Annotated in this window: 49 protein-coding genes, 2 tRNA genes and 1 riboswitch (2 of these 52 running past the window's edge); of the genes, 16 read left to right on the top strand and 35 right to left on the bottom strand. The window is 69.9% G+C overall.

Annotation, left to right across the window (positions count from 1 at the left end; translation table 11 throughout):
- The 4 genes from ACTMTJ_RS11295 to ACTMTJ_RS11280 all read right to left on the bottom strand — a co-directional run.
- Positions 1-94: the 5' end (the start) of a DUF6458 family protein gene (locus ACTMTJ_RS11295; protein WP_441216101.1), read on the bottom strand. The gene continues 188 nt to the left of window position 1, outside the view; only the first 94 of its 282 coding nucleotides appear in the window; the start codon lies at positions 92-94; its stop codon lies beyond the left edge, outside the window.
- Between the two features lie 662 nt (positions 95-756).
- The gene (locus ACTMTJ_RS11290) at positions 757-2616 is read right to left on the bottom strand and encodes an acyl-CoA dehydrogenase (RefSeq protein ID WP_441216100.1); all 1860 of its coding nucleotides are present in this window, start codon (positions 2614-2616) and stop codon (positions 757-759) included.
- 177 nt (positions 2617-2793) lie between these two features.
- On the bottom strand, positions 2794-3921 hold the full coding sequence (locus ACTMTJ_RS11285; protein WP_441216099.1) for a PP2C family protein-serine/threonine phosphatase: 1128 nt from the start codon (positions 3919-3921) through the stop codon (positions 2794-2796).
- A 109-nt stretch (positions 3922-4030) separates the two neighbouring features.
- Positions 4031-4618 carry a septal ring lytic transglycosylase RlpA family protein gene (locus ACTMTJ_RS11280; RefSeq protein ID WP_441216098.1) on the bottom strand — a complete coding sequence of 196 codons (588 nt, stop codon included), beginning with the start codon at positions 4616-4618 and terminating at the stop codon, positions 4031-4033.
- Positions 4619-4706: 88 nt separating this feature from the next.
- On the opposite strand from ACTMTJ_RS11280, the gene ACTMTJ_RS11275 reads away from it, so the two are divergent.
- A complete protein-coding gene (locus ACTMTJ_RS11275; protein ID WP_441216097.1) occupies positions 4707-5303 on the top strand; it encodes a phosphoribosyltransferase family protein in 597 nt (198 codons plus the stop codon).
- Here the strand turns inward: ACTMTJ_RS11275 and ACTMTJ_RS11270 are convergent.
- Complete coding sequence (locus tag ACTMTJ_RS11270; protein WP_441216096.1) at positions 5280-5633, bottom strand: nucleotide pyrophosphohydrolase; 354 nt, start codon at positions 5631-5633, stop codon at positions 5280-5282. The genes ACTMTJ_RS11275 and ACTMTJ_RS11270 overlap by 24 nt on opposite strands.
- 43 nt (positions 5634-5676) lie before the next feature.
- A tRNA-Gly gene (locus tag ACTMTJ_RS11265) sits at positions 5677-5750 on the bottom strand.
- A 166-nt stretch (positions 5751-5916) separates the two neighbouring features.
- Between ACTMTJ_RS11265 and ACTMTJ_RS11260 the strand changes: the two genes are divergently transcribed.
- On the top strand, positions 5917-6801 hold the full coding sequence (locus ACTMTJ_RS11260) for a zinc metalloprotease (protein WP_441216095.1): 885 nt from the start codon (positions 5917-5919) through the stop codon (positions 6799-6801).
- On the opposite strand, the gene ACTMTJ_RS11255 is transcribed toward ACTMTJ_RS11260, so the two are convergent.
- Complete coding sequence (locus ACTMTJ_RS11255) at positions 6743-7285, bottom strand: pyridoxamine 5'-phosphate oxidase family protein (RefSeq protein WP_441216094.1); 543 nt, start codon at positions 7283-7285, stop codon at positions 6743-6745. The two genes, ACTMTJ_RS11260 and ACTMTJ_RS11255, sit on opposite strands and share 59 nt — an antisense overlap.
- A gap of 55 nt (positions 7286-7340) precedes the next feature.
- Between ACTMTJ_RS11255 and dcd the strand changes: the two genes are divergently transcribed.
- On the top strand, positions 7341-7922 hold the full coding sequence (gene dcd, locus ACTMTJ_RS11250; protein ID WP_441216093.1) for a dCTP deaminase: 582 nt from the start codon (positions 7341-7343) through the stop codon (positions 7920-7922).
- A 326-nt stretch (positions 7923-8248) separates the two neighbouring features.
- On the opposite strand, the gene ACTMTJ_RS11245 is transcribed toward dcd, so the two are convergent.
- Together ACTMTJ_RS11245 and ACTMTJ_RS11240 are read right to left on the bottom strand one after the other, a co-directional pair.
- Entirely contained in the window at positions 8249-9223 is a 975-nt protein-coding gene (locus ACTMTJ_RS11245) for a C40 family peptidase (protein ID WP_441216092.1), read from the bottom strand.
- Between the two features lie 10 nt (positions 9224-9233).
- Positions 9234-9369, bottom strand: a riboswitch (cyclic di-AMP (ydaO/yuaA leader).
- Positions 9370-9507: 138 nt separating this feature from the next.
- On the bottom strand, positions 9508-10227 hold the full coding sequence (locus ACTMTJ_RS11240) for a LamG-like jellyroll fold domain-containing protein (RefSeq protein ID WP_441216091.1): 720 nt from the start codon (positions 10225-10227) through the stop codon (positions 9508-9510).
- A 129-nt stretch (positions 10228-10356) separates the two neighbouring features.
- Between ACTMTJ_RS11240 and ACTMTJ_RS11235 the strand changes: the two genes are divergently transcribed.
- On the top strand, positions 10357-12309 hold the full coding sequence (locus ACTMTJ_RS11235) for an N-acetylmuramoyl-L-alanine amidase (RefSeq protein ID WP_441216090.1): 1953 nt from the start codon (positions 10357-10359) through the stop codon (positions 12307-12309).
- An 83-nt stretch (positions 12310-12392) separates the two neighbouring features.
- Here ACTMTJ_RS11235 and ACTMTJ_RS11230 read toward each other — a convergent pair whose 3' ends face one another.
- The 5 genes from ACTMTJ_RS11230 to ACTMTJ_RS11210 form a co-directional block, all read right to left on the bottom strand.
- The gene (locus ACTMTJ_RS11230) at positions 12393-13409 is read right to left on the bottom strand and encodes a hemolysin family protein (protein WP_441216089.1); all 1017 of its coding nucleotides are present in this window, start codon (positions 13407-13409) and stop codon (positions 12393-12395) included.
- A complete protein-coding gene (locus ACTMTJ_RS11225) occupies positions 13402-14712 on the bottom strand; it encodes a hemolysin family protein (protein WP_441216325.1) in 1311 nt (436 codons plus the stop codon). Before ACTMTJ_RS11225 ends, ACTMTJ_RS11230 begins: the two co-directional genes overlap by 8 nt.
- Positions 14713-14746: 34 nt before the next feature.
- Positions 14747-15310 (bottom strand): VanZ family protein, encoded by a 564-nt coding sequence (locus ACTMTJ_RS11220; protein ID WP_441216088.1) that lies wholly within the window; start codon positions 15308-15310, stop codon positions 14747-14749.
- 61 nt (positions 15311-15371) lie between these two features.
- Entirely contained in the window at positions 15372-17477 is a 2106-nt protein-coding gene (locus ACTMTJ_RS11215) for a (Fe-S)-binding protein (protein WP_441216087.1), read from the bottom strand.
- Between the two features lie 135 nt (positions 17478-17612).
- On the bottom strand, positions 17613-17876 hold the full coding sequence (locus tag ACTMTJ_RS11210; protein WP_441216086.1) for a cell division protein CrgA: 264 nt from the start codon (positions 17874-17876) through the stop codon (positions 17613-17615).
- A 130-nt stretch (positions 17877-18006) separates the two neighbouring features.
- On the opposite strand from ACTMTJ_RS11210, the gene ACTMTJ_RS11205 reads away from it, so the two are divergent.
- Genes ACTMTJ_RS11205 through ACTMTJ_RS11190 form a run of 4 tightly spaced genes read left to right on the top strand, consistent with a single transcriptional unit; the run spans position 18007 to position 20834 of the window.
- Positions 18007-18813, top strand: a complete 807-nt coding sequence (locus tag ACTMTJ_RS11205) for a DUF881 domain-containing protein (RefSeq protein ID WP_441216085.1) — start codon at positions 18007-18009, stop codon at positions 18811-18813.
- Positions 18810-19895 carry a class E sortase gene (locus ACTMTJ_RS11200; RefSeq protein WP_441216084.1) on the top strand — a complete coding sequence of 362 codons (1086 nt, stop codon included), beginning with the start codon at positions 18810-18812 and terminating at the stop codon, positions 19893-19895. Before ACTMTJ_RS11205 ends, ACTMTJ_RS11200 begins: the two co-directional genes overlap by 4 nt.
- 8 nt (positions 19896-19903) lie before the next feature.
- A complete protein-coding gene (locus ACTMTJ_RS11195) occupies positions 19904-20182 on the top strand; it encodes a hypothetical protein (RefSeq protein ID WP_441216083.1) in 279 nt (92 codons plus the stop codon).
- 4 nt (positions 20183-20186) lie between these two features.
- Positions 20187-20834 carry an aminodeoxychorismate/anthranilate synthase component II gene (locus ACTMTJ_RS11190; RefSeq protein ID WP_441216082.1) on the top strand — a complete coding sequence of 216 codons (648 nt, stop codon included), beginning with the start codon at positions 20187-20189 and terminating at the stop codon, positions 20832-20834.
- Between the two features lie 49 nt (positions 20835-20883).
- On the opposite strand, the gene pknB is transcribed toward ACTMTJ_RS11190, so the two are convergent.
- The 7 genes from pknB to ACTMTJ_RS11155 are packed head-to-tail and all read right to left on the bottom strand — an operon-like array spanning position 20884 to position 29823.
- Entirely contained in the window at positions 20884-22626 is a 1743-nt protein-coding gene (gene pknB, locus ACTMTJ_RS11185) for a Stk1 family PASTA domain-containing Ser/Thr kinase (protein ID WP_441216081.1), read from the bottom strand.
- Positions 22623-24014, bottom strand: a complete 1392-nt coding sequence (locus ACTMTJ_RS11180) for a serine/threonine-protein kinase (protein ID WP_441216080.1) — start codon at positions 24012-24014, stop codon at positions 22623-22625. Before ACTMTJ_RS11180 ends, pknB begins: the two co-directional genes overlap by 4 nt.
- Entirely contained in the window at positions 24014-25519 is a 1506-nt protein-coding gene (locus ACTMTJ_RS11175) for a peptidoglycan D,D-transpeptidase FtsI family protein (RefSeq protein WP_441216079.1), read from the bottom strand. The genes ACTMTJ_RS11180 and ACTMTJ_RS11175 overlap by 1 nt, the downstream gene beginning before the upstream one ends.
- Positions 25516-27012 (bottom strand): FtsW/RodA/SpoVE family cell cycle protein, encoded by a 1497-nt coding sequence (locus ACTMTJ_RS11170; protein WP_441216078.1) that lies wholly within the window; start codon positions 27010-27012, stop codon positions 25516-25518. Before ACTMTJ_RS11170 ends, ACTMTJ_RS11175 begins: the two co-directional genes overlap by 4 nt.
- A gap of 35 nt (positions 27013-27047) precedes the next feature.
- Entirely contained in the window at positions 27048-28505 is a 1458-nt protein-coding gene (locus ACTMTJ_RS11165; RefSeq protein ID WP_441216077.1) for a PP2C family protein-serine/threonine phosphatase, read from the bottom strand.
- Positions 28502-28984 carry an FHA domain-containing protein FhaB/FipA gene (locus ACTMTJ_RS11160; RefSeq protein WP_173057320.1) on the bottom strand — a complete coding sequence of 161 codons (483 nt, stop codon included), beginning with the start codon at positions 28982-28984 and terminating at the stop codon, positions 28502-28504. The genes ACTMTJ_RS11165 and ACTMTJ_RS11160 overlap by 4 nt, the downstream gene beginning before the upstream one ends.
- 5 nt (positions 28985-28989) lie before the next feature.
- Positions 28990-29823, bottom strand: coding sequence for an FhaA domain-containing protein (locus ACTMTJ_RS11155; RefSeq protein ID WP_441216076.1), 834 nt, complete (start codon positions 29821-29823; stop codon positions 28990-28992).
- 150 nt (positions 29824-29973) lie between these two features.
- Between ACTMTJ_RS11155 and ACTMTJ_RS11150 the strand changes: the two genes are divergently transcribed.
- The 3 genes from ACTMTJ_RS11150 (at position 29974) to ACTMTJ_RS11140 (ending at position 32278) form a co-directional block, all read left to right on the top strand.
- A tRNA-Leu gene (locus ACTMTJ_RS11150) sits at positions 29974-30059 on the top strand.
- Between the two features lie 90 nt (positions 30060-30149).
- Positions 30150-31508, top strand: a complete 1359-nt coding sequence (locus tag ACTMTJ_RS11145) for a hypothetical protein (RefSeq protein ID WP_441216075.1) — start codon at positions 30150-30152, stop codon at positions 31506-31508.
- Entirely contained in the window at positions 31505-32278 is a 774-nt protein-coding gene (locus tag ACTMTJ_RS11140) for a 3-ketoacyl-ACP reductase (RefSeq protein WP_441216074.1), read from the top strand. Before ACTMTJ_RS11145 ends, ACTMTJ_RS11140 begins: the two co-directional genes overlap by 4 nt.
- 70 nt (positions 32279-32348) lie before the next feature.
- On the opposite strand, the gene ACTMTJ_RS11135 is transcribed toward ACTMTJ_RS11140, so the two are convergent.
- From ACTMTJ_RS11135 to ACTMTJ_RS11120, 4 genes are all read right to left on the bottom strand, one after another.
- Complete coding sequence (locus tag ACTMTJ_RS11135) at positions 32349-34223, bottom strand: S8 family peptidase (protein ID WP_441216073.1); 1875 nt, start codon at positions 34221-34223, stop codon at positions 32349-32351.
- Between the two features lie 178 nt (positions 34224-34401).
- A complete protein-coding gene (locus ACTMTJ_RS11130; protein ID WP_441216072.1) occupies positions 34402-34881 on the bottom strand; it encodes a hypothetical protein in 480 nt (159 codons plus the stop codon).
- A 241-nt stretch (positions 34882-35122) separates the two neighbouring features.
- Complete coding sequence (locus ACTMTJ_RS11125; RefSeq protein ID WP_441216071.1) at positions 35123-35350, bottom strand: DUF397 domain-containing protein; 228 nt, start codon at positions 35348-35350, stop codon at positions 35123-35125.
- Positions 35314-36195: a helix-turn-helix domain-containing protein gene (locus ACTMTJ_RS11120; protein ID WP_441216070.1), complete on the bottom strand. Its 882-nt coding sequence runs from the start codon at positions 36193-36195 to the stop codon at positions 35314-35316. Before ACTMTJ_RS11120 ends, ACTMTJ_RS11125 begins: the two co-directional genes overlap by 37 nt.
- A 488-nt stretch (positions 36196-36683) precedes the next feature.
- On the opposite strand from ACTMTJ_RS11120, the gene ACTMTJ_RS11115 reads away from it, so the two are divergent.
- Together ACTMTJ_RS11115 and ACTMTJ_RS11110 are read left to right on the top strand one after the other, a co-directional pair.
- Positions 36684-36971 (top strand): hypothetical protein, encoded by a 288-nt coding sequence (locus ACTMTJ_RS11115; protein ID WP_441216323.1) that lies wholly within the window; start codon positions 36684-36686, stop codon positions 36969-36971.
- Positions 36972-37071: 100 nt separating this feature from the next.
- Positions 37072-38151, top strand: a complete 1080-nt coding sequence (locus ACTMTJ_RS11110) for a hypothetical protein (protein ID WP_441216069.1) — start codon at positions 37072-37074, stop codon at positions 38149-38151.
- 12 nt (positions 38152-38163) lie between these two features.
- Here the strand turns inward: ACTMTJ_RS11110 and ACTMTJ_RS11105 are convergent, their stop codons facing one another.
- Positions 38164-38937: a PASTA domain-containing protein gene (locus ACTMTJ_RS11105; protein ID WP_441216068.1), complete on the bottom strand. Its 774-nt coding sequence runs from the start codon at positions 38935-38937 to the stop codon at positions 38164-38166.
- Between the two features lie 113 nt (positions 38938-39050).
- Here ACTMTJ_RS11105 and ACTMTJ_RS11100 point away from each other — a divergent pair, with 113 nt between their 5' ends.
- On the top strand, positions 39051-40232 hold the full coding sequence (locus ACTMTJ_RS11100) for a hypothetical protein (protein ID WP_441216067.1): 1182 nt from the start codon (positions 39051-39053) through the stop codon (positions 40230-40232).
- Positions 40233-40284: 52 nt separating this feature from the next.
- Here ACTMTJ_RS11100 and ACTMTJ_RS11095 read toward each other — a convergent pair whose 3' ends face one another.
- On the bottom strand, positions 40285-40905 hold the full coding sequence (locus tag ACTMTJ_RS11095; protein ID WP_441216066.1) for a TetR family transcriptional regulator: 621 nt from the start codon (positions 40903-40905) through the stop codon (positions 40285-40287).
- Positions 40906-41019: 114 nt separating this feature from the next.
- Here ACTMTJ_RS11095 and ACTMTJ_RS11090 point away from each other — a divergent pair, with 114 nt between their 5' ends.
- Positions 41020-42618, top strand: coding sequence for an MFS transporter (locus ACTMTJ_RS11090; RefSeq protein ID WP_441216065.1), 1599 nt, complete (start codon positions 41020-41022; stop codon positions 42616-42618).
- A 671-nt stretch (positions 42619-43289) separates the two neighbouring features.
- Here the strand turns inward: ACTMTJ_RS11090 and ACTMTJ_RS11085 are convergent.
- Both ACTMTJ_RS11085 and ACTMTJ_RS11080 read right to left on the bottom strand, forming a co-directional pair.
- A complete protein-coding gene (locus ACTMTJ_RS11085; protein WP_441216064.1) occupies positions 43290-44768 on the bottom strand; it encodes a glutamate-cysteine ligase family protein in 1479 nt (492 codons plus the stop codon).
- 221 nt (positions 44769-44989) lie between these two features.
- The gene (locus ACTMTJ_RS11080; protein WP_441216063.1) at positions 44990-45565 is read right to left on the bottom strand and encodes a YceI family protein; all 576 of its coding nucleotides are present in this window, start codon (positions 45563-45565) and stop codon (positions 44990-44992) included.
- A gap of 97 nt (positions 45566-45662) precedes the next feature.
- Here ACTMTJ_RS11080 and ACTMTJ_RS11075 point away from each other — a divergent pair, with 97 nt between their 5' ends.
- On the top strand, positions 45663-46160 hold the full coding sequence (locus ACTMTJ_RS11075; RefSeq protein ID WP_441216062.1) for a MarR family winged helix-turn-helix transcriptional regulator: 498 nt from the start codon (positions 45663-45665) through the stop codon (positions 46158-46160).
- Positions 46161-46425: 265 nt separating this feature from the next.
- Here ACTMTJ_RS11075 and ACTMTJ_RS11070 read toward each other — a convergent pair whose 3' ends face one another.
- From ACTMTJ_RS11070 to ACTMTJ_RS11045, 6 genes are all read right to left on the bottom strand, one after another.
- Complete coding sequence (locus ACTMTJ_RS11070; RefSeq protein ID WP_441216061.1) at positions 46426-48924, bottom strand: ATP-binding protein; 2499 nt, start codon at positions 48922-48924, stop codon at positions 46426-46428.
- Positions 48925-49858: 934 nt separating this feature from the next.
- On the bottom strand, positions 49859-50998 hold the full coding sequence (locus tag ACTMTJ_RS11065) for an acyl-CoA dehydrogenase family protein (protein ID WP_441216060.1): 1140 nt from the start codon (positions 50996-50998) through the stop codon (positions 49859-49861).
- 14 nt (positions 50999-51012) lie between these two features.
- Positions 51013-52545: an acyl-CoA carboxylase subunit beta gene (locus ACTMTJ_RS11060; RefSeq protein ID WP_441216059.1), complete on the bottom strand. Its 1533-nt coding sequence runs from the start codon at positions 52543-52545 to the stop codon at positions 51013-51015.
- 142 nt (positions 52546-52687) lie between these two features.
- A complete protein-coding gene (locus ACTMTJ_RS11055; RefSeq protein ID WP_441216058.1) occupies positions 52688-54001 on the bottom strand; it encodes a chaplin family protein in 1314 nt (437 codons plus the stop codon).
- 307 nt (positions 54002-54308) lie between these two features.
- Positions 54309-55433: a hypothetical protein gene (locus tag ACTMTJ_RS11050; protein WP_441216057.1), complete on the bottom strand. Its 1125-nt coding sequence runs from the start codon at positions 55431-55433 to the stop codon at positions 54309-54311.
- A gap of 130 nt (positions 55434-55563) precedes the next feature.
- Positions 55564-55822 carry the 3' end of an acetyl-CoA carboxylase biotin carboxylase subunit gene (locus tag ACTMTJ_RS11045; RefSeq protein WP_441216056.1) on the bottom strand. Its footprint extends 1079 nt past the window's final position, so only the last 259 of its 1338 coding nucleotides appear in the window; its start codon lies off the right edge, out of view; it ends in the stop codon at positions 55564-55566.

The following is a 55822-nucleotide window of genomic DNA, read 5'->3' as shown; positions in this document are numbered from 1 at the left end:
CCGTGTCGATGTCGATCCACCATGGATCCAACCGGATCGCGAACGCCAGCATGGCGCCCAGCGCGATCAGGAAAATCCCGCCGCTGATGCCCATCCGACCATTACAGCGTCCGATTGGCCGGGAAGGTCAGAAACCAACCAAAATCGAGAATTGAGCTACCGCGACGTCCGCCGTGGTCCAGACCGTTGCTCCCGCGGCCTCACCCGTCCGCTGTTGGTCGCGCCCACCCTCGCGTTTGGTCGCGGTCGACCCCCTTGCCGCCCGGCGATGCGCGGCCCGCGGTGTTTGTCCACAATGCCTATTGCCGACCCACGCGATGGGAGAACCGAAAACGTCGCAGTGAGTAACCGCCGTCGCCGGTGCCTGCGGCCGAAGATTCGAGATCTTGGAGAGTTAGGGCGCTATTTCAACCTTAACTCTCCAAGATCTGGAAGTTTCTCAGCCGAGCCTGCTGACGCTGCGTCACAGACAGTGGCCGGCGGCCGGCCCGCCATGTAGCGCCGTGGACCCTTGCCGGTCCCGTCACCCCGTGCGCCCCGAAATGTCCAGGCCAGCACCTTGATCAACTTACGGTAAGGGCATTGGTCCGGACCGTTGCTCCCGCAGCCTCACCCGCCCGCTGTTGGTCGCGCGGTTTGGGCTTGACCCGCGGACCCGGCAGCGGAGGCCGGGGATTTCGGCTCGCTCCAGCGAGCCGCCGGCCTCCGCGGTCTCCGGCGGGAGCAACGGTCCGCAGCTGACACGGGCCCGGGAAACTAGAAAGCTTCCTCGGGCAGATCCATCAGCTCGAGGTTGGTGGACTCGATGATCCGGCGGTCGGCGCCGATGCGCGGCAGCACCTCGTGCGCGAAGAACCGAGCCGCGGCGACCTTGCCCTCGTAGAACGACTTGTCGGCGGCCGACGGCTGGCCGGCCAGCGCGCGCAGCGCTACCTCGGCCTGGCGCTGGAGCAGCCACGCGATGATCAGGTCACCGAGTGCGAGCAGCAGGCGCCGGGAGTTGAGACCCACCTTGTACAGCGCGCGCGGCTCGCCGCCCTGTGCCTCGCCGAGCCATCCGGTCATCGTGCCGAGGATGGTCTGCACCTCGGCCAGCGCCTTGCCCAGCGACAGCCGCTCCTCCTTGAGCTGGCCGTTGCCGCCCTCGCTCTCCAGGAACGCCTGGATCTCGCCGGCCACGGTCAGCAGCGCCTTGCCACCGTCCCTGACCACCTTGCGGAAGAAGAGGTCGAGGCTCTGGATGGCGGTCGTGCCCTCGTACAGGGTGTCGATCTTCGAGTCGCGGACGTACTGCTCCAGCGGGTAGTCCTGGAGGTAGCCGGAGCCGCCGAAGGTCTGTAGCGCCTCGTGGCCGAGCAGCTCGTACGCCCGTTCGGAGCCGACGCCCTTCACCAGCGGGAGCAGCAGGTCGTTGATCTTCTTGGCGATCTTGGCGGCACGCTCGTCGCCGGCCGCCTCGGCCAGGTTGATCCGGTCCTGCCACGTCGCCGTGTACATGACCAGCGCACGCAGCCCCTCGGCGTACGACTTCTGAAGCATCAGCGACCGCCGCACGTCCGGGTGGTGCGTGATCGTCACGCGGGGTGCGGTCTTGTCGGTCATCTGGAGCAGGTCGGCGCCCTGGACGCGCTCCTTGGCGTACTCCAGCGCGTTGAGGTAGCCGGTCGACAGGGTGGCGATCGCCTTGGTGCCGACCATCATCCGGGCGTACTCGATGATGAGGAACATCTGCCGGATGCCCTCGTGCACGTCGCCCAGCAGCCAGCCCTTGGCCGGCGTGCCGTGCTCGCCGAAGGTCAGCTCGCAGGTCGTCGAGACCTTGAGGCCCATCTTGTGCTCGACGTTGGTGGCGAAGACGCCGTTGCGCTCGCCGAGCTCGCCGGTCTTGGGATCGAAGTGGAACTTCGGCACGACGAAGAGCGACAGGCCCTTGGTGCCCGCGCCGCCGGCGCCCTCGACGCCGACCGGGCGGGCCAGCACATAGTGGATGATGTTTTCCGTCAGGTCGTGCTCGCCGCTCGTGATGAACCGCTTTACGCCCTCGATGTGGTAGCTGCCGTCCGGCTGCGGGATCGCCCGCGTGCGCCCGGCACCCACGTCGGAGCCGGCGTCCGGCTCGGTGAGCACCATGGTCGACGCCCAGCGCTTTTCGACGAAGAGCTTTGCCCACTCCTTCTGCTCAGGCGTGCCCTCGCGGTGCAGGGTCGTGGCGAAGGAGGGGCCGGACGCGTACATCCAGACCGGCGCGTTGGAGCCGAGCACGAGGTCGGCCAGCGCCCACCAGAACACCCGGGGCGCGGGCGTGCCACCGATCACCTCGGGCAGGTCGAGCCGCCAGAACTCCGCCTTCATGAACGCGTCGTACGACTTGCGGAACTCCTCCGGCATCGCGACGGAGTGAGCGGCGGCGTCGAAGACGGGCGGCGTGCGGTCACCCGCGGAGAAGCCGGCCGCGAGGTCTTCGCGCGCCAGCCGGTCCATCTCGCCGAGGATGCTGCGGGCCGTGTCCGCGTCGATATCCGAGTACGGCGCCTTGCCGAACGCGTCGCTCTCGGCTCCGAAGACCTCGAAGAGGTTGAACTCAAGGTCACGGACGTTGCTCTTGTAGTGCGTCATGCTCGTTGGCCCCCGCTCCCGGGCAGTGGTTACCGGTCAGTAAGTTGATTTTATTACCGGTCAGTAGCGAGCGACAAGGAGACAGCTAAGGTGACCGTCGCCACAGGGGCGAAGTTTCGTCCCCTTTAGTGGCGATTAGCCCGCGGGCAAGTCGGCACGCCGACACTGCGCCCGTGGCTAGTTTTCCGGCGCGCCGACTTCCCAGCTGGGGACAGCGGCGGCGGTGACCGGGCGGGCGCCCGCGTACTCCATCAGCACCAGCGCGATGTCGTCGTCGAGGCGGCCGTGCACCCACTCGACCAGGGCGGTCTCCAGCGAGGCAAGCCCGTCTCCGACCGTGCCGTGGCCGAGCAGCCGCCAGGCCCGGTCAGCCGTCGGGAAGAACTCGCCCTCCCGCCGCGCCTCGCCCAGCCCGTCGGTGAAGAGCAGCAGGCGGTCGCCCGGTTCGAGGCGCTCCACCCGCGGGCGTACCACCGGCATGAAGCCCAGTGGTGGCGCCGGCGCCGGCGGCTCCAGCGGGATCACCTCGCCGCGCCGCAGCAGCAGTGGGGCCGGGTGGCCGCAGTTGACGATCGTGAGGGTGCCGCCTCGCTCCTCCACCAGCGCGGCCGTCACGAAGTCTTCGTCACCGACGCTGCGGGCCACCGCCCGGTCCAGGTCGGCGACGATCGCGCGCAGGTCGGCCCGCTCGTACGCCACGTGGCGGTAGGAGCCGAGCACGATGCTGGCCAGGCGTACCGCGTCGAGACCCTTGCCCCGCACGTCTCCGATGATCATGCGGACGCCGTACGGAGTATCCAGCGCCTCGTAGAGGTCACCGCCGATATCGGCGGCCGCCGTGGCCGAGATGTAGCGGCCCGCGACCGCGAGCGTGCCCACCTGGGGCCCGAGCGGCCGCAGCACCGCCTGCTGCGCCACCGAGGCCAGCCGGGAGAGCTCGGCGATGCGCTCGGCCTGCCGTTCGCGGATGACGGCGACCGCGGCCGCGATGGCCGTCGCCAGGCCGATGCCCACCACGATGGTCGCGTTGGCCAGCCGGTTTTCCCGCCCGGCCAGGGCGAACGCCCCGCCGACCGCGGTGGCCAGCACGCCCACCCCCAACACCACACGCCACGACGCGAAGGCCGCGGCCAGGAACGGCGCGGCCACGATCAGGCCGATGTAGCGGGCCTCCGAGCCGTCCGCGAGCTCGATCGCGGACACGAGCGCGAGCAGCACAAGGGCCGCGCCGAGGCCGGCGCGGGAACCAGGGCTCAGCGGGCGGCGGCCCGGTGGCAGCAAACGCATGGGTACGCCGAACAGCATGCCTGATCGACGGGCGCGACTGAACGAAGTTGACCCCTCGTCCGATGGGGTTTTGACCGCCTGGTGCAAAGTTCGCGATCGGCTTGGCCGAAGGTTGCCTTTCACCCGGTCATTTCAGGATTTCGTACCGTACCTCGACGTGCCCCTGGTCCAGCGAGGCGATCGCGCGGAAGGCCGCCCGCGACAGGTCGATGCAACGCCCGTCGATGTACGGACCGCGGTCGTTGATCCGCACGATGACCGACTTGCCGTTGTCCGGGTTGGTCACCCGCACTCGCGTGTTGAAGGCCCAGGTCTTGTGCGCGGCCGTCATCGCCTCGGGGTCGAACGTCTCACCGTTCGCCGTGCCCTGCGGCTCGTCGTAGAAGGACGCCCCGCACGAACCGGTGCCGGTGACGACTTCGGTCTTCGTGGTCTTCGGGCTGGGGCTGGTCTTGGGTGTCGTCTTGGTGGGCTCCGCGGCCCGAGCTTTGCCCCGCGATGCCCGCTGCGGCGTCTTCGACGGCGTCGGGGTCGCTTCGATGGTGGGTGCGCTCGTCGTAGGGCCCGCGGTGATCTCTACCGCCTCCGGCGTCCGCGCCCCAACCAACTGGACCGCGCCCACCCCACCCCCGACGAGCAGCGCGCCAACCACGGCCGCCGAGGCCACGGCGCTGACCCGACTCCCCTGGGACCTGCGGTGATGCTTTCCGGTCACCGGCGGACCGTAGCCAGACCGCCACTTCCGATGTCAAAGTGATCTATGGCTTTCGTACGGCTTTGCGGTGAAACGTTCAGCCGATCGAATGAGGGTATGTGGGTCGGTTGTCCAAAGGCGGAAGATAGTTCCTGTGGATGACCTCAGGAAACGCTTGATCCACGCCTTCAGGTGGATCGACCCCGGTCCGGAGAGCACCCACCTGGTCAGCGACATGTCCGGCTGGTGGCGCGACCCCGAGATCATCTCCGCGCTCGGCCCAGCCCTCGCCGACCTGTTCCGCTCGTCGCGCCCGACGGTCGTGGTCTCACCGGAAGTCACCGGATACCTGCTGGGCCCGCTGGTGGCAACGGCGCTGGGCGTCGGCTTCGCCGCCGGTCACAAGGAAGGCGCCGACCGCCAGATCGCCGAGCCCATGACCTGGGCCCGGACGGCGGTCGACTACCGCGGCCGCACCTTGGGCCTGGGTGTGCGCAGCCGGCTGATCAGCCCCGCCGACCGCGTACTGGTGGTCGACGACTGGGTCACGACAGGCGCCCAGGTGAGGGCGCTTTACGACGTCGCTCGCACGCTCGGCGCGGTGCCCGTGGGATGCGCCACGGTGGTCGCCGACTGCGGCGGCGAGGTGACCGCCGACCTGAGCATCAGGTCACTGCTGACCTCAGACGACCTCGCCCCGGACTGACGCCGGCTGCCAGCCCACCGGGTAGCGCCTGGCGGAGTCGGCCAGCTTGGCCCGGGCGACATCGACGAGGTCGATGCCGAGCACATCCGCCAACCGCACCAGGTAGATCACTACGTCGCCCATCTCGGCCGCCACCCTGCCGCCGGCGTCCGGGTCGCCCATCACCCGAGCGGACTCCTCGGGCGTCAGCCACTGGAGCTCGGCGAGCAGCTCACCCACCTCGCCGGCAAGGGCCATGGCAAGGTTCTTCGGCGTATGAAACCGGTGCCAGTCACGGGCGTCGGTGAAGGCACGCACTTCACGCTGGAAGTCGCTCAGGCGGTCGTCCATGGTGACGAGTAAACCCCGCGACAGGCGGCGACGAGGCGGAAGTTGGAGCGGGTGACGGGAATCGAACCCGCACTGTCAGCTTGGGAAGCTGATGTTCTGCCATTGAACTACACCCGCGAGCGGAGACCACTGTACCTGGTCACACGACCGCGGCGCACGCACCTCACCGACCCCAGGCCGAAGCCTCCCAAAGGCGTGCCAATCCGAATTTCCCTATTTTCAAGAACATCGATGCGAGGTAGGTTCGCCGTACCTTGACAGGCGAACCCGGGGAGGGCTTGCGATGCGGGCTTGGCGTGCGGCCGGAGCCATCGTCGCGGCCCTGGCTGTCGTGGGCGGGCCGATGCCACTCATCACCGCGAGCGCCGGCGCGACCTGCCTAACGCCCGCCAAGGCCACCACCGCGACCCGCGACCCCAACCACCTCACCGCCGACCAGGTCCGCGAGCGTGAGCGGCTGACTCAGCAGGCCCTCGCCGCTAAGGGTGGGCCGCGGACGACGGCCACCGTCACGATCCCGGTCATCGTCCACGTCATCTCGGGAGACAGCACCCGAGAAGGCGGCAACATCCCCGACGAGATGGTCACCGCGCAGATCGACGTGCTCAACCGGGCCTATGCGACGGCGACCGAGTTCGCGTTTGAGCTCGTCGAAGTAGACAGAGTGGTCAACCCGGCCTGGTACCCCATCGTCTACGAATCCGCCGCCGAGCGTGCCATGAAGACGGCGCTCCGTGTCGGTGGCATGGAGACGCTCAACCTCTACCTCGGCGACCTCAGCGACAGCCTCCTCGGCTGGGCAACCTACCCCCAGCCGGCGCTCGACCCCAGCGACGGGGTCGTCGTCCACAGCGAGTCACTGCCGGGCGGGACGTCACTGCCCTACAACGAGGGCGACACGGCCGTGCACGAGGTCGGGCACTGGCTCAACCTCTTCCACACGTTCCAAAACGGCTGCACCGAAGACGGCGACCTCGTCAACGACACGCCCGCCGAGGCGTCGCAGGCGAGTGGCTGCCCCGAGGGCCGGGACACGTGCACGGCGGACCCGGGCTTGGACCCGATCCACAACTACATGGACTACAGCACGGACGCGTGCATGCTCGAATTTACGCCGGGGCAGGCATCTCGCATGCTCGCGGGCTGGGACGCGTTTCGCGCGCCGTAGTGGGGGCGGCCGACGGGTCGAGCCACACCTGCACCGCGGGGCGGGCCGGCGGCTCGACCGCGAAGGGGGTGGCGCCATTGCGCCCGTGGCGGGCCAGCATCGCGACGTCGACCGTGAACTCGAACAGCTGCCAATCGACCTGTGGCGCCGCCCGCAGGTGGCCGGCCAGGCGGGCGACCTTGGCGCGGTCGGTGACCACCGTGGCCCGGCCGGCCAGATAGGCCTCGTCGTCGCTGTCTTCCGGTGGGAACGAGTGCAGCGCGTATCGCCCGTCGCGCTCCAGGTCGCGCCGCTTGGGCGAGTCGACCACGAAGCAATACAGCCCGTCGTCCGTGATGACCGGCGAGACCGGGTGGACCCGCGGGCCGCCGTCGGCGCGCACGGTCGCCAGGTAGCCCAGGCCGGGACCGTATTGCAGCATGAGGGCGCGGATCGCCTCCGACAGGCGGGGCTCGTCGGCACTAAAGTCGGACCAGGATGCCATGCCCAACATCCTATCGAACATATGTTCGAGGCAGGTAGTCCCCTATGGTGTGTTGATGCTGCTCTCCGACCGTGACCTCGTGACCGAGATCAAGGCGGGCGGCCTCGCGCTCGATCCCTTCGAGCCGGCGCTGGTCCAGCCCTCGAGCATCGACGTGCGGCTCGACCGGCTCTTCCGCGTGTTCAACAACCACCTGTACACGCACATCGACCCGTCGGTGCAGCAGGACGAGCTGACCTCGCAGGTCGAGGTGCCGCCGGGCCAGCCGTTCGTGCTGCACCCGGGTGAGTTCGTGCTGGCCTCCACGCTGGAGGTCATCTCCCTCGGCGACCAGCTCGCCGGCCGCCTGGAGGGCAAGTCGAGCCTGGGTCGCCTGGGGCTGCTCACGCACTCGACGGCCGGCTTCATCGACCCGGGCTTCAGTGGCCACGTCACGCTCGAGCTGTCCAATGTGGCCAACCTGCCGATCACGCTCTGGCCGGGCATGAAGATCGGCCAGCTCTGCATCTTCCGGCTCTCGTCGCCAGCCGAGCACCCCTACGGCTCGACCGTCTACGGCTCCCGCTACCAGGGCCAGCGCGGCCCCACACCGAGCCGGGCCTGGAAAAACTGGCGCACCTGGCCGACGACCACCTAAAAGATCCACTTCAAGACAAAGATGTGAGCTACCGCGACGTCCGTCGTGGTCCAGACCGCTGCTCCCGCGGCCTCACCCGTCCGCTGTTGGTCTTGCAGCGCGGACGTGGCAGCGGAGGCCGGGGATCTCGGCTCGCCCTGCGAGCCGCCGGCCTGCGCGGTCTCCGGCGGGAGCGGCGGTCCGCAGCTGACGCGGCCCGGGAAATCTGGCCCAAGCAAGAAACGCCCTCCCATCCCGGATGGATGGGAGGGCGTCTCCTTTACTGGCCGGTGCGGTCGCGTGACGGGGGAACACGCGACTGGCGCGGCCACGGGGGTGGGTAACGCTTATCCGGGTCGGCCGTAGCTGTTGATCGGCGCGGCGTTCATCGTGCGCATCCTGATCGGTACGCCGGGTTTGGACGCGTCGACGATGTAGCCGCCGCCAACGTAGATGCCGACATGGTGGAGGTCTGGGTAGTAGAAGATGAGGTCGCCGACCTTCAGGTCGCTCTTGCTGCTGATGGGGTCGACCGTGCCGCGCTGGCGGGCCGCGTTGTGTGGCAGCCCGACGCCGGCGGCCGCCCACGCCTTCATCGTGAGGCCCGAGCAGTCGTACGTGTCGGGGCCTTCGTTACCGAAGACGTAGCCCTTGCCGATCTGCGCGCAGGCGAACTTGGCCGCCTTGGTGCCGGCGCTGCCGTCGTACTCGACGGGGCAGGGTGCCGGCCGGAGCTCGCCGATGCCGCCGCCCTCGCCGTACGCCTCGAGGCGCATCTTCTCCAGCTTGGCGATCTCGCCGTCGATCTGCTTCTTCTTCGCCGCCAGCTGCGCCTCTTCCTCGGTGAGCTGGCCGACGAGCTGGTCGAGCGGTGCCTTCTGCTCCGCGTACTTCGCGCGTAGGTCGACGACCGCCTGGATGTCGGCCTGCGAGCGGCGGGCGAAGACGTCGAGGATCTCGAGCTGGTTGGTGAAGGTGCTGGGCGAACCCGTCGTGAGGACCGCGTTGAGCGCCGAGAAGTTGCCGCCCTTGTACTGCTCGGCCGCGAACTCTCCGACCTTCTGCATCGCGAGGTCGATCTGGAGCTGGAGTGGCGCGATCTTCTTGGCGAGCGCCTGGGCCTTCTGGCGCTTGGCCTGGAGGTCGAGCCGGGTCGCGTTGTGCTTTTCCGCCAGCGGCTCCAGCTTGACCCAGGCAGCGTCGATCTGCTTTTCGATCTCGGCCGGCGTGGGCGCGGCGTGCGCCACGGTGCCACTGGAGAGCACGGTCGCGACAGCGACGAGAGCGGTGATTACGGTGCGACGCGCGGCATAGCGTGCCACCGGAGCCGTTACTCCTTCTCCCTGGCCGCCTACCGGGTTAGCTGACGGGTTCGGGCGGGAGAGCGCGCCCTACCGCTTTCGCGGATTCACCCCGAGGTGCTTGGGTCCCCGGCTCGTTTCTTGGTCCGACTCGGCGGGCTGAGCCGTGGTCTCCCAGGCTGGGAGGCCGACCGCCGGCTCAACGATCCCCAAGGGTAGGAGCGGCCCAATCACCCGCGCAAGCCGTGTGGACAACCCCTTCGGTCCGTATACCGGTTGGTAGCACCGCGTGTATCGAAACGGCCTCAGTCAATGGTTAGGAACACGTCGTCGAGCAGGCCGGCGTACTGGTCGTTGTCGAAGGACACGTTCTTTCCGCCGATTCGCAGTGGCTCGGAATTCACAATGGACACATTCGGTGGCACTGTGACCGCAGCGCGTGGCACGCCATCCACGGCGATCGACAGCAGGCGACCGGAGCGGGCGCAGGCGAGCGCGTGCCACCGCCCGTCGGCCACCGTCACCGGCGCGACCACCCGGTAGATCGTGGTCTTGCTCGCCAGCACGCAGCTCGGCTGGCCCGCCTTACCGTCGACCTGGAGCTTGAGCTGGGTGACGCCGCCGGTCGAAAACCCTTTCTGCACAACGTTCGCGCCGTCGCCCGTGTCCGCCGGCGCCATCAGCACCGAGGCACCGAACCGCACGCCACGGGTGCCCGGGTTGAGCTCGGGCGCGGGCAGGCCTTCGAGGATCACGCGGGGGCAGCCGGGCGCCACGCACCGCGGCGGGAAGCGTGCCGCCCACCCGGCGCCGTGTGGCGTGTAGGCCAGCGTGCCGCGGGGGTTCAGCGGGTACCGCCCGTCAACGTCCGCGACCGGGCCGAGCCACCAGCCGTCGAACGTGTACCGCAACGACAGTGCCGGCTCGCGGTCGGCCGACGGCCGCGCGGAGGCGGCGAGGAGCAGGCTCGCGAGCCCGAAGAGGACAACCGCCAGCCGGCGCGTCGTGTGCATCTTGCGCGACATTGCTCGATTGTGGAGATTCGTGGCGAGACGGACAATCCCCCGGCCGAGGGGCCTGAAGGTTTTTTACGTAGACACGAGATCCGGCGGAATCTATTGACGACAACCACTCGACCCAGCCAGGGTTTCTCCATGCCCAACCTGACAACGCGCATCGCCCTCACCACAGCGGTGGTCGGCGCGGCGACCCTGGTGCCGGCCGTCCCCACCCTCGCGTCCAGCCCGCAGGACACCAGGCAGCAGGAGTACGCGGCCGCCGCGGCGGAGTACGGCGTGCCGGAGAGCGTCCTGCTCGCCGTGTCCTACCTGGAGTCCCGCTGGGACACCAACGCCGGCACGCCCAGCACCAGCGGCGGGTACGGCCCGATGCACCTCACCGACGCCGCGTACGTGACGTCGCTGCCGGGTGGCAACCACCACGACCACGACGGCGAGGACCCGCGCGGCGACGACAGCCGCCAAGCCCGAAACGTCGACTCGGGCGGCGTGCCGGCTCCGGCGCCCGAGGCGCTGCAAACGCTCGACCGGGCGGCGGCGATCACCGGCGCGTCCGAGGAGGCGCTGCGTTCCACCCCGGCGGCGAACATCGGCGGCGGGGCGGCGCTTCTCGCCTCGTACCAGAGAAGCATTGGTGGACCGGCGGGGAGCGTGAGTGACCCGGCGGCCTGGTACGGCGCGGTGGCCAGGTATTCCGGCGCGGACAGTGCCGACGCGGCGGCGGCCTTCGCCGACGAGGTCTTCGCGACGATCAGCGCCGGCGCGACGCGGGTGACCGACGACGGCCAGCGGGTGACGCTCGCGGCGCGCGACGTAGCCCCGGACCGCGGCTGGCTGGCCCGCCTGGGCCTGCGCAAGCTGGCCCGCCCGGACGGACTCGAATGCCCCACCGACATCTCCTGCGAGTGGATCCCGGCGCCGTACCAGGACCTGGGCGGCGGCGATTACGGCAACCACGACAAGGGCAACCGGCCGAAGCAGCAGAAGATCGAGTACATCGTCATCCACGACACCGAGGGCTACTTCAAGCCGTCGATCGACCTTGTGCTCGACCCCACGTACGTGAGCTGGCACTACACGCTCCGCTCGGTCGACGGGCACATCGCGCAGCACGTCAAGGCCAAGGACGTCGGCTGGCACGCGGGCAACTGGTACGTCAACGCGAAGGCGATCGGGCTGGAGCACGAGGGCTTCGCGGCGCAGGGCACCTGGTACACGGAGGCGATGTACCGCACGTCGGCCAAGCTGGTGCGGCACCTCGCGCTCCGGTTGGGCATCCCGCTCGACCGCAACCACATCATCGGCCACGACAACGTGCCCGGCACGATCCCCTCGACGGTCCGCGGCATGCACTGGGATCCAGGCCCGTACTGGAACTGGTCGCACTATTTCGACCTGCTGAAGGCGCCGTTCCGCACCACAGGTTGGCCGGGCAGCGGGCTCGTGACGATCGACCCGGACTTCGCCACGAACAAGCCCGCCTTCGTCGGCTGCTCCGGCGGCGCCACAGTGCCCTGCCCGCCGCGCGGCTCGTCGGCCGTCATCCTGCACACCGCGCCGGACGCGGCCGCCCCGCTGGTCAAGGACATCGGCCTGCGCCCAGGCGGCGAGAACGCCACGATGCACATCTCCGACCACGGCGCCCGCGCGTCGGCCGGGCAGACGTACGCGGTGGCCGGCCGGCAGGGCGACTGGACGGCGATCTGGTACCTGGGGCAGAAGGCGTGGTTCTACAACCCCGGCTCAGCGCCGGCGGCCAAGTGGGCCACCGGGCTGGTGGTGACGCCCAAGGCGGGCAAGGCGACGATCCCTGTGTACGGGCGCGCCTACCCCGAGCAGGCCGCCTACCCGGAGGGCGTGCCGTACCAGGCGATCACACCGTTGCAGTACACGCTCGCGGCCGGCCAGCGGTACGCCGTCGGCAACGTGCTGCCCAGCGAGTACTACCGGGCCGTGACGTTCGACGGCTCTTCACCGGGGGACTGGACGGTGATCCGCGGCGACAAGAGGTACGTGCAGATCCAGTTCGGACACCGGATCATGTTCGTCGACCTGGCCGACGTGGACGTCCGCCCGTCGTTCCTGTGAGCTTGTGATCCACCTGAGCTGCCGCGATGTCCGGTCGCGGCAGCTCGGCGCTCGGCTACGGCACGCCCCGCCGGAGGCGCCGCTCAGACCGGCGCGCGTGGGCCGACGACGGCGGTGAGGACGTCGTCGAGGGTGAGCACTCCGAGCGCGGCGCGGCCGTCGCTGACCAGGACCATGTGCCGGCGTTCGCGGCGCATGGCGAGCAGCAGCTCGGCCAGCGTCCGTTCGGGAGGCACCACGGCGAGCGGGCGCACGATCTCTTGGGGCACCGGCGCGGTCCGGCGCGGGCCCTCGTATCCGAGCACGTCCTTCACGTGCACGAAGCCGAGCACGCGCCGGGTCTCCCGGTGTACCACCGGAAAGCGCGATCGGCCGGTGCGGGTGGCGAGCACCTCCAGCGACGCCGGCGAGACGTCCTCCGAGACGGTCGTGACCTGCGCCCAGGGGCGGAGCGCGTCGGCCGCCGTGCGCTGGCCTAGTGCGAGGGCGCCGGTGATCCGGGCGTGCTCCTCGGCGTCCAGCAGGCCTTCGGTGCGCGCCTGCGACACGAGCCCGGCCAGTTCCTCGGCGGTGAAGACGGTCTTGACCGCGTCGGTGGCCTCGATCCGCCAGATCCGCAGCACTGCCCGGGACGCCCACTTCATCGCCAGCAGCAGCGGCTTGGTGGCCAGGCAGAATGCCAGCATCGCCGGCCCCAGCCACAGCGCCGACACCTCTGGGCCGGCGAGCGTGATGTTCTTCGGGACCATCTCGCCGATCACGGTGTGCAGGAAGACCACGACACCCAGAGCCAGCACGAACGCGACCGGGTGCTGCGCGCTCTCGGGCACGCCCAGCGTGTGGAACGGACCTTCCAGGAAGTGGGCTAGCGCCGGCTCCGCGATCGCCCCGAGCAGCAGTGCGCAGAGCGTGATGCCGAGCTGTGCACCGGCGATCATGAGCGGGATCTGGTTCATCGCCGACAGCGCCCACCGGGCTCGCCGGGATGTCTCCGCGAGTGGCTCGATGACCGTGCGGCGGGAGGCGATCAGCGCGAACTCGCTGCCCACGAAGAAGGCGTTGCCGAGCAGCAGCAGGACCGTGATCAGGATCTTAGTCATGGGCCGTCACCTCCGGCGCCACCACGCGCACCTGCTCGATCCGGTGCCGGTCGACTTCCACTACGGTGAACTCCCAGCCCTTCTCCTCCACCGTCTCGCCGGCCACCGGGATGTGCCCCAGCCGTGCCATGAGGAAGCCGGCGAGCGTCTCGTACGGCCCTTCGGGCAGCCGGAACCCGATCTGCTCGGCCAGCTCGTCTTCGCGGAGCAGCCCGTCGACCTGGAACGTGCGCTCGCCACCCGGCACGGTCAGCTCCACCGGCCCGGCGTCATCCACCGCGTCCGGGTCGAACTCGTCGGCGATCTCCCCGACCAGCTCCTCGACGAGGTCTTCGACGGTCACGACGCCGTCGGTGCCGCCGTACTCGTCGACCACGATCGCCAGGTCGGCGTCGGCCGCGCGGAGCGCGGCCAGCACCCCGTCAAGATCCAGGCTCTCCGGGACATAGACCGGCTCGCGGGCCACCGCGGCCACCGTCGTCGTCGACCTTCTCGCCGGGGGTACACCGAGCGCGTCCGGAACACCGACCACGCCGGTGACCAGGTCGAGGGTGTCCTCGTACACGGGGAAGCGGGTGCGTCCGGTCTCCTGGGCGGCGGCGATCAGCTCGGCCACGGTGGCGGTGCTCTTCAGGGCGACCACGTCGACGCGCGGGGTCATCGCCTCGGCGGCCCGCTTTTCGCCGAAACGGATCGTGCGCTGGAGCAGCCGCGCCGTCTCGGTGGGCAGCGCGCCGGCCCGCGCCGAGATCGCGGCCAGCAGGCCCAGCTCCTCCGGCGAACGCGCGCTCGCCAGCTCCTCCTGCGGCTCGACACCGAGCCGGCGCACGAGCCAGTTGGCCGAGTTGTTGAGCGCGCGGATCAGCCACCTGAAGACCATCGAGAAGGTGCGCATGGGCGCGGCGGTCGACAGGGCCGCCGGCATCGGGCGGGCGAGGGCGGCGTTCTTGGGTACTAGCTCGCCGAAGAGCATCGACAGCAGCGTCGCCAGCACGAGGGCGAGGACCGGGGTGACCGAGTCGGTGGAGTCGCCGGCGAGCGGGCGGATCGCCGGGGCGAAGAGCTTGGCCAGCGCGGGCTCGGCGAGGTAGCCGGTCAGCAGCGCGGTGATCGTGATGCCCAGCTGCGCGCCGGAGAGCTGGAACGACAGCTCGTGCAACGCCTTTCGCACGGTGGCGGCGCGGCGGTCGCCCGCCTCGGCGCGCTGGGCGATCTCGGCACGGTCGACGGTGACCAGCGCGAACTCGGCGGCGACGAAGAAGGCGTTGCCCGCCGTCAGCGCGGCGAAGCCGAGCAGCGGCAGGATTGTGGTCAGTAAAAGGCCGTCGATGGTCGGTTCACCTCGGCGGTGATTCTCCCACGTCAGCGCGTTGGCGGGTTGACACGCGGGTGGCGAGTACGCCGAGGAGTACGCCCAGCCCGGCGCCGATCGCGTTGTTGACCCAGTCGTAGCCGACGCACTCGCGACCCACGTGCATGACCGACTGGGCGAGCTCGATCGCGCCGGAGGAGAGCACGCCCGCGCCGGCGACGAGCGCCGTGCGCCGGGTGGCGAGCACGGCGAAGAACGTCACCGGTACGAACATCAGGATGTTGCCGACCCGCTCGCCCCGCTCGGTGGTCGATATCAGTGCGTGCCACAGCTGCCCGGGGTCGGAGAGCGCGCCGACGCAGCGGTCGACGTCCGCGACGCCGGGCACGCCGATCGGCATGTCGGGCGCGGGCGGCAAGGTGAGCGTGAGCACGGCGGCCAGGCTCAGCAAGAGACCGAGGCTGGGCCAGCGGGCCCACCCCGTTCGCTCCGCGAGTGGCCGGTGTGCCACCACGGCGACCGCCGCCAGCAGCACGAACGTAAGAGCCGGCCACGGTTGGGAGAGGAAGTCCAAGGCCCAGCCGCGCATCAGTGCCTTTCTACCGGAGGCACGCGAGGAGCCTTGGCGCTAATCCGACAGCTGGGTCCGGTTACGCGTCGGCCTTGACCGAACGGAGGAGCACGGTCGCCACGTCGACCACCTCTACCTGCTCGTTTGCTCCCTTGCCGGTTACCCCATCGTTGATCATGGTGTGGCAGAACGGGCAGCCGACGGCGATGGTGGTGGCGCCGGTGGCGAGGGCTTCCTCGACGCGTTCGGTGTTGATGCGCTTGCCGATGCGCTCTTCCATCCACATGCGGGCGCCGCCGGCGCCGCAGCAGAACGACCGCTCCTGGTTGCGGGGCATCTCGGTGAGCTCGCTGGTGGCCTGGCCCAGGACCTCACGCGGAGGCGTGAACACCCTGTTGTGCCGGCCGAGGTAGCAGGGGTCGTGGTAGGTGACCGCACCGTCCAGCGGCTGCACCGGGGTCAGCTTTCCGCCCGCGACAAGGTCGGCCAGCAGCTGAGTGTGGTGCACGACCTGCACGTTCTTCAGCCCGAGCTGCGGGTACTCGTTGGCGAGCGTGTTGAAGCAGTGCGGGCAGGACGCGACGATCTTGGTGGCCTTGGCCTCGGTGAGCGTCTCCACGTTTTGCTGGGCGAGCATCTGGAAGACGAACTCGTTGCCGATCCGCCGGGCCGGGTCGCCGGTGCAGGTCTCGCCCTCGCCCAGGATCGCGAAGTCGACGCCGGCCTCGTGCAGCAGCGTGGCGACCGCGCGGGCGGTCTTCTTGGCCCGGTCTTCGAACGCGGCGGCGCAGCCGACCCAGTACAGGTACTCGAACTCGGTGTCTCCGTCAGCCCGCTTGATCTCGAAGTCGAGGCTCTTGGTCCAGTCTTCGCGGGTGTTCGGCGGGGCGCCCCAGGGGTTGCCCTTGTTTTCCAGGTTGCGGAGCATGACGCCGGCCTCGGACGGGAACGACGACTCGATGAGCACCTGGTAGCGGCGCATGTCGACGATGTGGTCGACGTGCTCGATGTCGACCGGGCACTGCTCGACGCAGGCGCCGCAGGTGGTGCACGACCACAGCACGTCCGGATCGATCACACCCTGCTCGTCGGCTCCTCCGATCAAGGGCCGCTGCGCCTCCGCCAGGGCGAGCGCGTCCACGTTCGAGTGGTCGTCTCCGGCCAGCAGGTAAGGCGCCTTGGCGTACGCGTGGTCGCGCAGCGACAGCACGAGGAGCTTCGGGGAGAGGGGCTTGCCGGTGTTCCAGGCCGGGCACTGCGACTGGCAGCGGCCGCACTCGGTGCAGGTGGTGAAGTCGAGCAGGCCCTTCCAGGTGAACTGCTCCACGCTCGCGACGCCGAACTGGTCCTTGTCCGGGTCGGCCTCTTCGAAGTCGAGGAGCTTGCCGTTCGAGGTCATCGGCTTCAGCCCGCCGAGGCCGGAGCCGGCCGGGCGGGCGGGGTCGCGCTTGAAGAAGATGTTGAAGAACGCGGCGAACCGGTGCCAGGCCACGCCCATGGTCAGGTGGGTCGCGATGGTGATCAGCCAGACCATCGACACCACGATCTTGACCATCGCGACGATGGATAGCGCGGCCTCGGAGTCGGGCAGCACGTCGCCGAGGGCGTGCGAGACCGGGGCGGCCCAGGTCGGCCACTCCGAGTGCCCGGTCGCGGCCTTGAAGCCGCGGATCAGGAAGCCGCAGATCAGGACGGCGACGATCACCCACTCGACGAAGTAGCCCTGCCACATCGTCGAACCGGTGAACCGCGAGCGCCCCTGCGGCCGGGTGGGCCGGTTGGCGAGGCGGATGCCGATCAACACGAGGATGCCGGCCAGGCCGAACACGCCGATGATCTCTGTCGCGAGGCCGTAGACCGCCCAACCGCCGATGATCGGCAGGCCACCCTCGGGGTCGACCACCTCGAAGTACGCCTCGAGCACCAGCAGCGACAGCACGATGAACGCGACCATCACGAACCAGTGCGCCGCACCGACGACGGACCACTTGAGCATCCGCGTGTGCCCGACGGTCTCGGCCAGCATCCGCGTGAGCCGGACCGGCTTGTCGGCGAAGCGGGTCGAATCCGGCTGGCCGAGCCGGATGACCGCGAGCATCCGCCACACCGCCCGCACAGCCAACACCACCGCGACAACGGTGATCGCGGCCGCAACGGCAGTGGTCACGACCTGGACGGCGCCCATGTACGTAGCCCTCCCTGTGGAAAGGTTGTGGCATCGTCGCCACGAGAGCAGCGTACTGTGTTAGTTACCGGCCGGTAACGTGAATAAAGTCGCAGCCCAGAGCACAACCTTAGAGGTTTGGCCAGGACTTGCGGGTCACCGCCAGCGAGACAGCAGGATCAGCGAGGCGACCATCGAGCCGAAGCCGACCGCGAGATTCCAGTAACCCCAGGACTCGACCGGGTAGGCGGTCTCCGACAAGTAATAGACGACGAGCCATCCGATGCCGGCGAAGATGAGACCCACCGCGGTGATCGGCAGCCAGATCGGGCTCGGCTTTTTGGCTGCCTGCGCTGCCGACGGACGGACGTCGGTCGGCGGGGTGTAGACCTTCTTCTTCCGGACCTGAGACTTGGGCACGACGCTTACTCCTGTCAGCACTTTGGTACATAGACTAGCGCCGCTGCACCCGGCCGTCAGCCGGGCGAGGCTCGCACCTACCGCTAGAGTAGTCAAGCCGGCGCGCGGAAGCACGAGGGGGCTGAGACGGGTGGAGTACACCTCCGGCGGCGCCTCTTGGCGTGAAGCGCTGCGCACCGCCGCCTCCGGGCTCTTCTCCAGGCCCACCGGACACCGGCGTTCTCCCTGGTCGATCGGGGTGCCCCTGATCGCGATCGCGGCCGGTCTGCTCTTCACCACGAGCGCCACCACGGCCAACGGCACATCGCTGCGCGACGACCGGCGCCCCCAGCTCGCCCAGCTCATCGAAGAGCGGCGGGAGCAGGTCGACGAGAGCGACCGGCAGCGCGCCGCCTTGCTGACCCAGGTCGAGGCCGAGACGGAGGCGCTCGCCGGTTCGGACGCGCCGATCGCGGAGCAGCGCCGCCGAGGCGAGTCGAGCCGGCAGGGCGCCGGCTTCACCGCGCTGCGTGGGCCGGGCCTGACCGTCGAGCTCGACGACGCGCCCCGGCTGAGCGAGACCCGGCCGGGCAACCCCAGCAACGACGACCTCGTCGTACACCAGAGCGACGTGCAGGCCGTGGTCAACGCACTGTGGGCCGGTGGCGCCGAAGCGATGTCGATCATGGGGGTCCGGGTGATCTCCACCAGCGCGGTACGCTGCGTCGGCAACACCCTGCTGCTACATGGGCGGGTGTATTCCCCACCTTTCAAGATCACCGCGATCGGTGACTCGTCGAAGCTGCGCGGCGCCCTGGACGCCTCCGACGGCGTGCGCCTGTTTCGCGACGCCGTCGACCACTTCGGCCTCGGCTACCGGGAGACCGTGGAAGGGAGCGTGACCGTGCTGGCGTACGACGGTTCCAGCGCTCTCAGCGAGGTCGAGGTCCCGCAATGAGTCGGCACCGCGCCCCCGACGGTGAGGACCCCACGGGCGTCATACCCCGCGTGCCCGCGGACGAGCCGGCACGCGAGCGGCCCTCGCCGCGTCCCAGCCCCCGGCCGGCCGTGCCGGTTGTGCCCGGCCCTCCTCCGGGTCCCGTGGCCGGGCGGCCGCCCGCGGACGTGGCCTCGCCGCCGGCGCGCGTGTCGCTCGACCGAAACGAGACGCCCACCGCGATCATCCCGGCCGTGTCGGCGGACGCCACCGGGCTGCTCGGCGCCGTGCCACCCGCACCACCCAAGCCCGATCCGTCCACGGAGGGCGCCGCCAGCCCGCCTCCGCAGCCGCGGCGCGGCGAGCGGGTGGTAAAGCTGCGACCCGAGCAGACCGACGAGGGCTACAAGAGCGTGTACTCCGAGCTCACCCGCCCGACGATCGGCTCGCGGATCCGCACGGGAGTCCGCGGGCTCGGCGAGATCATGATTACGTTCGGCGTGATCGTGCTGCTCTTCGCCGCATACGAGGTGTGGGGCACCACCGCGGTCATCGGTTCTCACCAGGACACGCTCGACCAGCAGCTCGCCGAGCAGTGGGACCAGCCCGACCCGACCGTCGGGCCCACGCCGAGCGCCACGCCCGACGCGCTCGCCGGCCGGGCCATCGCCCGCCTGTACATCCCCAAGCTCGGCAAGCAGTGGGTCGTCGTCGAGGGTGTGACACAAAAGGACATCCGGTACGCACCCGGTCATTACCCCAGCAGTGCCGATCCCGGCGACGTCGGCAACTTCGCCGTCGCCGGACACCGCAACAGGGCGACGTTTTGGCGGCTCGACGAGGTCGACACCGGCGACGCGATCGTGGTGGAGACCAAGACCGAGTGGTTCGTCTACAAGGTGGTCCGCACCCGCATCGTCAAGCCGACGCAGGTCGAGGTCGTGGCGCCGGTGCCGGGCCGGCCCGGCGCCAAGCCCACCCAGGCCATGGTCACGCTCACCACCTGTAACCCGAAGTTCGACAACTACCAGCGCCTCATCGTCCACGGCGAGCTGGCCCGAAAGCAGGCCCGATCCGCCGGCCAGCCCGCGGAGCTGGGTTAGGGGCCAAGGTGTACGCGTGGATCTGGCGGCACCTGCCGTTTCGCCAATGGCCGGCCAAGCTGGCCACCTCACTGGTGCTCATCGCCGCGATCGGGGCACTGTTCTGGTATGTCGTCTTCCCGTGGGCCGAGCCACTGCTGCCCTTCGACGACGTGCAGGTGACCGAAGACTCCGGCGTGCCGGGCGCGCCCGCCGATCCGGGTGCGCCGGGGGTCGGCGACGAGCCCTCGACCGGAGACGAGCACGATATCCCTTACAGCACTTCAGAGCCCGCGACACCAAGGTGATGGCATGCGCGTCCTCGTGATCGACAACTACGACTCGTTCGTCTTCAATCTGGTCCAGTACCTGGGCCAGCTCGGCGCCGAGTGCGACGTGCGGCGCAACGACGAGATCGACCTGGCCGCCGTCGGCCGCTCCGGGGCCGCCGGGATCCTGCTCTCACCCGGTCCGGGTACACCCGAGCGCGCCGGCATCTGCATCGACGTCATCCGGGAGTACGGTGGCGCGCTGCCCATCTTCGGCGTGTGCCTGGGCCACCAGGCGTTCGGCGCCGCGTTCGGCGCGACCGTCGACCGGGCTCCCGAGCTGCTGCACGGCAAGACCTCGGACGTGCATCACAAGGGCGCCGGCGTACTGGCCGGCCTGCCCGACCCGTTCACGGCTACCCGCTACCACTCGCTGGCGGTCGAAGAGTCGACCCTGCCCGACGAGATCGAGGTGACCGGTCACACCGAGTCCGGCGTGGTCATGGCGATGCGCCACCGCGACCTGCCGATCGAGGGCGTTCAGTTTCACCCCGAGTCGGTGCTCACCGAGGGCGGGCACATCATGCTGGCAAACTGGCTGGCCACGTGCGGCTTGCCGAGCGCGGTCGACCGTGCGCCGGCGCTCGCCGCGGAGGTCGAGGAGCGCCGCCGGGCCGCCTTCGCCTCGTAGGCAGTTATCCACAGCCCACAGAGTTATCCACAGGCCTAATCGCCAGCGATCACGGACCCGGCGTAGCCGACACGCTCGGTGTCGGTGTGGACGGTGGCGGCGTGGTCGGCTCTTCTTCCGGCTCGGTGAAGACGGTCAGCACGACCGTCGTGCCCTTCTTCGCCTTGTCTCGCACGCTCTGCCGCTGCACGGTGCCGGCCTCACTGGCGCTCGGGGCCGGCTCGCCGTTGCGGATGTCGACGTCGAAGCCGGCCCGCCGCAACTCGTCCTCGGCGCTGTCGACTTCGTCACCCACCACGTTGGGCACCGGCACGATGTTGCCGCGGGAGATCTCGACGACCACCGTCGCGTCCTTGGCGACCTTCTTGCCGGCGTCTGGCACCTTGGTGACCTGGTCTTCCGGCGCCTCGCTGTCTACCGGCCGAAAGTCCGCCTTGAGACCGAGCTTGGCCAGCGCCGACTCAGCGGCGGCCTTGGTGTTGCCGACGAGGTTGGGCACCTCGACCTCTTGCGGACCCTGGCAGACGTTGATGACGACCTCGGTGTCGCGGTTGACCCGCTCGCCATCTGGCTGGCTCTGCTTGGCGACCGTGCCCTTTTGGCAGTCGTCGCCGTAGTAGGGGTCGCCGGTGGTGGCGACGAGGCCCGCGTTGCTCAGATTGGCCCGCGCGGTCGCCAGCTCGAGGCCGACCACGTTGGGCACGGTGGTCTGCGGTGTCTCGTTGCCCTGGTTGGAGAGGATCAGGCCGGCGATCAGGGCGATCACGGCCAGCACACCGAGCGTGCTGAGCGCGGCCAGCACCCAGGCGGACGCCTTGCGCCGGCGCGGGTCACCGACGCGGGCGGTCGGGCGGGTGACCGCGGCGTTGATCGGGCGGGTGACCGCGGTCTGGCCCATCATCGCGACGGTCTCGGCGTCGCGCAGCACCGGCGTGGCCATGACCGGCCGGCCGGCCGCTGCCCGGAGCAGGTCGGCCCGCATCTCCTGGGCGCTCTGGTAACGGTTGAGCGGGTTTTTCGCGAGCGCCTTGAGCACGATCGCGTCGATGTCGGGGTTGACCTCGGGGTTGATCTCGCTCGGCGCCCGCGGGTCTTCCCGCACGTGCTGGTACGCCACGCTCACCGGGCTGTCGCCGACGAACGGCGGGTGGCCGCAGAGCAGCTCGAAGAGCACACAACCGGCCGCGTACACGTCTGAGCGGGCGTCGACCGCCTCGCCGCGCGCCTGCTCGGGCGACAGATACTGCGCGGTGCCGATCACGGCGCTGGTCTGCGTCATCGTGGTGGCGCCGCTGGCCAGGGCCCGGGCGATGCCGAAGTCCATGACCTTGACCTGGCCGTTTTGGGTCAGCATGACGTTTCCGGGCTTGATGTCCCGGTGGATGATGCCGTGCCGGTGGCTGAACTCCAGCGCCGCGCAGATGTCGGCCGAGATCTCCAGGGCGCGCCGGGGCATCAGCCGCCCCTCGGCGGCGAGCACTTCCTTGAGGGTGCGCCCGTTGACGAACTCCATGACGATGAACGGCAGCGTCTCGCCGGTCGGCGCGATCTCCTCGCCGGTGTCGTAGACCGCGACGATGGCCGGGTGGTTGAGCGAGGCGGCGTTTTGCGCCTCCCGCCGGAAGCGCATCTGGAACGTCTGGTCACGAGCGAGGTCCGTGCGGAGCATCTTGATCGCCACGTCACGGCCGAGCCGAAGGTCGCGGCCGCGGTGGACCTCAGCCATACCGCCATAGCCGAGCAGCTCGCCGACCTGGTACCTGCCACCGAGCAGGCGGGCCTGCGCAGTCATCTCGTCTGTCGTCCTTCGCTCGTGTATGCGTCACCCGGGCGGGTTGCAGAGCCTGCCCCACCCGACGGTACGGGGCGTGCCAACGGAGCGTCCGGGCGCACCCATATCTGCAACCCGGTTGGAACCGAGCTGGCGTTGTTCTGGTTGCCCTGCTGTCCCACCAGATAGGAAATGAGGCCGGCGCACAGCAGCACCAGAACCCCGAGCACCACCGCCAGCACGATGAGGATCTGCCGGTTGGTCGAACTGTCCTCGGGCTGGGCGGGCGGGTAGCCGTAGGGCTGACCCGGCCGGGTTGGCGGCCCAGTGGTTGGGACGACCGGACGGTTGGGCGGGATGTGCGCCGCGCCGGGACGGTAACCGCCCTGCGCCGCGGGTGCTGGCCGGTACGGCTGCTGGGACACCGGTGCGGGCGGAGCCGCGACCGGGCTGGCGGGAGCCGGCGGGTACGAGGGTGAGGTGCGGGGTGGCGGCGGGGCGGGTGTACTGCCCGGCCCCGGGGACGAGGTTGGCGCTGGTGACGAGGGGTGCTGCGCGGGCGGAGAGGCGGGACGGCTCGGCGGCGCGGCGCCGAGGGTCGCCGCAGCTTGGCGGGCGACCGCCCCGAGCATCGCGGCGGTCTGGAAGCGGGCGGCCGGGTCCTTCGCCATCGACTGGTCGACGATGCGCCGGATCGCGGGCGGGATGTCGCCGGGCAGCGGACGGGCCTGCTCCCGCACGTGCTTCATGGCGATTTCGAGCGGATTGTCGCCTTCGAATGGGCGGTGACCGGAGAGGCATTGGTACGCGACCACGCCTAACGCGTAGATGTCCGACGCCGCCGTGGCGGTGCCACCCGCCGCCTGCTCGGGCGAGATGTACGACGCCGTGCCCAGCACCGATCCGGCCGCGGTGAGCTGCCCGACCATCGCGGAGCGGGCGATGCCGAAGTCGGTGAGCACCAGCGTGCCGTTGGGGCGTACGAGAAGATTGCCCGGCTTTACGTCGCGGTGGACGATGCCCTTCTCGTGGGCGGCCTGGAGCGCGTCGGCAGCCTGGGCGACCAACGCCATCGTGCGGGCCGGTGTGAGCCGGCCCACCCGGCTCAACGTGCGCGACAGGGCATCTCCCTCGACGTACTCCATGACCAGGAAAGCGATCTGCTGATCGCTGCCGTAGTCATACACGTCTACGACGCCCGGATGGTTGATGGTCGCCATCGTGCGCGCTTCGCCGCGGAAGCGCTCGGCGAAGCCGGGCTCCTCCAGCAGGGCCGGGAGCAGGATCTTCACGGCGACGGTGCGGCCGAGCACCTCGTCGGTGCCGCGCCACACATCGCCCATGCCACCACTGGCGATGCGCTCGTCGAGGCGGTAGCGACCGCCCAGCAGGACGCCGCGGCTGAGCATCAGTCGGCCCCCCGGTCGCGGATCACGGCCTGCATGATCTGCCCGCCGATCTCCGCCGCGGCGGAGCTACCGCCGGACACGCCCGCCCGCTCCAGCAGCACGCAGACCGCGGAGATCGGCTCGCCATCCTTCAGCACGAAGCCAATGAACCACCCGTGGTCGCGCTCATCATCCCCATCCTGTGCCGTTCCGGTCTTGCCGCCGACCGTGAACCCGTCGATCTGGGCCCGCTTGCCGGTGCCGTTTTCGACGACGCTGACCATCATCTGCTGTAGGTCGGCGGCGACGTCGCCGGAGATCGGGTTGTTGAGCTTCTTCGGCGAAGCCGTGCCGATCGTGCGCCGGTCCGGGCCGAGTAGCTGCTGCACCAGGTAGGGGCGCATCCGCTCGCCGCCGTTCGCGACGGTCGCCGCGATCATGGCGCCCTGGAGCGGGGTCATCCGCACGTTGTTTTGCCCGATGCCGGACTGCGCCAGCGCGGCCTTGTCTTCGCTGCCGTCCGGGTTTTGGATGTCGCCGGTGCGGCTCGCCGCCACCGGGAGCCCGCCGCCGTCGAGGTTGCCCACCTTGAGGCCGGTGTCTTCGAAGCCGAACGCCTTCGCCTTTTCCTTGAGCTTCTCCGCGCCGATCCGCTCGACCGCCAAGCGGGCGAAGCCGGTGTTGCACGAGTCGGTGAGCGCCTCGAGGAGCGTGACCTGTGCCCCGGGGCAGGTGCTGGCGACGGAGTTGCGAATCGGGGTGCCGGACGTCGGCGCCGTGTAGCTCGGACCCGCCTTGATGGAAGTCTGCGGCGTCAGACCGGCCTCCAGCGCCGCCGCGGCGTCGATCACCTTGAACGTGGAACCCGGGGGGAGCACCTCGCCGAGCGCCCGGTTTTTGAGCGGGCCCTCCTTCTCGGCGTTCAGCTTGTCGTACGCCGCCTGCGCCGCCTGCGTGTCGTGGCTGGCCAGCGGGTTGGGGTCGAAGCTCGGCATCGAGACGAGCGCTTGGATCGCGCCGGTCTTCGGGTCGAGCGCGATCGCCGCGCCGCGGGTCGAGCCCACCGGATTGTCGGCCAGGCCCTGGATCGCCGCGTCCTGGGCACGCGTCGAGAGGGTCAGCACGACGTTGCCACCGGCGGTGTCCTCGCCGGTGAACATGTCGCGGAACCGGTCGGCGAAGAGCCGGTCGCTCGTGCCGGACAGGAAGTCGTCTTCGGCCTGCTCGATGCCGGTGGCCCCGATGTTGACCGGCTTGTACCCGATGACGTGCGCGTACTTGCTCTTGAACGGGTAGGTGCGAAGGTACTTGAGCTCGCCGTCGGTGACCTTGTTTTCGGCGAGCGCCTTGCCGCCCACCTCGATCACGCCACGCGGGCGGTTGTACTCGTCGACCTGGACGCGCGCGTTGTACGGGCTCGTGCGGTAGTCGTCGGCCTTGTACGCCTGCACCCAGTTGAGGTTGGCGAAGAGCAGGCCGAAGAGGATCATCACGACCACGCCGGCGCGGCGCAGCGGAGCATTCACGACCTGATCACCTCCGTCGGGGCGCCATGCAGCTGGGCCGGAGGTCCACCACCGCCGGGGCCGCTCGCGCGACCACCGGAGGCGCCGGTGACCGGGCGGCCCGCGGCGTCGGAGATCCGTAGCAGCATCGCGATGATCAACCAGTTGGCCATCAGCGAAGAACCGCCGGCGGAGAGGAACGGCGTGGTCTGGCCGGTGAGCGGGATCAGGCCGGTGACGCCGCCGACGATCACAAACACCTGGAGGCCCAGCGTGAACGCGAGGCCGCCGGCCACCAGCTTGCCGAACGAGTCACGCACGGCCAGGCCGGCGCGGAGGCCACGCTCGACGATCAGGAGGTAGACGACCAGGAGGGCGGAGAGGCCGAAGAGGCCGATCTCCTCGCCCAGCCCGGCGAAGACGAAGTCGCTGACCGCGAGCGGGATCTTGTTGGGCTGGCCGCCGCCAGGCCCGGCGCCGAAGAGGCCGCCGGTGCCGAGGCCGAGCAGCGACTGGACCATCTGGAAGCCGTCCTCGTACGGATCGGCGAAGGGGTCCAACCAGATCTCGGCGCGCTGGTAGAAGTTGGCGAACGGCCCGCCGACGCTGGCGCCCAGCGTGTACGCAAGGAAGGCGCCGCCGAAGAAGAGCAGCAGACCGATGATCAGCCAGCTGACCCGCTCGGTCGCGACGTACAGGATCACGACGAACATGCCGAAGTAGAGCAGCGCGGTGCCCAGGTCCTTTTCGAAGACGAGGACCATGAGGCTGAGCAGCCACACCGCGACGACCGGCCCGAGGTCGCGGCCGCGCGGGAAGTCGATGCCGAGGAAACGCCGGCTCGCGAGCGAGAGCACCTCACGCTTGCGCACCAGGTAATAGGCGAAGAACGAGACAAGGGCGAGCTTGGCGAACTCACCCGGCTGGATCTGGAAGCCGCCCAGCTTGATCCACAGCTTGGCGCCGTTGATCTCGGAGAACCGCCCGGGCAGCACCGCCGGGATCATCACCAGCACGATGCCGACGAGGCCCAGCGTGTACGCGTACCGGGAGACGGCCCGGTGGTCGCGCACGATGATCAGCAGCCCGGCGGCGAGCACCACCGCGATGAGGGTCCAGGCGAGCTGCCGCCCGCCGACGCCGGAGAAGATCGGCAGGTTTGCGCGCTCGTTCGCCTCGGCGAAGGCGAGGTCGATGCGGCGCAGGAACGCCACGCCGAGGCCGTTGAGCAGGGCCACCGCGGGCACGATCGCCGGATCGGCGTACGGCGCGAGAAAGCGGATCACCACGTGCAGGGCGAGGAACACGGCCGATACCAGCGCGACCGGCACCCAGAAGTCGCTGGTGATCGTGTCTAGCGCGGTCGCCTCGACCGTCGCCGCGTAGGCGAGCACCAGCAGCATTACGAAGATCAGCAGCGCCAGCTCAGCATTGCGCCGGCCGCTCGACTCGCGGACACGGGGCATCTCACCCGTGGTAGCGGGCGTGGGTGCCGGCACTGCTGGGGCGGTCACGACTAAATCCCTGCGGTTCCTGTATCGAGGACGGGTCAGTCCGCCGCTCGGCACCCGGTCGGGTCGACCGGCGGGTCCGAGTCGGTGGGCGGGGCGTCAGGCGTGGTGGCCGGTCCCGAGCCGGCGGGTGAGCTGGTAGCGGGCGGCGTGGTGCGCGGGGCACCGGAGGCAGTGGCGGGAGTGGCCGGCGGCGGAGTAGTCGGCGACGGGCTGGCGCTCGGGCTCGTCGACGGCGTCGGGGTGGGCGGGCACGTGGGCTTCAGATTGGGGTTGGCGGGCGTGTCGGACGTCAGCTCGGCGAGCCGGCGCTGCGCGTCGGGCTCGTCGTCGGCCTGGATGCCCTGCTTGACCCGATCCTGGGCGACCACGGTGAGGTCGTCGAGCCGGGTGCCGCTGGTCTCGTGCACGCTCGAGAGGCTGAGCCCCGCGATGTGGCCCGGCACGCCGCGGAAGACGGCGAGCTGGCCCTCGTCGGTCGCGCCCACGTAGTACTGCCGCTGGGTGTAGCTCCAGCCGACCCACAGGCCGCCGCCCAGGATGGCGAGGAGGCCGGCGAGCAGCAGCGCGGTGCGGGCCGGGTGGCGGCGCGGGCGGTCGGGCTCGTCGTGGTGGCCGCCGCCGTTGGAGCCGTTGCTCGGCTCCGGCGCGGCCGCGCGGGGCACCGCCGCCTGGAGTGCCGAGGCGCGGGCCGCGGGTGTCGACTCGTCGGCCGACGTCGCCATGCCGCGGTCGCGGGCGGCGGCACCGCCGACGATCGGGGCGGCCTCCAGGATGTCCTGGTCGGTGGCGTCGGCGACGACAACGGTGATGTTGTCGGGCCCGCCGCCGCGCAGGGCGAGCTGGATGAGCCGCTCGACGCACTGCTGGGGGTCGGCGAACTCGGTCATCGTCTCCGCGATGGTCTCCGCGCTGACGACGCCGGACAGGCCGTCACTACAGATCAGGTAGCGGTCGCCGGGCAGCACCTGACGGACCGAGTACTCCGGGTCGATGTCGCGGCCGTCGAGCGCCCGGGTGAGCAGCGAGCGCTGGGGATGGCTGCTCGCCTCCTCCGGGCTGATCCGCCCCTCGTCCACCAGCATCTGGACGTACGTGTCGTCCTTGGTGATCTGGTTGAACTCGCCGTTGCGGAGCATGTAGGCCCGCGAGTCACCGATGTGGACCATCCCGATCTTGCTGCCGGAGAAGAGCACCGCGGTGAGCGTGGTGCCCATGCCCTCCAGATGGGGATTGGCGTCGACGGTGTCGCGAAGCTGCTGGTTGGCCGTGTCGACCGCGCCACGGAGGGCGTCGACCAGGGCATCGCCCGGTACGTCCTCGTCGAGGGGAGCCATCGCGGCGATGACGATGTTGCTGGCGACGTCACCGGCGGCCATGCCGCCCATGCCATCGGCAACGGCGAGCAGGCGCGGACCGGCGTAGACGGAGTCTTGGTTTCCGTCCCGGATCAGACCGCGGTCACTGTGAGCCGCATAACGCAAGGTGAGAGTCATGGCCGTAACTCAAGAGAAGTGCGGCCGATGCGGATCGGCACGCCGAGGGGTACGGGGGTTGGTCCAGTGACCTTAGCGCGATCCAGGTAGGTGCCGTTGGTCGAGCCGAGATCCTCGATAAACCACTGCCCGGCGCGGGGGACGAGCCGGGCGTGTCGAGCGGACGCATAGTCATCGGTGATCACCAGGGTGGAGTCTTCGGCTCGACCGATGGTGATCTGAGCCTCACCGAGCGTGATGCGGGTGCCGGCCAGCTGGCCGGCGGTGACCACCAGCTGATGTGCCGCGCGGCCCCGCTTCACCTTCGCCGGGCGGGAGTGCCCCGTCGACGCGCCAACCCCCCGCGGCGCGGCGACGAGGCGACTGCTCCTGGCCCCGGCGAACAGGTCCCGGCGGATGACTCCCACCACTGTGAACACGAAGATCCACAGCAGGATGAGGAAGCCGAACCGGGCAACGGTGAGGACGAACTCAGGCAACGTCCTTAGCCATCCACTCGGAACGTGAGTGTGGTCGTTCCGAGCTGGATCATGTCACCGGGGTTGAGAGCCACGGCGGACACGCGCTGACCGTTGACCATCGTCCCGTTGGTCGATCCCAGATCGGTGAGCACCACCTGGGCACCGTCGAAGTCGAGCCGGGCGTGGCGGCGGGAGATGCCGACGTCGGGGAGGCGCAGGTTGGCCTGGTCACCCCGGCCGATGACGGTCGAACCCATCTGCAACGGATAGGTGCGCCCATCGCCGGAGACCAGGCGCACGTTGCGCCCGCCACCGCCATGCTGCGGCGGAGGGCCGTAGCCACCGGGTGCCTGGTCGTACGGGGGATAGGCGGGGGGCGCCGGCGCGTCATACGCCGGCTGCTGGACGGGGGCCACCTCGCCACCGGTGTAGACCTCGGCCGTAACACGGAACATGCCCGTGTCCAGCCCGTCACCGCGCTCGATCTCGACGATGACGTCACCGTAGACCGTCCACGCCTGCTCGCCGATGAACTCAGCCTGCGACTGGGCGAGCTCCTGAGCCAGCGCGGCCGCGTACGGCGCGAGCCGACTGTGGTCGTACGGCGAAAGATCGATCACGTAGCGGTTGGGCACAAGGGTGCGCCCACCGGCCAGGATCGCTTTGTGCGCCTCGGCCTCCCGCTGCATGGCGTTGAGGATCTCCACCGGGTGGACTACCCCTTTGAACACCTTCGCGAAGGCCCCCTCGACCAGGCCTTCCAACCGCTTCTCGAAGCGTTGCAGCACGCTCACCGGCTCCTCCTCGGGTTCCGAGGACATGATGGTATCCGGCCGCCGCACGCGCAGGTTGCGCACCGACGTACCGGCCTGCTGCCGGCCTGTCTCGGGTGGCCGGTGTTGCCGTGCTACTCTTCCCACGCGCCACGGGCAGGTAACCTGCTCGCGGGTGCAGCCACGCACAGCGTAATATGTGGCCGCATCGTGTCCAGGGGATACCCCTGGTCCGGGGGAGTGGCGGAATGGCAGACGCGCACGGTTCAGGTCCGTGTGCCCGAAAGGGCGTGGGGGTTCAACTCCCCCCTTCCCCACCAGGTTAATTTTGAGGGCTCGTCCAGGCGGACGGGCCCTCAAAACTTTTGCAAGCCTTTCGTTATAGGAATGCGCTTTCCTATGCTGGGCGCATGATGAGGATCGACGACGGGCTGGAGCCCGCCGGACTGCTGCCCAAGATCGAGCGCCTCTGGGACGCCTCGGCGGAGAAGCTCGACTCGATAGAGAAGACCTGCCCACCCGGCTCCCCCTCGCCCGTGTTCACCGTGGACGGCCGCTACACCGCCCGTGGCTGGACGGAGTGGACCCAGGGCTTCCAGTACGGCTCGGCGCTGCTCCAGTTCGACGCGACCGGCGAGCGGCGCTTCCTGGATCTCGGGCGGGAGCTCACGGTCCAGGTCATGGCGAGCCACGTGAGCCACATCGGCGTGCACGACCACGGGTTCAACAACATCAGCACGTACGGCAACCTGTGGCGGCTCACCCGGGAGGGCCGCGTCGACGACGGCGACCTCCACTTCTACGAGCTCGCTCTCAAGATCACGGGGGCGGTACAGGCGGCCCGGTGGCGGGACACGGCGGACGGCAGTGGCTATATCTACTCGTTCAACGGGCCACAGTCACTCTTCGTCGACACGATCCGCTCCTGCCGGGCGCTGGCGGTGTCCCACCAGCTGGGCCACGTGCTGATGGGCGAGCGGGACGAGCGGATCTCGCTGCTCGACCGGCTGGCCCAGCACGCCACCAACACCGCCCGGTGGAACGTCTTCTACGGCGAGGGCCGGGACACCTACGACATCCGCGGGCGTACGGCCCACGAGTCGATCTTCAACGTCAACGACGGCAGCTACCGGTGCCCGAGCACCCAGCAGGGCTACTCACCCTTCAGCACCTGGACGCGCGGGCTGGCCTGGGCGATGCTCGGCTTCCCGGAGCAGCTGGAGTGGCTCGACACGGTCGAGGACGCGCCAGAAGGGCTCGCCGACACGATGCTCGAGGCGGCAATGGCCACATGTGACTTCTACCTCGCGCACACTCCGGTCGACGGCATCCCGTACTGGGACACCGGCGCCCCCGGCCTCGTGCACCTCGGCGACTACCTCGACCGGCCGGCCGACCCGTACAACGCGCACGAGCCCGTGGACTCCTCGGCCGCGGCGATCGGCGCGCAGGGCCTGCTGCGGCTCGGCCGCTACCTGATCGGCCGCGGACGGGCCGACGAGGGCCGGCGCTACTGGCAGGCCGGCCTGACGGTGTGCGACACGCTCCTCGGCGAGCCCTACCTCAGCACGGACGCCCGCCACCAGGGCCTGATCCTCCACTCCGTCTACCACCGCCCGAACGGTTGGGACCACGTGCCGGAGGGCCAGCGGGTCCCCAACGGCGAGTCCAGCATGTGGGGCGACTACCACGCCCGCGAGCTCGCGCTCTACGTGCAGCGGGTGGCGCGCGACGAGCCGTACTACACATTCTTCGGGAGCCCGGAATGAGCCTCGCCGCCGTCGTCACCGGCGGCTCGCGGGGCATCGGACGCGGCGTCGTGCTCGCTCTCGCCTCTTCCGGGTACGACGTGGTCGTCAACTACGCCCGCAACGCGTCCGCCGCCAAGGAGGTGGCCGAGCGAGTCGCCGAGGCCGGCCAGCGGGCCCACCTGGTGCAGGCCGACATCGGGCAGGCGGCCGACCGGCAGCGGCTCGTCGATGAGGCGGTGGGCGCGTTCGGCCGGATCGACCTGCTCGTCAACAACGCGGGCGTGGCGCCCGACGTCCGCGCCGACATCCTCGACGCCACCGAGGAGTCCTTCGACCGGCTGGTAGCGATCAACCTCAAGGGGCCGTACTTCCTCACCCAGCTCGTGGCCCGCCACATGGTCGAGCAGGTCGAGGCCGGCACGCTGAGCAACCCCAAGATCGTCATCATCTCGTCGATCAGCGCGTACGCGGCGAGCACCAACCGCGGCGACTACTGCGTCACCAAGGCCGGCCTCGCGATGGTCGCCCAGCTCTACGCGACGCGGCTCGCACCACACGGCATCAACGTGTACGAGATCCGGCCCGGCGTGATCGAGACGGACATGACCGGGACCGTGCGGGAGAAGTACGACGATCTGATCTTCAACCACGGGCTCACGCCGATCCGCCGCTGGGGCCGGCCGGAGGACGTCGGCAAGGCGGTGGTGGCCGTGGCGACCGACCTGCTGCCGTTCAGCACCGGCCAGGTCATCGACGTCGACGGCGGCTTCCACCTACGCACCCTCTGACGCAACAGGGCTCCCACGCCCAGCGGCGTGGGAGCCCCGCCGACCTCCCCAGGTCGGGTTCGCGAGCCGACTACACAGTCAGCGTCCAGGTGTCGATGCGGCCGGTGTCGAAGAGCGCCACATCTTGTACGCGCAGCGTCCAGGTACCGTTCGCCGCCTCGCTGGAGAGGTTCGCGGTGTAGGTCGCGTTGACGTTGTCGGCGCTGTCCGAACCGGAGCTGTTCTTCAGCCGGTACGCGGTGCCGTCCGGTGCGACGAGGTCGATGACCAGGTCGCCACGGTAGGTGTGGACGATGTTGACCGCCACCGTCGAGCTGCTCGAGCCGTTGCGACCGCAGGCGATGGTGATCGTGCTGGTCACGGTGCTCAGGTCGGGGATGGCCACGTCCGTGCCGTTGGTACCCGTGCAGTTACCGGTGCTCCCACCGGTCACGGTCAGCGTGTACGTCGCCGTCCGGGTGCCGGCCGCGCCCGTGCCGGTGACCGTGATCGGGTACGTGCCGTTCGTCACCGAGGCCGTCGTGGAGATCGTCAGGGTCGAGGAGCCACCGGAGGTGACCGACGCCGGGCTGAAGCTCGCCGACGCGCCGGCCGGCAGGCCGCTGGCCGACAGGCTCACCGACTGCGCCGAGCCGGCCGTGGTGGCCGTGTTGACGGTCGTGGTGACCGAGCTGCCGGCCGCGACCGAGCCCGACGTCGGCGACACCGACACGGAGAAGTCGTTGGCCGGCGGCGTGCCGTCGTTGACCACGAAGAGCAGCCGGTTCGCGGTACCGGTGCCCGGGTTCGTGACCACGTTGGGCGTGGAGTTGTTGACCAGGTAGTCACGCACCTGGGTAGGCGACCACGAGGGGTTGGCCGCGAGCACCAGCGCCGCGGCGCCGGCCACGTGCGGGGTGGCCATCGACGTGCCGCTGATCGAGTTCGTCGCGGTGTCGTTCGTGTACCAGGACGAGGTGATGCCCACGCCCGGCGCCAGGATGTCGACGCAGGTGCCGAAGTTGGAGAAGCTCGCGGCGGCGTCGTTGTTCTGGGTGGCGCCCACCGTGATCGCCTCGGCGACGCGGGACGGCGAGACCCCGCAGGCGTCGACCCGCCGGCCCAGCAGGTCGCCGTTGCCGGCCGCGATCGCGTACGTGATACCGGAGTTGATCGAGTTGCGAACGGCGGTGTCGATCGCGGAGTTCGCGCCGCCGCCGAGGCTCATGTTGGCCACGGCCGGCTTGACCGCGTTGGCGGTCACCCAGTCGATGCCACCGATGACCTGGGCGTTGGTGCCGCTGCCACCGCAGTTGAGCACGCGGACGCCGACGAGCTGCACGGCCTTTGCCACGCCGTACGCCGACCCGCCGACCGTGCCCGCCACGTGGGTGCCGTGGCCGTTGCAGTCGTCCGCGCTGCCGCCGTCGACCGCGTCGAAGCCGCTGGTCGCCCGGCCGCCGAACGTGCTGTGGCTGAACCGGATGCCGGTGTCGATGATGTACGCGCGCACCGTCGGAGCGGTCGACGGATACGTGTACGAGCCGCTGAGCGGCAGGTTGCGCTGGTCGATGCGGTCCAGGCCCCAGCTCGGGGGGTTGTTCTGGGTGTCCTGGATCCGGACCGTGTGGTTCTGCTCGACGTACGCCACCGCCGGATCGGCCGCTATGCGGGCGGCGCGGGCGGCGGTGGCCTTGATCTCGAAGCCACGCAGCGCGGCGCGGTACGTACGCCCGACCGCCCCGTCGTGCTTGGCCGCGAGGTCGCGGGCGGCCTTGTCGACGCCCGCCCGGGTGACCGAGCTGTCCTTGAACACGACGATGTAGCTGTCGGCGATGGCGGTGTCGCCACCGGCGTTGCGGATCGCGCCGGACGGCTCCTGCGCGAGCGCCGGCGGCGCCGCCATTGCGACGGCCACCGTCACACCGACGGTGGCCATGCCGAGCGTCGCCAGGCGGCGACGCATACGCGGGAGTGTCATCTCCCGTCCTCCCCTCTGACCGGCCCCACGTCCGCGGCCGTCCGGCCGCTTGTGACGGCCGGATCGGGCAGAGATGTTTGCCGATCGGGGGAGACGTTATGTGGTTATGTCAGCCAGCGACAGATGTTGAACTTTCTATATCACCGGCGATAGGTACCGGCGCCTATCGTTGGCGACCGCTCTGCTGGAGGTAGAGGAGCTCCAGGATGGACCGGGCCGCCTCGAACCAGCGGTCCAGCCAGCCGGGCGGCGGCACGGTCCCCTTTGGCGGGAGCTCCAGGAGCAGGCCGCGCAGCAGCGGATGATCGGCGAGCGTGCCGGCCGGGCCGTCCAGCCAGGCGGCCGGTGAGAAGACCGGCTCGGTGAGACCGGAGAGGTCGAGCCCGCCGGAGCCGTTACGGCCGTGCGACGGCAGGTCGTGCTCGGGCTCGAGGTCGCCGTGGTGGCCCAGTTCGCCAGGATGGGCCAGGCGCTCACCCGGGTGCGCCTCGCGCACGGGCATCGCGTCCCGCCCGCCCAGGGCGTCGCGCCCGTCCGTGCGATACCCGGCCGGCGCCGTCGCGTACCGGTCGACGGGCTCCGGCGGAAACCGCTCCTGGGTGCTCACCGGGCCATTCGCGCGCTCGTCAGGTCCAATCGTCATGACCGGTACAACGAGGTTTATTGGCTCGCGACTCTGGCTACTGCGCGCGAGCTACCGTATACTCACTCACGGTACGGATAACGTCATACATATAAAGACGCGCGCCTTTAGGGCGCGTGCGCACAGCCGCGCCGCCACTACGCATGGCGACACGGCTGCGCGCCAGACTGCGCCATCCGCTCCGTCGGTGGGCTAGAGGGCCACGCCTTCCCGCCAGACCACTAAAGGAAACGGAGTGCTGTCAGCCGAGGTCGAACTCGCCGTCCTTGGCGCCACCGACGAATGCGTCCCACTCGTCAGCCGTGAAGATCAGCACCGGACCGGTCGGGTTCTTCGAGTCCCGCACGGCGATCGCCTGGTCGACGAAAGCCACTTCGACGCAGTTGTCGCAGCTGGGACCGCTCCGCGAGCTCTTCTGCCACACAGCGCGGCTCAGGTCCAGCCGGAACCCCTTTGTCTCGACTTCCACAACGGCTCCTTTGTCAACTTTCGGATGAGTGCCACGGACTCCTCCGGGCGGAGGGCCGCGGCGCGGATGTGATCAAAAATGAACATGTACTTCCGCAACTCCTCACTCTTCTCCAAGAACAGTCCTCCGGTGGCATTTTCGGCAAAAACCACCCCCGGATCGCTGGGCTCCGAGAAGCTGAGGATTGTGAAGGTACCGTCCATGCCGGCATGCGCGCCGACCTCGAAGGGCAAAACCTGAAGTGTCACATTGGGTAACTCCGCGGCCCCGACGAGTCGCTCCAGCTGAGCGCACATGACGTCATCGCCGCCGATGGGGCGACTCAGCACGGCTTCGTCGAGGACCACCCACAGGTCGACCGGGTCTTCCTGTGTCAGTAACGACTGACGGTTGAGCCGGACACGTACCCGGCGCTCCACCTCGTCAGGCGTGATGTCCGGCCGTGCGGCACGGATCATTGCCTTCGCGTATTCCTCAGTCTGTAGTAACCCGGGCATCACCTGCTGTTCGTAGGCTCGAACCGATTCCGCTGCCTGCTCGAGACCTACATAGGCACCGGTGAGCACCGTGCTGTACGCGTGCCACCAGCCCTTCTGCCGGGCCTCACGAGCGATCTGCACGAGTTCTTCGCACTCGTCGCCGCGGACGCCGTAGATCTCGAGCATGTCGCGGACATCTCTGGGGGTGGCCGTGGTGTGGCCGGTTTCGATTCGCGACACCTTGGACGCAGAGCATTCCAAACGCTCGGCGACACCTTCGATCGTCACTCCCGCAGCCTCACGCCGGCGGCGCAGCTCGGCTCCCAGCCGTCGGCGGCGAATTGTCGGACTCCGACGCTCCGTCACGGGGTCACCTCCGCAAGTTGCGTCCCCAAGGGCCAGCGAGTCTGTCGCGATTCGGCGTCACGGGTACCCGTCACGGCGGACGCATGCTATGACGGAGCTGCGACATCGCGGCGAACCCGGTCCGCGGTTACGCGGGGCGTATCGTTCGCTCGCGCTGACATGCAAAGGCACCGGCACGTCGGCCGGTCACCGCGTTCAGTTTGCGCGTTTCCGAGCGGGACATCAAGCCACGATCCGCCCTCGGATGACCAGACCGGATCGGCCCGAAGTTGCAACTTGCATTGATCATGTTCATGGTGCACCCTGTCCGTATGGCTCGGGTCACTTACCGTCTCCAGCCAGCCGGGCAGGTTGCGGCGCCGCCGCAGCCAGGGGCGTAGTCCGGCGTCGGCGGAGACACACCCAGCGGGTGACCCCCGAGGTGAGCCGCGAAGCACATAGTCCGGCAAACTTTGGCTGAAATCGGCAGTTTTGGGACAGGAGTCGATGTGTTACCCCGGTCCGGTGACGTCCTCCATGTGACCCGTGAGGCGAGCGTCCAGTTCGCCGATCCGATGCTCTTTCGGGTGATCAGGGTCCACGACTGGCCCACCTACGACGGCTGGGTCTGGCTCGACGGTTACGAGCTCAATGGCGGCGGCGAGGCCGTCGAGCGCAGGTCGATCTTCGTAAAGATCAGTGGCCTGCGCACGGTCGGGTCCGCCCCGGACATCCGCCAGCGCAATGCGCGGCACCCCGCCGCTCGGCCCGCGGGGGTGCGCGCGCGGTCGCGGTGACGGGTTGGCCGTTCACCGTCCGGCCGCCCGCGCGCTCGCCTAGACTCGAAGACACCCGCCGACCCCGCCTGTGATCCGGACCCCGAGCCTGGGGGACGGCATGATCACTGAGCCGACCGAGCTACAGCCGGCATCTCGGCATCCCTACTCCACCCGTGGGCTGAGCCTGCGCGTCCTGCTCCTCGGCGTGATGCTGACGAGCCTCGCGGTCGCCGTCACCGGCGGCAGGCCGGTCGGGGCATCGTCCGCCGACGGGCGCCAGCCAGCCAGCGACTCGGCGATCCTCGCCGACGGCGAGCCGGCGGGCGGCGCAGGCCCCGGCGGCCAGGGCACGAGCGGCGTAGGTCCGGACGGTCAAGGCCCAGACGGTCAAGGCCCGGACGGCGTAGGCCCGGGTGGCCGGGGCACGAGCGGCCAGAGCAGCGGCGGCCACGGCGGCCCCGCGGGAGGTGGGCCGGCGGTCGGCCCGGCCAGTGATGGCACCTCGGCGGCCGGCGACGGCCCGCCCCACGGGGTCGTGCCGGCGGTGAGCGCTTCACCGGGTGCCCCGAGCGGCGGCTCCGCCGGTGGTCCGCCGGACGACTGGCACCTCTACCACCACTGGACGGATCCGTCCTGGCCCGGCTCCGGCCAGGCAACGGGTGAACAGCCCGAACCGGGCGACGACTGGCCCCATCCGGGCGCGCCACTTCCGGCCCGGACGGATGGCGGATACGACTGGGAGCCGCCGGTGACGCCCACGACCGACCCGGCACCCGGCGCCGGCTGGACACCAACTCCTGGCGACCCGACCGACCCGACACCGGGTACCCCGACCGGTCCACCGACGAGCACCGGGCCGGCACCAGACCCGACCGGGCCGGACGAGCAGCCGGACGCGCCAACCCCGAGTGGCACGACGAGCGGACCTGGGCCAGGGGCGACCACTGTGGACCCGCCGCAACGCGACCCGGTGGCCGCCGGTCCGGACGACGACCTTGACCTTGGTGAGACGGTCGACGAGCCGACACCGACACCGGAGCCGACAGCGAGTGCGGTCGCCGAGCCGCGCCAGGCCCTGGAGGCGGACTCGACGCCGGCCGGCAGGTACCACCAGACGCTGATCTACTCAGGCCTTATCGGGCTCGGGCTGGCCGCCATCGGCCTCACGATGGTGGGATTGCGCCGCCGTCGCTGGTGACGCGGCCCTTGTTCAGGAGGTCGGCTCCACGGTCGGCGTGGCCGTGGGTGCGGCGGTGGGCGTCAGCGGGCTCGCGATCACCAAAGTGATCTCGGTGCCCGGCGGCACGACCGCCCCTTCCTCCGGCTGCGTCTCGATCACCGTGTTGGCCGGCTCCTCCGCGGGCCGGTACACGAGCCGGTAGCTCAGGCCGAGCCGGTCGAGCTCGTCCCGCGCCTGCTCGCTGGTCAGCCCGGCGAGCGGCGGCACCGGTACATCGGCCGGCGCGGTCGTCGGCGGAGGCGGTGGGCTGGTGGTCGGCGCGGCCGAGGTGGCGGGCGCGGAGGTCGGCGCCGGCGTCGGTGACTGCGAAGGCGTCGGACTGGGCTCCACCTTGTTGGCGTTGTAGATCAGCCAGATGCCCGCGATCAGGGCGCCGACGAGGAGCAGCGCCACGATCCCGACAACGATCGGCATCCACCACTTGCCGCCGCCGTCCTCAGGCGGCGCCCACTCGGTGGGGACCGGTTCGCGCACGACGGTCGAGTCCGGTGGTGGCACACCCGCACGACCAGACCAGGCGGCCGGCTGTTCCGGCTCGTCGGCCGCGGGCATCTGCCTGGTCTCGTCGGCCGCGGGCATCTGCCTCGTCTCGTCGCCGGCCGCCGGGAGCTGAGTCGTCCGGTCGGGGTCGGTGCCAGCCGCCGGAGCCGGCTCCTCGTCCGCGAACGGGTCGAACTCCCGGGTCTGATCGGGAGCGTCATCGGAGTCGGGACCAGGACCGTCCGTATCGCGGTCGTCGGCCATGGCGTCGTCCTCCCCGGCGAGTACTTTCTTCGCGGTCAACTTATCGGGCGATTCGCCCGGTGGCGCGTCGCCCCGCACAGACGCGATAGCGCAAGGAAGCTACGCTGCCCGGCATGGCCGTTCGAGGCTGGGGAGGATCGATCGCGACCGCGATCGGCATCGCCGCAGGCGCAAGCGCCGCGCAGTTGGGGCTGGGCTATGGGCTCGGCATCATCGCGTGGCTGCCGTCGCCCAACGGCGGAAACGAGGCCACCTGGGTGGCCAGCCTGGCATGGGCGACCTGGATCGCGGCCACGTCCACGATCATCGGGGCAATCTGCGCCGACCGGATGAGTGCCTCCATAGTGGACAGCAGAGACACGCTGTCCAGCGCACTTGCCCGGGGCGCGATCGCCGTGGCCGCCGCGGTCGGCGCCCTGGCGACGGTGGCGCTGGTCGCCGTGCCGGCCCGCGAGGCGGCTCGGGCAGACACGTTCACCCCGCAGACCATCGCCGCGGGATACGCCGCGATCGGTGTGATCGTCGGGCTGCTCGTCGCGCTCTGGGCGGTGGCGTCCCGGGCGGTCGCGGCCAACGTCATCGCCACCGCGAGCTGGCTGTGGCTGCTCGCCGTGATCGCCGTGATCGACGGGGTCGCCACCGGGCGCGGGCTCGCCTCCGCCCAGCTGGGCGTCTGGCAGATCACCTCAGACGCCGACCGCTTCTGGTTCCGCAATATCTACCTGCCCGGCGCGGCCTTGACCCTCGGCTCGGCGCTGGTGATCGGCGCGCTCGCCGCGTGGCCGGCCGCCAAGCGGCTCGACGGCAGGGTCGGCACCGCGGTGTCCGGCGGCGTCGGCCCGCTCCTGGTCGCGGCGGCGTACTTCCTGGCCGCGCCCACGCTCGTCGGCATCCGTGCCGAGCAGCTCTCCGCACACCTGCTCGCGCCGTACGCGGTGATCGCCGGCCTGGCCGGCTCAGTCCTGGTGACCGCGATCAGCCAGCGCCGCGAGTCACGGCAGAAGGAAGAGCTGGCACTCCTGCAATGGCCAGACCAGCCGGAGCCGAGGGCCGACCGCGAGCCCGAGCCGGAGACCGACCGCGAGCCGGAGACGGATGTGGATCGCGTGCCTGTGCCGGCGCAGGCGTCCAGCGGAGACCTCGAAGACGACGCGTACGCACCGGCCCGTGCCTACGTCTCCGACTCCGCGCCGGCCACCGACTCGGCCGCGACACCGGAGCCGGCCCGCGGTCAGGCATCAGTCGCCGCCCCGCTCTGGCCCGAGCCGGAGAAGAAGAAGCCCAGGCGTCGTTAGCGCCCGTTTCAAATCCTTGCCGGCTGCGCCGGAGTCCAGGCTGAAACAGGCCCTAGCCTGCCGCCGGATAGTTGATCCCGGCCTCCAGCAGCGCGAACGCCCGGTCCGCCAGGTCGGAGATCTTTTCGTCGGGCTCGTTTTCGCGCCAGGCGCGCACGGCGACCTGTAGAGCGGCGCTGGCGACCGACGCGACAAGCTTGGGCCGCGGGTCGGCGACCGCGTCGACGCCCATCCGCGCCGCCACATGCCGGGCCAGCTCGTCGAGCTGCTCGGTGCACATCTCCAGGCTGCGGGCCAGCACGGCCGGACTGTTTTGCACGAGCTCCATCACGCACGCGAACTGGAACGCGTCCGCGCCACCCTCCTCGTACGCCCGGAGCACGTCGACGACCGCGTGGCGCAGGGCGGTGACCACCGGCTCGTGCGCGGGGCGGGCCTCGAGGGCCTGGTAGACGTCGAGAAACTGCTGTAGCTGGATGGACGTCGCGACGTCTTCCTTGGAGCCGAAGTAGCGGAAGAACGTCCGGGACGACACCTCGACCGCGTCCGAGATCTCGTCGACGGTGGTCGCCTCGAAACCCTTGGTGCTGAAGAGCTCGAAGGCGGCATCGATGAGTGCCTCGCGGGTGCGCTGCTTCTTGCGCTCGCGGAGGCCGGTCGTGCTCGGTGACATGCGGCAAAGTATACGGCTGGTGTCCAGCTCAGACTTTATTCCCCGCATGACAGTAGTCACTATCAGACGTAAGTCGGTTGACGACATCTGTCATGCACTGACAGATTCGCTCTCATGTCACAGGCAACCCTGACCCGGCCCGGTGGGCCGAACACCGACCTACGGCGGTCCAGCCGCCGCGGCCATGGTCACCCCTGGCTGACCCTGCTGGCCGTAGCCCTCGGCGTGATGGTCGTGGGCCTCGACGCGACGGTCGTGGCCATCGCCAACCCGGCGATCGCGCGCGACCTCGGCGCCGACTTCGCCCAGCTCCAGTGGGTTACCAATGGCTACCTGCTCGCCCTCGCGGTCTCGCTGATCGTCGCCGGACGCCTTGCCGACCGGTTCGGCCGGAAGACCGTTTTCCTCGTGGGCGTGGCGGGCTTCGCGGTCGCCTCGGTCGCGGTGGGCCTCTCCGGCTCGATCGAGATGGTGATCTTCTGGCGGGTGGTCCAAGGCTTCGCCGGCGCGCTGCTCCAGCCGGCCAGCCTCGCGATCCTCCGCAACACGTTCCCGGCCGAAAAGCTCAACATGGCGATCGGCATCTGGGCCGGCACCTCCGGCCTGGCCATCGCCAGCGGCCCGATCGTGGCCGGCCTGCTCGTGGAAAACGCGAGCTGGGAGTGGGTCTTCTTCCTCAACGGCCCGGTCGCCGTGGTGGCGATCCTGCTTGGCCTGTGGGTAGTGCGGCAGTCACGCGACCCAGAGGCCGCCGGCTCGTTCGACCTGCCCGGCGTCGCGTTGCTGTCCGCGGCTTTGTTCAGCCTGGTGTGGGGCCTGATCAAGGCACAGGAGTACGGCTTCGGCGACATCCTCCCGCTCGGCTTCTTCGCCGGCGCGGCGGTGCTCGGCACGGCGTTCATCCTGCGCGAGCGGACCGCCCGCCACCCGCTGATGCAGCTCGGTCTCTTCCGCAACCGCTCGTTCTCCGCCGGCACGGTCCTGGCCATGCTGGGCTTCTTCGCCCTCTTCGGCTCGTTCTTCTTCCTGACCCTGTACCTACAGCAGGTGCACGGCATGAGCCCGGTCGACGCCGGCGTGCGGCTGCTGCCGATGACCGCTACGTTCATCGTGGCCTCGCCGGTCGCCGGTGCGCTCACCGCCCGATACGGCCCGCGCCCGCCGTTGGTGGTCGGGATGCTGCTGACCGCGGTCGCGCTCTTCGCGCTCTCGCGGATCGGCGTGCAGGCCGACTACCTGTCGCTCTGGCCCTGGTTCATCGTGATCGGCATGGGCTTCGGCATGGTGCTGGTCGGCAGCACCGAGGCCATCGTCGGCAACGCGCCGGTGCACCTGGCCGGCCTCGCCGGCGGCATCCAGCAGACCGCGGCCCAGCTCGGCGGCGTGCTCGGCACCACCGTGTTCGGCACGATCCTGGCCACCCGGGTCGGCGACGTGCTGGTGGAGAAGCTGACCGGCGCGGGAGTGCCGGCCGACATGGCACCCGGCTTCACCGCGGCCGAAGACTACGTGGCGCAGGGCGTCGCACCGGTGCCACCCGGCGCCCCGCAACCCCTGGCCGACGCGATCACGACCGGCAGCCACCTGGCCTTCATGACGGGATTCCAGACGGCACTCACGGTGGGCGCGGTCATCGCGGTGCTGGCCGCGTTCGCGGCCCTGCTGGTGCGCAAGGGCGAAAGCACTGCCGCCGGAGCACACGCAGGCGTCTGATCAACCCTCCCCATCGGGGCGCTCCGCGGGCGGCGGGGCGCCCCGATCACTCCCGTCTAGAGACCTTTCGGGATTGGGATAGCTCCACCCGGGTCATGCTCCGCAGGGTCGGCTTTGTCTGCAATGCACCTTGCTGAGCGACGGCAACGGACCGAATCGAGGCGCTGTTCACCGCGTGTAACTGCCCGCAGCGACGTGAACCGCGTCCAATGCCAGATCTTGGAGAGTTAGGGCGCCATATCGGCCCAAAGTCTCCTAGATCTCACAGTCCGGCTCCCGACGCTGGTGACGCTACGTCAGGATGTCGCAGGTAGGCGCCTGCGACTGGCCCGAGGTCGCGTCCACCCCAACGGCTGCGCCGGGCCCCGGCGGGGCCCGACCAGGTCGGTGTGCGCGAGGTGCGTTGCTCTGCACCCCTGGAGTGGCCACCCCGTCCGGTCAGCTGAAATTGCCGGCGTCTCCAACCCGGGGGACGCAGAGCAAGGGGCCGCGAAGGTCTTCAACTAGGCCCTTGGACCGCGGACCCGGCAGCGGAGCGTCGGGGTTTCGGCGAGCGCCAGCGACGCCGAAACCCCGACCGGAGCGGTGCCCGCGGGAGCATACGGTCTACAACCGACACGGACGCGGGCAAATCTAGCTAAAAAGGTCATGACGGCTGCGACAACCCCGAACTAGTCGACCGGCCAGGTGTGTACCGGCTCGTTGGTGCGCTGGAAGCGGCCGTACCGCTGGAGCATGTCGTGCAGCGCCTCACCGCGGTCGAGGTCGCGGCGGCGCTCGGCGGCGGCCACCGCCTCGGTCTGCCACACCGCGCCGTTGCGCTGGAGCAGGCAGCGTTGCTCGATGATGCCGAGCAGCCGGTCGCGGAGCGCCGGGCTGACGCCGAAGCGGTCGAGTCCCGCGTACGCCTTGGGCAGCAACGACTCCAGCACCAGGTCGGTGACCCGGATCTCGCCGACCCGGGGCCAGTGGACGGTGGCCTCGATGCCGCGGCGGGCGGCGGCGTGGAAGTTCTCCTCGGCCGCGCTGAACGTCAGCTGCGACCAGATCGGCCGGTCCGCCTCGGCCAGCTCGCGCGCCAGTCCAAAGTAGAACGCGGCGTTGGCGAGCATGTCGACGACCGTGGGGCCGGCCGGCAGCACCCGGTTTTCCACGCGCAGGTGGGGCCGGCCGTTCATCACGTCGTACACCGGGCGGTTCCACCGGTAGACCGTGCCGTTGTGCAGCCGCAGCTCACCAAGGTGTGGCACACCGCCGGCGTGCAGTACCTCGACCGGGTCCTCGTCGTCGCAGATGGGCAGCAGCGGCGAGAAGTAGCGCACGTTCTCCTCGAACAGGTCGAAGATCGACGTGATCCACCGCTCGCCGAACCACACGCGCGGGCGTACCCCCTGGGCCTTGAGCTCGTCCGGCCGCGTGTCGGTGGCCTGCTCGAAGAGCGCGATACGGGTCTCCGCCCAGAGCCGCCGGCCGTACAGAAAAGGGGAGTTCGCCCCGACGGCCACCTGGATGGCCGAGATCGCCTGCGAGGCGTTCCAGTAGTTGGCGAAGTTTTCCGGCGAGACCTGGAGGTGGAACTGCACGCTCGTGCAGGCCGCCTCGGGCGCGATCGAGTCGGTGTAGGTCTGTAGCCGCTCCACACCACGGATGTCGAGCTCGATGTCTTCGCCCCGGGCCGCCACGATCTGCTCGTTCAGCACGCGGTAGCGGTCGTTGGTGGAGATGTTGTCGAGCACCAGGTGGTGCGACGTCAACGTGGGAAGTATCCCGATCAGGATGATCGTGGAGTCCGCCTTCACCGCGCGGTGCTCGGCTCGGCCCAGGCTCGCCTGAAGGTCTTCCTCGTAGTCGGCGAAGCCGTCGCCCTCGATCAGGCGCGGCCGGGCGTTGAGCTCCAGGTTGAACTGCCCGAGCTCGGTCTGAAACGTCGGGTCGGCCAGGTTGGCCAGGATCTCGGCGTTGCGCATCGCCGGCTCGGCCTCGCTGTCGACAAGGTTGAGCTCGATCTCCAGGCCGGTGGTGGGCCGCTCGGCGTCGAAGCCGAAATCGTCGAGCATCAGCGCGAAGACGTCCAGACACCGGCGGACCTTCTGCCGATATCGGGCGCGGTCCTCCCGGGAGAACGCACCCTGTGAGACGTCCTTCCCCATGTGGCCCTCCCGGCGCGCACGGCGATACGGGCGCCGTCACAAAGACACGTGGCCCCCCGGTCGGCGCGGTGACCTTCACGTTAGGAGCGAGGTCGCCGCTTGGGCTAGGGACAAAACAGGCACTTATCACCGGTCGTGAGCATGGGAGCGCGCTTAGTCCACCTAAGCAATATGCCCCGGTAACCGCGAAACCGGCTACCGGGGCATGTTCGGGGCAAAAGCTACTGGCGGATGGCCTCGCCCTCAAGCTCAATCTTGATCTTCTTGCCGACCAGCACACCGCCCGTCTCGAGCGCCACGTTCCAGGTCAGGCCGAAGTCTTCGCGGTCGATCTCGGTGCTCGCGGTGAACCCGAAGATGTCCTGGCCGAACGGGCTGCGGCCGACGCCCTCGAACTCGACCTTCAGGTCGACGGAGCGGGTGACGTCCTTGATCGTGAGGTCGCCGCTGAGGACGAACTCGTTGCCGCTGTGCGACTTTACGCCGGTGCTGCGAAACTCCAGGGTCTCGTACTTCTCGGACTCCAGGAAGTCGCCGCTGCGCAGGTGGTTGTCACGGTCGGGCGCGCCGGTGTTGATGCTCGCGGCCTGGATCGTCGCCACGACGGACGACTCCAGCGGGTCCTCGGCGACGGTGATCGTGGCGGTCGCCTGGTCGAACACACCGCGCACCTTGCTCACCATCATGTGGCGGGCGACGAAGCCGACCACCTTGTGTGCCTGGTCGAGCTCGTAGGTGCCAGGCGCGGGGATGGTCAGGCCTTCGAACTGCCGCGTTACAGGCGATGTGTCGGTCATGGGATGCTCCTCAGGAGGTTCTTGACGGTTCTATCTTTGCTCAAGCAACTATACGCACGGCAATATTCCACGTGTCAAGGGGTGCTACGCTGTACAGGTGTCCGATGACCTCCTTGGCGACCCACGGCTGACCGCCGCCGGGCTGTTCTTCGAGGTGCATACGGGGCTCAACGCCCGGCTCGCCGTGCAGCTCTGCGAGCACGGTCTGTCGCCGGTCGAGTTCGAGGTCCTCATGCGCCTCGCCCGCTCTCCGGGCCACCAGCTCCGGATGACCGACCTGGCCTCCCAGACGTCGCTCTCGACCAGCGGCGTCACGCGGGTGGTCGACCGCATGGAGCGAGATGGCTTCATCACCCGCCGCGCCTGCCCGTCCGACCGCCGCAGCTCCTACGCGGTGATCACGAAGAGTGGCCTGGGCAAGCTGGAGGCGATCCTCCCCGAGCACCTCGCGCTGATCGAGCGGTGGTTCACCGGTCAGCTGCCGGCCGGTCAGCTGTCCACCTTCCTCGACGCGCTGCGCACGATTCGTGACGCGGTCCACCCGGGTGCCACCGCGGGTTCCGCGCCGTCCGAGCACGTCGTGGTCGAGGTGTGACGCAGAGAGATACCAATCAGGCGTGACCGGCAGAAAGACCGGCAGAAGTGATTTGACGACTCCTGCAACTAGGTCCTAAGCGGACAAATATCCCCGTAGAAGTGGCTAGCGTGCAGCGCACGGGAGGGGCACCACGGGGGTGCGGCGCGGGCGGGTCGAGGGGGACCCGAGTCGGGGGGCGTCTCCGTTCGCGCCGCCTACGAAGTGATCAGGGCGTCCTTCAAGTCGGACTCGCGCCGGTTTGAATGGCGTCCTGATCACGCGTTCAGCCGCTGATCAGCGCCCGTTCCCGGGGCAGCAGCGTGATGCCGCCCTCCTTGCAGACCGAGGTCAGCCAGTCCACGGCCGCGCGCCGCGCCTCCGGGTCCTCGGTACTGGCCACGAGCCAGACCAGCGCCTCCGCCACGTCACGCAGGTCGTGCCCGCCGGCGTACGCCTGTGCCGCGGCGTTGAACCACTCGGCGGCGGACTCCTTGTCGCCCCGGTTGAACGCCAGGATCGCCTCGATCGAGGCCGCCTCGCCCGACTCCCCCCGGCCCAGTGCCAGGCGCTCCGGCGTCACCGGCTCGGAAGCGGCGACGAGCTGCCGGATCTCCGCCAGCACCGCCCGCGCCTCGTCGACGTGGCCGGCCTGGGCGTGTGCCCGCCCGATCGTGCCGAGCACCCGCCGACGGTGACCCGGATCGCCGAGCTCGGCCAAAGCCGTGATGGCGCGCCGGCCCAGCGCCTCGGCCTCCGCGTACCGGCCGTCGAGCCGGGCGACCTCGGCGAGGTTGGCCCGGGCCAGCGCGCGCAGCCGGTGCTCGCCGCACTGCTCCGCGAGCCGGTCGACCGCGGCCAGCCGGCGCCGCGCGGCCCGCAGGTCGCCGGCCCGGATCTCGTGCCAGGTGAGGTTGTTCTGGGCCACCGCCATGTCCCGGATCCGCCCCGCCCGGCTGGCCAGCGCCAGCACCGCCTCGCCGTGGCGGCGCGCCTCGTCGTACCCGCCGGTGGTCATCCACAGCGCGCAGAGCAGGCTGCGCGCGGCGAGCTCACCGGTCAGGTCGCCGGCGCGCTGAAACTCCGCCAGCGCCGCCTCGGCCGCCGGCAGCTCCTCCGCGCCACCCCCGTGCTCGGCGGCGAGCTGGCCGACCCCGACGCCGGCCCAGGCCCGTACGAGCGGGTCGGCGTCGGCGGTACGCGGGTCGTCCAGCAGGCGCCGCAGCCACTGCCGCCCCGGCACGTCACGGCCACGGAAGCGCCACCACCGCGGCAGCCCCGCCGCGAGGCGCAGAGCGGTGTGCGGGTCGTCGTTGGCCGAGTACGCCAGCGCGGCCCACAGGTCGCTGGCCACGTCGTCGAGGCGGCTGACCGACGCCGAGAAGTTGCCGCCGGCCAGCTCGGGTGCGGTCCGCGCGGGCAAGGCGGAGAAGACCACCGCGTGCCGCCGCCGGATCCGGCCCAACTCGCCGTTTGCCGCGGCCCGCTCGGTGGCGAAGTCACGCACCACGTCGAGGAGGCGGAAGCGAAAGGGGCCCGAGCCGCGGACGCTCAGCAGCCCGAGCGCGATCAGCCGGTCGAGCAACTCGACCGGGTCTCCGCCGGCGACCTGGCCGGTCTCGTCGGCGAGCATCGACTCGGCGAGGTCGACCGACCAGCGGTTGCGAAACGCGGAGAGCCGCCGAAGCGCCCGCCGCTCGTCCGCCTCCAGCAGCCGGTAGCTCGCCGCGACCGCGTCCCGCAAGGTGACGGTGACCGCCGGCTCGCTCCGCGCGTCGGAGGGCGCCGGCCCCGAAGCCGGGCCGGCCAGGTCGAGCACGCGGTCGCCGTACCGGTTGAGGATCTCGTTGAGGTCGAGCACCCGCCCGCGGGCGGCGGCCAGCTCCAGCGCGAGCGGGAGGCCGCCGAGCCTGCGGACCAGGCCGACGAGCGCGCCGACCTCGTCCGGCTCCAGTGGTTCGCGGCGCACCTGCCTGAGCCGAGCCAGAAACAGCGCCGCCGCCGGGTAGCCGGCGACGGCGTCGAGGTCCGCCTGGACGTCGGCCGGCGGCACCTCCAGCGGCGCCACCGGCCACACCCGCTCCCCGGGAACACCGATCGGGTGCCGCCCCGTGGCCAGCACCCGAAGGGTCGGCGCGGCCCCGGCGAGCCAGGTCAGCGCCACGGCGACGGCGTCCGGCGCCCGCTCCACCGCGTCCACCATGAGCAGGGCCGGCGCACCGGCCAGGCGCCCCGCGAGGTCGGCCGCACGGCCGACGCCGAAGACCGACGCGATCGCGGCCAGCACGTCGTCGGGCGTCGACACGTCCGACACCAGGATCCCGGCGACCCCGGCAGGGTGGACGTTCGCCACACGATGGGCCACGGCCAGCGCGAGCCCGGTCTTGCCGACCCCGGCCAGCCCGACCAGGCTCACCGTGCGGCTGTCCAGCCCGGCGAGCAGCCCGGCCAGCTCCGAGATGTCGCGATCACGCCCGATCAGCTCGCCCGCCGCCGGCAGCTCGACGCCGGCCGGCCCGGACGACCCGACCTCCACGCTCGTCCCCCGCGCCGCGCCGAGAAAGTCGGCCCGCTCCCGACCGGTGAGGCCGAGCGCCTTGGCGAGCAGCTCCACAGTCGTACGCTGCGGGCGGGACCGTCCGCGCTCAAGATCGCGCACCGTCCGGATACCCACGCCGGCCCGCCCGGCGAGCTCGGCCTGGGTGAGGCCGGCCGCCAGCCGCCTGGCGCGCAGCAGCGCGTCAAACGCGGTGTTGCCCTGGTCAGGGCCATGATCCGGGGTCATGGCCAGGAAGAGTACGCATCGGTAGCAACCTTGGGGAGCGATGCGTCGCCTCGCCGACCGGTGGACCTTCGGATACCCGACAGAACGGCCCTCGACGACCCGAAAGTCCCACTCATTCGGTGATCGCGCCCCTACAGGCCGAGGTCGAAGCGCGCCGATCCAGTTTGATTGAGATCTTGAGATTTCGAGCTACCGCGATGTCCATCGTGGTCCAGACCGTCGCTCCCGCGGCCTCACCCGTCCGCCGCTGGTCGCGGTCAACCCCTTTGCCCCACCGGATGCGCGCCGTTTGTCCACAATGCCTGTTGCCGACCAGGCGGCGGGAGACCCGGAACCGGGCTTCGTCGCCCTGAGTAACCGCCGTCGCCGTGCGCGCGGCCCGATATTCGAAATCTTGGAGAGTTAGGGCGCCATATCAACCCTGACTGTCCTAGATCTGGAAGTTCTTACCTGAGCCTGCTGACGCTGCGTCACAGACGGTGGCGGGCGAGGCCGACCCATCGTGCGCGGGCAGGAAACCATGTGGTGCCGTGGACCCGGCCGGTCCTGTCACCCACGCGCCTTGAATGTCCAGGCCAGTTCTTGATCGACTTAGGGCGAGCGGCATTGGGTCCACCGTCGCTCCCGCGGCTCACCCGTCCGCCGCCCGTCACGCTCGCGCGGGCAAGATCATGACAAGATCCCTGATTTTGTTGCCTCCGACCGCCTGCTTGGGAAGCCCGCAAATCAGGGATTTGTTGTCACCATGAGCCGGGCGGCCGGCCGCTACGGGGACCGCGACACAGCAGCCACCGGCGCGGCTACCCGGCCCACGGCCCGGCGCAGCCGCCGGGGTGACCGCGACCAGCGCGGAGGGTGAGGCCGCGGGAGCAGCGGTCTGGACCACGACGGACGCCGCGGTAGCTCAATGGATTTTGATCTTGGCTCGGGAAGTCTAGAGCCCTAGGTCGCGAGCGATGATCATCCGCTGGACTTCCGAGGTGCCCTCGCCGATCTCAAGGATCTTGGAGTCGCGCCAGAAGCGGGCTACCGGGAACTCGTTCATGAAGCCGTAGCCGCCGTGGATCTGGGTCGCCTCCCGGGCGTTGGTCACGGCGATCTCGCTGGCGTGCAGCTTGGCGATCGCCGCCTGCCGCTTGAAGTCGTCGCCGGCCAGCATGCGCGCGGCCGCGTCGTAGTACGCGAGGCGGGCGGTGTGCGTGCGTACCTCCATGTCGGCGATCTTGAATTGGATCGCCTGGAACGCACCGATCGGCTGCCCGAACGCGTGTCGCTCCTTGGCGTACTTGACCGACTCGTCGACGCATCCCTGTGCCAGGCCCACCGCGAGCGCCGCGATCGCGATCCGCCCCTCGTCGAGGATCCGGAGGAACTGGGCGAACCCCCGCCCCCGCTCGCCGAGCAGGTTGGCCGCCGGCACGCGGCAGTCGCTGAACGTCAGCTCGTGCGTGTCCGAGGCGCACCAGCCCACCTTGGAGTACCCGGGCTGCACGGTGAAGCCGGGTGTGCCGGAGGGCACGATGATGGCCGACAGCTCCTTCGACCCGTCGGGGTTTGTGCCGGTCACGGCGGTGACGGTGACCATGGCGGTGATGTCGGTGCCGGAGTTCGTGATGAACGCCTTCGAGCCGTTGATCACCCACTCGTCGCCGTCGAGCACGGCGCGGGTCTGCGTGCCGCCGGCGTCCGAACCGAAGCCCGGCTCGGTCAGCCCGAACGCGGCGATCGCCTCGCCGCTGGTCAGCCGGGGCAGCCACTCCGCCTTCTGCGCCTCGGTGCCGAAGCGGTAGATCGGCATCGCGCCGAGCGAGATCGCCGCCTCCAGCGTGATCGCGACCGACGAGTCGATCCGGGCCAGCTCCTCCAGCGCGAGGCAGAGCGTGAAGTAATCGCCGCCCATGCCGCCGTGCTCCTCGGGGAAAGGCAGGCCGAACAGGCCCATCCGCCCCATCTGCCGCACGATGTCGTACGGGAAGGCGTGCTGCTCGTAGTACTTGCCGATCACCGGCGCGACCACCTCGCGCGCGAACTCCCGCACGCTTTCCTTCAACGCCTCGTGCTCCTGCGTGAGCATGGTCGACTCCTTTGCTAGACGGGCGTCACGCCGTGGCGGCGCTTGGAGAAATGCCGTTCCTTGCCGCGCGCTGCGGCGAACCGGCGGACCAGCTCGTCGCGCAGCTCGTGCGGCTCCACGACCGCGTCGACCACGAGCTCGCTGGCCAGGCGGACGATGTCGATGTCGCGCTCGTACTCGGCGCGCTTGGCGGCCACGAACGCGGCCCGCTCTTCGGGGTCGTCGATGGCCGCGATCTTGTTGGCGTAGACGGCGTTGACCGCCGCCTCCGCGCCCATGACCGCGATCTTCGCGGTGGGCAGGGCGATCGTCGCGTCCGGCTCGAAGCCCGGACCGGCCATCGCGTACAGGCCCGCGCCGTACGCCTTGCGCACCACGACACACATCTTGGGCACCGTCGCCTCGGACACCGCCGTGATCATCTTGGCGCCGTGGCGGATGATGCCTTCCTTTTCCACCGCCGCGCCGACCATGAAGCCGGGCACGTCGGAGAGGAAGAGCAGGGGCACGTTGAACGCGTCGCAGAGCTGGATGAACCGGGTCGCCTTGTCGGCCGAGTCGACGAAGAGCACGCCGCCCTTGAACATCGAGTTGTTGGCCACGACGCCGACCACCTCGCCGGCCAGCCGGCCGAAGCCGACCGTCACTTCGCGCGCCCACAGCGCCTGGATCTCGAAGAAGCTGCCCTCGTCGAGCAGGCCGCGCGCGTACCGCCGCATGTCGAAGGCCTGCCGCTCGCTCTCCGGCACCAGCGCGGCGAGGTCTACATTGGACGGCGCCGCTGCCGGCTCGGCCACGGGCGGCTGCTGCGTCCAGTTGTCCGGTAGGTACGAGAGGTAGCGCTTGACCGTCTCCAGCGCCTCGACCTCGGTCTTGCAGAGGAAGTGGCCGACGCCGGACTCGCGGGTGTGCACCGCCGCGCCGCCCATCGCCTCCAGCGTGGTCTTCTCCCCGGTGACCATCTCGACCATCCGGTCGGAGCCGAGGTACATGCTCGCGTTACCTTCGACCATCGCCACGACGTCGCAGAACGCCGGGATGTACGCACCGCCGGCGGCGGACGGGCCGAAGAGGGCGCAGGCCTGCGGGATCGAGCCCGAGGCGCGCACCTGGTTCCAGAAGATCTTGCCGGCGCCCCGACGGCCCGGGAAGAGGTCGACCTGGTCGGTGATCCGGGCGCCGGCCGAGTCGACCAGGTAGATCATCGGCACGCCGGTCGCATACGCCCGCTCGATGATTCGGATGATCTTCTCGACCGTGCGGGCGCCCCACGACCCGGCCTTGACCGTGGAGTCGTTGGCCATCAGGCAGACCGGCCGGCCGTCGACGGTGGCCTGTCCGGTGATCACGCCGTCGGCGGGGAGGCCATCGGCCAGCGCGTTCGCGTACAGCCCGTCTTCGACGAACGACCCCTCGTCGACCAGCAGCGCTACCCGCTCGCGGGCGAAGAGCTTGCCCTTGGCCGCGTTGGCCGCGTGGTATTTCTCGGCACCGCCCGCGAGGGCGCGCTTGCGCAGCCGTTCGAGCGCCTCACCGTCGAGCGTCACGCCAACCCCTTCCTGAACGATCGTTAGGGTATCACCTCGCGGCGCGCGGAGAAGGCCAGCGTACGCATGAAGGCAGGGCCCCCGCTGGTTGCGGAGGCCCTGCCCATTGTGGTGCTTCAGCGGATCAGAAGATCCCCACGCTTCAGGCGGGAACCTGGTTCAGCAGGCCCATCGGGTCCACGCCGGCGACGTTGACCTTGCTGGTCTTCACGCCGCTGCCGAGGTCACCCGCGACCGGCAGGGAGGAGGTGTCGCCACCGGTGGGCAGGCCGCCGGTGGGCAGGCCACCCGCGAGCGTCCCGGCGAGGCCGCCGACCAGGGGCAGCGACTCCTTCTTGTAGTAGCCGTGGTCACCACCCTTGTCGCTCTTCTTGCCCTTGTAGTGGTGGTGACCGTTGTCGTCGTCGTCGTCCACGTCGACGTCCTGGGCGGCACCGTTGACGCAGGCACCGCTGATGCCCACGCCGACGCCGACCACGCCCACGCCGTTGCCGCAGACGTTGATCGGAATCTGGATCGGCACGTAGGCCTGGTTGCCGTTCAGGATCCCGTCGTTGTCACCCGACACCTGGGCGGTGTCCTCGGTGCGCTTCGACTCCTCGATGTCCGCGTCGTGGATGGCCCCGTTGAAGCAGGCACCGCTGACGCCGACACCGACGCCGACGACGCCCACGCCGTTGCCGCAGATGTTGATCGGGACCTGGATCGGCACGTAGATCTGGTTGCCGTTCAGGATCCCGTCGTTGTCACCGCTCCACTGGAGGGTGTCCTCGGTGCGGGACGACTCCTTGTGGTCGACGTCCTGCGCCGCGCTGTTGATGCAGGCGCCGCTGATGCCGGCGCCGACACCCAGGACACCCACGCCGTTGCCACAGATGTTGATCGGGACCTGGACCGGCACGTAGATCTGGTTGCCGTTCAGGATCCCGTCGTTGTCACCCGACACCTGGGCGGTGTCCTCGGTGCGCTTCGACTCCTTGTGGTCGACGTCCTGAGCGGCACCGTTGGCGCAGATGCCGTTCACGCCGACGCCGACACCGATGACCGCGCCCACGCCGTTGCCACAGACGTTGACCGGCACCTGGACCGGCACGTAGGCCTGGTTGCCGTTCGCGATGCCGTCGTTGCCCCAGCTGAACTGGAGGGTGTCCTCGGTGCGCTTCGCGTTCTTGCGGGACGACTCGGTGCGGGCCGACTCGCGGTGGTCCACGTCCTGGGCGGCGCCGTTCACGCACGCCCCGTTGATCCCGACGCCGACACCGATGACCGCGCCCACGCCGTTGCCACAGACGTTCACGGGGATCTGGATCGGCGCGTAGGCCTGGTTGCCGTTCGCGATGCCGTTGTTGTCGATCGACACCTGAGCGGTGTCGGCCTGCACGGCCGACGGCGCGAACAGGAGCGCACCCGCGGCCAGCACACCGACGCTGAGCGTCTTGCGAACCCAAGTCTTCATGAGAAGAATTGCCCTTCGGTAATTGTCATGAAAATGGCACTGCTATTCGATTGTCGATTTTGCTATTTGTTGCGAGCGACCGTACGAACACGCTCGCCGTCCGGTATTCGGGCGCGATGGAGCCATGGCTGTTCGACCCTGATCCCACCTGTCGACTTGCGCCCAATTCAGTGATCGGTGTACGGGAGATCCACCGCTAGTGAGAGCGGTTCCTGGGATTCGTCCGCACTTCTCCACCTATCCGGAGAGCCGGATGGGGCTGGGCGTCTTCCCGGCCGATCGACACGCGACCGGCACGGGACACCACTTAGTCAGGTGAGACGGTCGGGGCCTCGGCATCGTGCCGCAGGACCGCGACGTCAGTCGTGACCGGCAGCCGGTGGAACGCCACCGTGCTCTGCACGACCGATGAGGGAACGACGGCGAACGCGCCGCCCTCCGCGTGGGATCCTGGCCCACCGGCCGGGATCCCGGCACCCGCCCCGAGGTACGCCCGAAGGGGCGCGGGGAAGTGCCGATCGGGCAGGTTTCCGCTGCCCGGGCGCTCGTCCGGAGATTCGGCCGAGCGCAGCTCCGTGCCGGCATAGCGCCGGTCGCCGGAGAATGAATCGGTGTCGACCTCGGCGAGGCCCACTGTCCGCGTGCCGGGCCCGGCCGCCGAACTGGCTTCGGCCGGCTGCACCCCGACTCCAGGGACTGGTGTGGCCCCCGGGATCAACTCGTACCCCCGCTGCCCCGTCGGGTCGGCACCGAAGGCCGCGCGCGTGACCGAGCCCAGCGTCGAGGTGACCGGCTGTGCCGCGGTGAGCAGCACGCCGGCAACCGGACGCAGGACCCCGTCCAGCGGGGCGACCACCGGGTCGACCGCTCGGGTCAACGGTGTGAGCAGGCCCGTCGGCCCGGCCAACGCACTGGAGAGACCCAGTGGCGTGGTCAGGCCGCGGACCGCGCCGAGCAAGGCTCCGTCACCGGAGCCGGCCCGGTCCCGCGTGGTGCGCGGCTGGGCGGTGGGCGCCTGGGCACCCGCCGGCTCGCCGGCCGCCACGCGGGCGGTGCTGTCCTGGTCGCCATCCGGCCGGGTGGCCGGCTGCGCGGTGACCGGGACGGAGGACGCGGCCGTGGCGCTGGGCAGCACGACCGTGCTAGCCCGCCCTACGTGTACCAGATCGGTCGCGACCAGCGTGGTGTCCAGCGTCTCCGCGATAGGCGAGACGAGAGTGGACTGTCCGGAGCCGTCGACCAGCGAGACCACCGACAGGTCGGTGGGTGCGTCCTCGGCGGGCAGGGCGCCTTCCGCGGCGTGTGCCGAGGCGGCGGACAGGAGCCAGGCCGCTCCCGCCAGACCGCCGACGGCCAGCACGCGCAGGCCGAGGCGGACATGCGCAGGTCGCGTCGCCGTGCGCTGAGTGCGCTCGACTCCCGACCCCGTCATGTCCCGCCTTCCCCTGCGTTACCCGTTCGTGGCGGCGATCCGATCTATTCGGACCGGTTTGACCGCCGCTCGTAATTGGTAACGATACGGGCGCGTGTGGGTCACGCGGCGTATTTCGGGAAAAGTGTTTTTAACGCATCCGGGAGACGATGCCCGTGTCGTAGTCGCCGGAAATGAACTCGTCGTTGTCCAGGATCTCGGCGAAGAACGGTAGGTTGCACTTCGGACCGGCGATCTCGAAACCGGCGACCGCCGCGCGGGCCCGCTCGATGGCTGTCGCCCGGTCGTCGCCATACACGATCAGTTTCGCCATCAGCGAGTCGTAGAACGGGGTGACGGTCGTGCCGGCCGCGTATCCCGAGTCGACCCGCACGCCCTCGCCGGAGGGC

Origin of the sequence: Phytohabitans sp. LJ34 (genome assembly GCF_052068095.1) — a bacterium.
Lineage (GTDB): Bacteria > Actinomycetota > Actinomycetes > Mycobacteriales > Micromonosporaceae > Phytohabitans.
The sequence above is the reverse complement of the archived record's forward strand: the minus strand, read 5'-3'. Positions and strand labels throughout refer to the sequence as shown.

Bases quoted from the DNA above. Each gene is read 5' to 3' on its own strand.
- ACTMTJ_RS11290 (WP_441216100.1), bottom strand. From the start codon at position 2,616: ATGACGCACTACAAGAGCAACGTCCGTGACCTTGAGTTCAACCTCTTC.
- ACTMTJ_RS11285 (WP_441216099.1), bottom strand. From the start codon at position 3,921: ATGCTGTTCGGCGTACCCATGCGTTTGCTGCCACCGGGCCGCCGCCCG.
- ACTMTJ_RS11275 (WP_441216097.1), top strand. From the start codon at position 4,707: ATGAGGGTATGTGGGTCGGTTGTCCAAAGGCGGAAGATAGTTCCTGTG.
- ACTMTJ_RS11270 (WP_441216096.1), bottom strand. From the start codon at position 5,633: ATGGACGACCGCCTGAGCGACTTCCAGCGTGAAGTGCGTGCCTTCACC.
- ACTMTJ_RS11260 (WP_441216095.1), top strand. From the start codon at position 5,917: ATGCGGGCTTGGCGTGCGGCCGGAGCCATCGTCGCGGCCCTGGCTGTC.
- ACTMTJ_RS11255 (WP_441216094.1), bottom strand. From the start codon at position 7,285: ATGGCATCCTGGTCCGACTTTAGTGCCGACGAGCCCCGCCTGTCGGAG.
- dcd (WP_441216093.1), top strand. From the start codon at position 7,341: ATGCTGCTCTCCGACCGTGACCTCGTGACCGAGATCAAGGCGGGCGGC.
- ACTMTJ_RS11240 (WP_441216091.1), bottom strand. From the start codon at position 10,227: ATGTCGCGCAAGATGCACACGACGCGCCGGCTGGCGGTTGTCCTCTTC.
- ACTMTJ_RS11235 (WP_441216090.1), top strand. From the start codon at position 10,357: ATGCCCAACCTGACAACGCGCATCGCCCTCACCACAGCGGTGGTCGGC.
- ACTMTJ_RS11230 (WP_441216089.1), bottom strand. From the start codon at position 13,409: ATGACTAAGATCCTGATCACGGTCCTGCTGCTGCTCGGCAACGCCTTC.
- ACTMTJ_RS11220 (WP_441216088.1), bottom strand. From the start codon at position 15,310: ATGCGCGGCTGGGCCTTGGACTTCCTCTCCCAACCGTGGCCGGCTCTT.
- ACTMTJ_RS11215 (WP_441216087.1), bottom strand. From the start codon at position 17,477: ATGGGCGCCGTCCAGGTCGTGACCACTGCCGTTGCGGCCGCGATCACC.
- ACTMTJ_RS11200 (WP_441216084.1), top strand. From the start codon at position 18,810: ATGAGTCGGCACCGCGCCCCCGACGGTGAGGACCCCACGGGCGTCATA.
- ACTMTJ_RS11190 (WP_441216082.1), top strand. From the start codon at position 20,187: ATGCGCGTCCTCGTGATCGACAACTACGACTCGTTCGTCTTCAATCTG.
- pknB (WP_441216081.1), bottom strand. From the start codon at position 22,626: ATGACTGCGCAGGCCCGCCTGCTCGGTGGCAGGTACCAGGTCGGCGAG.
- ACTMTJ_RS11180 (WP_441216080.1), bottom strand. From the start codon at position 24,014: ATGCTCAGCCGCGGCGTCCTGCTGGGCGGTCGCTACCGCCTCGACGAG.
- ACTMTJ_RS11165 (WP_441216077.1), bottom strand. From the start codon at position 28,505: ATGACTCTCACCTTGCGTTATGCGGCTCACAGTGACCGCGGTCTGATC.
- ACTMTJ_RS11145 (WP_441216075.1), top strand. From the start codon at position 30,150: ATGATGAGGATCGACGACGGGCTGGAGCCCGCCGGACTGCTGCCCAAG.
- ACTMTJ_RS11140 (WP_441216074.1), top strand. From the start codon at position 31,505: ATGAGCCTCGCCGCCGTCGTCACCGGCGGCTCGCGGGGCATCGGACGC.
- ACTMTJ_RS11135 (WP_441216073.1), bottom strand. From the start codon at position 34,223: ATGCGTCGCCGCCTGGCGACGCTCGGCATGGCCACCGTCGGTGTGACG.
- ACTMTJ_RS11130 (WP_441216072.1), bottom strand. From the start codon at position 34,881: ATGACGATTGGACCTGACGAGCGCGCGAATGGCCCGGTGAGCACCCAG.
- ACTMTJ_RS11110 (WP_441216069.1), top strand. From the start codon at position 37,072: ATGATCACTGAGCCGACCGAGCTACAGCCGGCATCTCGGCATCCCTAC.
- ACTMTJ_RS11105 (WP_441216068.1), bottom strand. From the start codon at position 38,937: ATGGCCGACGACCGCGATACGGACGGTCCTGGTCCCGACTCCGATGAC.
- ACTMTJ_RS11100 (WP_441216067.1), top strand. From the start codon at position 39,051: ATGGCCGTTCGAGGCTGGGGAGGATCGATCGCGACCGCGATCGGCATC.
- ACTMTJ_RS11095 (WP_441216066.1), bottom strand. From the start codon at position 40,905: ATGTCACCGAGCACGACCGGCCTCCGCGAGCGCAAGAAGCAGCGCACC.
- ACTMTJ_RS11090 (WP_441216065.1), top strand. From the start codon at position 41,020: ATGTCACAGGCAACCCTGACCCGGCCCGGTGGGCCGAACACCGACCTA.
- ACTMTJ_RS11085 (WP_441216064.1), bottom strand. From the start codon at position 44,768: ATGGGGAAGGACGTCTCACAGGGTGCGTTCTCCCGGGAGGACCGCGCC.
- ACTMTJ_RS11080 (WP_441216063.1), bottom strand. From the start codon at position 45,565: ATGACCGACACATCGCCTGTAACGCGGCAGTTCGAAGGCCTGACCATC.
- ACTMTJ_RS11070 (WP_441216061.1), bottom strand. From the start codon at position 48,924: ATGACCCCGGATCATGGCCCTGACCAGGGCAACACCGCGTTTGACGCG.
- ACTMTJ_RS11065 (WP_441216060.1), bottom strand. From the start codon at position 50,998: ATGCTCACGCAGGAGCACGAGGCGTTGAAGGAAAGCGTGCGGGAGTTC.
- ACTMTJ_RS11055 (WP_441216058.1), bottom strand. From the start codon at position 54,001: ATGAAGACTTGGGTTCGCAAGACGCTCAGCGTCGGTGTGCTGGCCGCG.
- ACTMTJ_RS11050 (WP_441216057.1), bottom strand. From the start codon at position 55,433: ATGACGGGGTCGGGAGTCGAGCGCACTCAGCGCACGGCGACGCGACCT.